42 protein-coding genes are annotated in these 41198 nt (G+C 63.9%); 17 read left to right on the top strand and 25 right to left on the bottom strand.

The annotated features are described in order from the left end of the window. Nucleotides 1–172: 172 nt before the first annotated feature. The 5 genes from NY78_RS20120 to NY78_RS20100 form a co-directional block, all read right to left on the bottom strand. A complete protein-coding gene (locus NY78_RS20120; RefSeq protein ID WP_043640200.1) occupies nt 173–868 on the bottom strand; it encodes an amino acid ABC transporter permease in 696 nt (231 codons plus the stop codon). A 10-nt stretch (nt 869–878) separates the two neighbouring features. Continuing rightward, on the bottom strand, nt 879–1580 hold the full coding sequence (locus NY78_RS20115; protein WP_043640213.1) for an amino acid ABC transporter permease: 702 nt from the start codon (nt 1578–1580) through the stop codon (nt 879–881). A 95-nt stretch (nt 1581–1675) separates the two neighbouring features. Further along, nucleotides 1676–2494, bottom strand: coding sequence for an ABC transporter substrate-binding protein (locus tag NY78_RS20110; protein ID WP_043640197.1), 819 nt, complete (start codon nt 2492–2494; stop codon nt 1676–1678). Between the two features lie 54 nt (nt 2495–2548). Next, on the bottom strand, nt 2549–3277 hold the full coding sequence (locus NY78_RS20105; protein ID WP_043640194.1) for an amino acid ABC transporter ATP-binding protein: 729 nt from the start codon (nt 3275–3277) through the stop codon (nt 2549–2551). Between the two features lie 235 nt (nt 3278–3512). Continuing rightward, nucleotides 3513–3692, bottom strand: a complete 180-nt coding sequence (locus NY78_RS20100; RefSeq protein ID WP_043640191.1) for a hypothetical protein — start codon at nt 3690–3692, stop codon at nt 3513–3515. Nucleotides 3693–4071: 379 nt separating this feature from the next. Here NY78_RS20100 and NY78_RS20095 point away from each other — a divergent pair, with 379 nt between their 5' ends. The 3 genes from NY78_RS20095 (at nt 4072) to NY78_RS20085 (ending at nt 7568) form a co-directional block, all read left to right on the top strand. Continuing rightward, a complete protein-coding gene (locus tag NY78_RS20095) occupies nt 4072–4743 on the top strand; it encodes a response regulator (protein ID WP_043640189.1) in 672 nt (223 codons plus the stop codon). Next, nucleotides 4727–6157: a sensor histidine kinase gene (locus tag NY78_RS20090; RefSeq protein WP_043640185.1), complete on the top strand. Its 1431-nt coding sequence runs from the start codon at nt 4727–4729 to the stop codon at nt 6155–6157. Before NY78_RS20095 ends, NY78_RS20090 begins: the two co-directional genes overlap by 17 nt. A 121-nt stretch (nt 6158–6278) precedes the next feature. Next, entirely contained in the window at nt 6279–7568 is a 1290-nt protein-coding gene (locus NY78_RS20085; protein ID WP_043640184.1) for an EAL and HDOD domain-containing protein, read from the top strand. 392 nt (nt 7569–7960) lie between these two features. On the opposite strand, the gene NY78_RS20080 is transcribed toward NY78_RS20085, so the two are convergent. Beyond that, a complete protein-coding gene (locus NY78_RS20080; RefSeq protein ID WP_043640183.1) occupies nt 7961–8557 on the bottom strand; it encodes a hypothetical protein in 597 nt (198 codons plus the stop codon). A gap of 134 nt (nt 8558–8691) precedes the next feature. Between NY78_RS20080 and cls the strand changes: the two genes are divergently transcribed. Next, nucleotides 8692–10104 carry a cardiolipin synthase gene (cls, locus tag NY78_RS20075; RefSeq protein ID WP_043640181.1) on the top strand — a complete coding sequence of 471 codons (1413 nt, stop codon included), beginning with the start codon at nt 8692–8694 and terminating at the stop codon, nt 10102–10104. Nucleotides 10105–10394: 290 nt separating this feature from the next. Here cls and NY78_RS20070 read toward each other — a convergent pair whose 3' ends face one another. Continuing rightward, a complete protein-coding gene (locus NY78_RS20070; protein ID WP_043640180.1) occupies nt 10395–10649 on the bottom strand; it encodes a Mor transcription activator family protein in 255 nt (84 codons plus the stop codon). Nucleotides 10650–10784: 135 nt separating this feature from the next. Between NY78_RS20070 and NY78_RS20065 the strand changes: the two genes are divergently transcribed. Then, nucleotides 10785–11624 carry an XRE family transcriptional regulator gene (locus tag NY78_RS20065; RefSeq protein WP_231584053.1) on the top strand — a complete coding sequence of 280 codons (840 nt, stop codon included), beginning with the start codon at nt 10785–10787 and terminating at the stop codon, nt 11622–11624. Nucleotides 11625–11715: 91 nt separating this feature from the next. Here the strand turns inward: NY78_RS20065 and NY78_RS20060 are convergent, their stop codons facing one another. From NY78_RS20060 to NY78_RS20050, 3 genes are all read right to left on the bottom strand, one after another. Further along, complete coding sequence (locus NY78_RS20060) at nt 11716–13770, bottom strand: methyl-accepting chemotaxis protein (RefSeq protein WP_043640175.1); 2055 nt, start codon at nt 13768–13770, stop codon at nt 11716–11718. A gap of 718 nt (nt 13771–14488) precedes the next feature. Beyond that, nucleotides 14489–15082: an IMP cyclohydrolase gene (locus NY78_RS20055; RefSeq protein WP_043640173.1), complete on the bottom strand. Its 594-nt coding sequence runs from the start codon at nt 15080–15082 to the stop codon at nt 14489–14491. 138 nt (nt 15083–15220) lie between these two features. Beyond that, complete coding sequence (locus tag NY78_RS20050; protein WP_043640170.1) at nt 15221–15793, bottom strand: tetratricopeptide repeat protein; 573 nt, start codon at nt 15791–15793, stop codon at nt 15221–15223. Nucleotides 15794–16165: 372 nt separating this feature from the next. On the opposite strand from NY78_RS20050, the gene flgB reads away from it, so the two are divergent. Genes flgB through NY78_RS20015 form a run of 7 tightly spaced genes read left to right on the top strand, consistent with a single transcriptional unit; the run spans nt 16166 to nt 22182 of the window. Next, on the top strand, nt 16166–16576 hold the full coding sequence (gene flgB / locus NY78_RS20045; RefSeq protein WP_043640168.1) for a flagellar basal body rod protein FlgB: 411 nt from the start codon (nt 16166–16168) through the stop codon (nt 16574–16576). A gap of 1 nt (nt 16577) precedes the next feature. Next, a complete protein-coding gene (gene flgC, locus NY78_RS20040) occupies nt 16578–17018 on the top strand; it encodes a flagellar basal body rod protein FlgC (protein ID WP_043640165.1) in 441 nt (146 codons plus the stop codon). 12 nt (nt 17019–17030) lie between these two features. Further along, nucleotides 17031–17357, top strand: a complete 327-nt coding sequence (gene fliE, locus NY78_RS20035; RefSeq protein WP_043640163.1) for a flagellar hook-basal body complex protein FliE — start codon at nt 17031–17033, stop codon at nt 17355–17357. A 50-nt stretch (nt 17358–17407) separates the two neighbouring features. Further along, nucleotides 17408–19051 carry a flagellar basal-body MS-ring/collar protein FliF gene (gene fliF / locus NY78_RS20030; protein ID WP_043640160.1) on the top strand — a complete coding sequence of 548 codons (1644 nt, stop codon included), beginning with the start codon at nt 17408–17410 and terminating at the stop codon, nt 19049–19051. A gap of 6 nt (nt 19052–19057) precedes the next feature. Then, nucleotides 19058–20059 (top strand): flagellar motor switch protein FliG, encoded by a 1002-nt coding sequence (gene fliG, locus NY78_RS20025; protein ID WP_043640159.1) that lies wholly within the window; start codon nt 19058–19060, stop codon nt 20057–20059. Further along, nucleotides 20046–20870: a FliH/SctL family protein gene (locus NY78_RS20020; RefSeq protein ID WP_043640158.1), complete on the top strand. Its 825-nt coding sequence runs from the start codon at nt 20046–20048 to the stop codon at nt 20868–20870. The genes fliG and NY78_RS20020 overlap by 14 nt, the downstream gene beginning before the upstream one ends. Then, on the top strand, nt 20857–22182 hold the full coding sequence (locus tag NY78_RS20015) for a FliI/YscN family ATPase (RefSeq protein WP_043640157.1): 1326 nt from the start codon (nt 20857–20859) through the stop codon (nt 22180–22182). The genes NY78_RS20020 and NY78_RS20015 overlap by 14 nt, the downstream gene beginning before the upstream one ends. Before the next feature lie 129 nt (nt 22183–22311). Here the strand turns inward: NY78_RS20015 and NY78_RS20010 are convergent, their stop codons facing one another. From NY78_RS20010 to NY78_RS19980, 7 genes are all read right to left on the bottom strand, one after another. After that, nucleotides 22312–23286: a glycosyltransferase family 87 protein gene (locus NY78_RS20010; RefSeq protein ID WP_442855217.1), complete on the bottom strand. Its 975-nt coding sequence runs from the start codon at nt 23284–23286 to the stop codon at nt 22312–22314. Between the two features lie 348 nt (nt 23287–23634). Next, the gene (locus NY78_RS20005) at nt 23635–25677 is read right to left on the bottom strand and encodes an ABC transporter substrate binding protein (protein WP_197084281.1); all 2043 of its coding nucleotides are present in this window, start codon (nt 25675–25677) and stop codon (nt 23635–23637) included. Nucleotides 25678–26222: 545 nt separating this feature from the next. Then, complete coding sequence (locus NY78_RS20000) at nt 26223–26843, bottom strand: tetratricopeptide repeat protein (protein WP_043640153.1); 621 nt, start codon at nt 26841–26843, stop codon at nt 26223–26225. A gap of 168 nt (nt 26844–27011) precedes the next feature. Then, on the bottom strand, nt 27012–27272 hold the full coding sequence (locus tag NY78_RS19995) for an SHOCT domain-containing protein (RefSeq protein WP_043640151.1): 261 nt from the start codon (nt 27270–27272) through the stop codon (nt 27012–27014). A gap of 56 nt (nt 27273–27328) precedes the next feature. Further along, nucleotides 27329–27793 carry a periplasmic heavy metal sensor gene (locus NY78_RS19990; protein WP_043640148.1) on the bottom strand — a complete coding sequence of 155 codons (465 nt, stop codon included), beginning with the start codon at nt 27791–27793 and terminating at the stop codon, nt 27329–27331. A gap of 264 nt (nt 27794–28057) precedes the next feature. Continuing rightward, a complete protein-coding gene (locus tag NY78_RS19985) occupies nt 28058–28357 on the bottom strand; it encodes a hypothetical protein (protein WP_043640145.1) in 300 nt (99 codons plus the stop codon). Further along, nucleotides 28354–29814 (bottom strand): terminase family protein, encoded by a 1461-nt coding sequence (locus tag NY78_RS19980; RefSeq protein WP_047960311.1) that lies wholly within the window; start codon nt 29812–29814, stop codon nt 28354–28356. Before NY78_RS19980 ends, NY78_RS19985 begins: the two co-directional genes overlap by 4 nt. A gap of 119 nt (nt 29815–29933) precedes the next feature. Between NY78_RS19980 and NY78_RS19975 the strand changes: the two genes are divergently transcribed. Further along, nucleotides 29934–30227 carry a hypothetical protein gene (locus NY78_RS19975; RefSeq protein WP_053062280.1) on the top strand — a complete coding sequence of 98 codons (294 nt, stop codon included), beginning with the start codon at nt 29934–29936 and terminating at the stop codon, nt 30225–30227. Between the two features lie 7 nt (nt 30228–30234). On the opposite strand, the gene NY78_RS19970 is transcribed toward NY78_RS19975, so the two are convergent. The 4 genes from NY78_RS19970 to NY78_RS19955 all read right to left on the bottom strand — a co-directional run bounded on the left by NY78_RS19970 (nt 30235) and on the right by NY78_RS19955 (nt 32072). After that, nucleotides 30235–30789, bottom strand: coding sequence for a terminase small subunit (locus tag NY78_RS19970; protein ID WP_043640142.1), 555 nt, complete (start codon nt 30787–30789; stop codon nt 30235–30237). Nucleotides 30790–31339: 550 nt separating this feature from the next. Then, nucleotides 31340–31606: a hypothetical protein gene (locus NY78_RS19965; RefSeq protein ID WP_043640139.1), complete on the bottom strand. Its 267-nt coding sequence runs from the start codon at nt 31604–31606 to the stop codon at nt 31340–31342. Continuing rightward, nucleotides 31603–31830, bottom strand: a complete 228-nt coding sequence (locus tag NY78_RS19960) for a hypothetical protein (protein ID WP_043640138.1) — start codon at nt 31828–31830, stop codon at nt 31603–31605. The genes NY78_RS19965 and NY78_RS19960 overlap by 4 nt, the downstream gene beginning before the upstream one ends. After that, nucleotides 31827–32072, bottom strand: coding sequence for a hypothetical protein (locus tag NY78_RS19955; protein WP_043640137.1), 246 nt, complete (start codon nt 32070–32072; stop codon nt 31827–31829). Before NY78_RS19955 ends, NY78_RS19960 begins: the two co-directional genes overlap by 4 nt. A gap of 155 nt (nt 32073–32227) precedes the next feature. Between NY78_RS19955 and NY78_RS19950 the strand changes: the two genes are divergently transcribed. Together NY78_RS19950 and NY78_RS19945 are read left to right on the top strand one after the other, a co-directional pair. Then, nucleotides 32228–32575: a hypothetical protein gene (locus NY78_RS19950; protein ID WP_043640136.1), complete on the top strand. Its 348-nt coding sequence runs from the start codon at nt 32228–32230 to the stop codon at nt 32573–32575. A 107-nt stretch (nt 32576–32682) separates the two neighbouring features. Beyond that, nucleotides 32683–34719 (top strand): PAS domain-containing sensor histidine kinase, encoded by a 2037-nt coding sequence (locus NY78_RS19945; protein ID WP_043640135.1) that lies wholly within the window; start codon nt 32683–32685, stop codon nt 34717–34719. Nucleotides 34720–34810: 91 nt separating this feature from the next. On the opposite strand, the gene NY78_RS19940 is transcribed toward NY78_RS19945, so the two are convergent. Next, on the bottom strand, nt 34811–35956 hold the full coding sequence (locus NY78_RS19940) for a pyridoxal phosphate-dependent aminotransferase (protein WP_043640131.1): 1146 nt from the start codon (nt 35954–35956) through the stop codon (nt 34811–34813). Nucleotides 35957–36254: 298 nt separating this feature from the next. Further along, on the bottom strand, nt 36255–37772 hold the full coding sequence (locus NY78_RS19935; protein ID WP_043640130.1) for a dynamin family protein: 1518 nt from the start codon (nt 37770–37772) through the stop codon (nt 36255–36257). A 226-nt stretch (nt 37773–37998) separates the two neighbouring features. On the opposite strand from NY78_RS19935, the gene NY78_RS19930 reads away from it, so the two are divergent. Then, nucleotides 37999–39699, top strand: a complete 1701-nt coding sequence (locus NY78_RS19930; protein WP_047960310.1) for a hypothetical protein — start codon at nt 37999–38001, stop codon at nt 39697–39699. A gap of 12 nt (nt 39700–39711) precedes the next feature. Beyond that, the gene (locus NY78_RS19925) at nt 39712–40269 is read left to right on the top strand and encodes a type I restriction enzyme HsdR N-terminal domain-containing protein (protein WP_043640129.1); all 558 of its coding nucleotides are present in this window, start codon (nt 39712–39714) and stop codon (nt 40267–40269) included. An 18-nt stretch (nt 40270–40287) separates the two neighbouring features. Here the strand turns inward: NY78_RS19925 and NY78_RS19920 are convergent, their stop codons facing one another. Both NY78_RS19920 and NY78_RS19915 read right to left on the bottom strand, forming a co-directional pair. After that, nucleotides 40288–40701, bottom strand: a complete 414-nt coding sequence (locus NY78_RS19920; RefSeq protein ID WP_043640127.1) for a response regulator — start codon at nt 40699–40701, stop codon at nt 40288–40290. Nucleotides 40702–40766: 65 nt separating this feature from the next. Further along, nucleotides 40767–41108 carry an Hpt domain-containing protein gene (locus tag NY78_RS19915; protein WP_043640124.1) on the bottom strand — a complete coding sequence of 114 codons (342 nt, stop codon included), beginning with the start codon at nt 41106–41108 and terminating at the stop codon, nt 40767–40769. Between the last annotated feature and the right edge of the window lie 90 nt (nt 41109–41198).

Here is a 41198-nt window from a genome sequence, read left to right as displayed (position 1 = left end):
AATCCTTCCTGGAAGGCAAGGGTTTACGGGGCAGGGTGCGACGTCTGCCATACCCCCTTAAAAACTTCTCCCGGCGAGGGGTCCGGGGGGATCATCCCCCCGGTGGGGTCCGGGGCAAAGCCCCGGCCGCCGGAGGCATCTTCGCCTTCGCCTCCGCCCTCGCCCTCGCCCTCTACCGGCCCCGGGCCTGGTAGCGGTTGATGCGGCGTTCGAGATAGCGGGAAAATTCCGTCAGGCAGTAGCAGATGACGAAATAGAGCAGGGCGATGGTGATGAAAATTTCCGTGGGAGCGGTCAGCGTGCGGTTGTTGACCTGGGTTGCGGCCTTGGTCAGCTCGTTGACCCCGATGATAAAGGCCAGCGAGGTGTCTTTGGTCAAGGAAACGAACTGGTTGACGAAGGACGGAATCATGTTGAAGAGCGCCTGGGGCAAAATAATGAAGACCATGGCCTGGACATGGGACAGGCCCGAGCCGCGCGCCGCCTCCATCTGGCCCTTGGGCAGGGCCTCGACCCCGGCCCGCACGATCTCGGCGATATAGGCGCTGGTAAAGACGATCAGGGCAATGAGTGCGCTTTGGGCTTCGGGCAGGCTGTGGCCAAAGAGCACCGGAGCCAGGAAATAAAACCAGAAGACGACCATCAGAAGCGGCGTGCCCCGGATGATCTCAATAAAGAACATGGCCGGCCAGCGCAGGCGGCGTTTGCCGGAGATGCGCATGAGACCGCAGCCAAGGCCCAGCCAGAAGGCCCCGAAGATGCCGCCGATGGCCAGCATGACGGTCATGGCCAACCCGCCAAGCGGTCCTTGCGGATAGGCCCCGACCAGCAGGTAGTCGAAATTTTTGTAAACGGTGTCCCAATGCATCGTCAGCCTCCTACCGTGAACGGACGTGCAGCACGTACCGATTGTAGAGGTTGACGCCGAGGGAAACGATCAGGGAGATCGTGAGATACATCATTGTGGACACGGTAAAGGCTTCAAAGCCGTGAAAGGTATGGGCCTCGATCTGCCGGGCCATGTAGGTGAGATCCATGACGCCGATGGTCATGACCAGGGACGAATTTTTGATCAGGTTCAAAAACTGGGAAATAAGGGGTGGAATAATCACCCGGAAGGCTTGGGGCAAAATCACGTAGGCCATGGCCTGGATAAAGGACAGGCCGCAGGCCCGGGAGGCTTCGAGCTGGTTTTTGGGAATGGAAAAAATACCGGAACGGATTTCCTCGGCAATAAAGGCGGCGGTGTAGACGGTCAGGGCAATAACGCCACAGGCGAACTCGAAATCCCGGGCGTAGAGCCACTGGTTGACCGCCTCGGGAAGGACACTGTACGAGCCGAAATACCAGAAGAAAATCTGTACCAGAAGCGGCGTGTTGCGGAAAAATTCCGTAAAGATGGCCGCAGCCCAGACCAGCGGGCGCACCTTGGACAGCCGCATAACGGCCACCATCGTGCCAAGCCCAAGCGACAGCACAATGGCTATGCCGGAGATGTGCAGCGTGGTGGAAAGGCCCGAAAGCAGCCACTGGCCGTATTCCCCGCTGACCACCTGTCCAAAATCAAATTGATACGCCAAGAGTCTTCCCCAAAAGCCGGCCGGGATGCGCCCGGCGCAAGGGCGGCCGGAGGAATGTCCCCCGGCCGCGTGCAAACGTCGTTACCCGGCAGCGGCTACGGCCAGTACTCCATCTTCCAGGTCAGTGGGATGTAGTCCTTGGTGTCCTTGCCGAACCACTTTTCATAAATTTTCTGGTATTCGCCCTTGGCCCACATATCCATAAGAGCCAGGTTGACGTAATCGCGGAACTTGGAATCATTTTCCGGAACGCCCAGGCCGTAGGGTTCGGGGGAGATGTAGTCGCCGACGATGTCCCAGGCTTCAGGCTTGTCGTCGCTGTTCTTGATGCCGACCAGGATCGACTCATCAGTGGTCATGGCCTGGACCTTGCCCTGCTTGAGGGCCAGGAAGGCCTCGGGGTAGGTCTCAAAGGAGATGACGGTGCAGCCGGGCTGGGCCTTTTTCACATTCTGTTCAGAGGTGGAACCTTTGACGGAACCGACCTTCTTGCCGTCCAGGTCGGCCACGGACTTGATGCCGCCGTCTTTTTTGACGAGCAGCTTCTGGCCGGTCATGAAATAGGTGATGGAGAAATCGACCTGGTCTTCGCGCTCTTTTTTATGCGTCATGGTGGCGGCCAGGATGTCCACGGCCCCCTGGGTGAGCATGGGGATGCGGGTGGAGGAGGTCACGGGCTTGGTATCGAGCTTGACGCCCAGGCGCTGGGCCAGGGCCGCCATGAGATCGATCTCAAAGCCCACGATCTGGTTCGTCTTCTCATCCACGAAACCGAAGGGACGCTGGGAGTCCTTGACGCCGGCGACAAGGGTGCCGCGCGACTTGATGTCGTCGAGCTTGCCGGCCAGGGCAGGCATGGCCGCAACAAGGGTGAGCAGGCAGGCGAGGACGATGATCCGGGCTGCAATGCGCATGGAAGCCTCCTTTCAGACATTTTGAGGGTTCGCGGGCTGCTGCCCGCTTTGGCGCTAGAGAATTTCCTTGAGGAAAAGCCGGGTGCGATCATGCCGGGGGTTCTGGAAGAATTCCACCGGCGGGGCGCTTTCCAGTATCTCGCCAAAGTCCATGAAAATCACCCGGTCGGCCACTTCCCGGGCAAAGCCCATTTCATGGGTGACGCACAGCATGGTCATGCCGTCGCGGGCCAGATCCTTCATGACATTCAGGACTTCGTTGATCATTTCCGGGTCCAGCGCCGAGGTCGGCTCGTCAAAGAGCATGACCTTGGGCTGCATGGCCAGGGCCCGGGCAATGGCCACGCGCTGCTGCTGGCCGCCGGAGAGTTCGGCCGGAAATTTTTTGGCCTGTTCGTGGATGCCGACGCGCTCCAGGAGGGCCAGCCCCAGCTCCTCGGCTTCCTTGCGCCCCATCTTTTTGACCTTGATCGGAGCCAGGGTGATGTTTTTGAGCACGGACAGATGGGGATAGAGATTGAACTGCTGGAACACGATGCCGATGTCGCAGCGAAGGCGGTTGACGTCCACGTCGTCGCCGTGGATGTCATGGCCGTCAAACAGGATATGGCCTTTTTGGTATTCTTCCAGGCGGTTGACGCAGCGGATCAGGGTGGATTTCCCCGACCCGGACGGGCCGCAGATGACAAGCACTTCGCCCTGGTCCACGGAATCCGTGATGCCCTTGAGCACATGGAAATCGCCGTACCATTTCTGGACGTTATGAAATTCGATCATGGCCATGGACGCACCGATTCCTTTGGGCAAAAGCAAATGCACTCGCCTTGCGACGGCCGCAGGCGGCTTTTCGGCAAGGCGCTCGTGAATGCCCAAAAGTGCGCGAATCCACCCGTTTTGTCAATCCAGGGCCAAGGATTGCGATCCCGCGCCGCAGGCCACAAAAAAGGCCGGGGGAAGCCCCGGCCTTACGGCACAGCGATATATGGCGGGCCACTCCCGCTTGGGCCACGAAAAAGGTCTAGTTGGCGGGAGTCGTGGTGGTGGTGGACTTTTTGGTCTTTTTCTTGGCCTTGAGCACTTCGGAGTAGCTGCTGGTGTCGCCCTTGGTGGTCTTTTTGGTCTTTTTCTTGGTGCCGGCGAAAGCCATGGAGGTGGCGAGCAGGCAGGACACGACGGTGAAGATGACGACCTTTTTCATGCTATAATCTCCCATTGGACGATAAACGTTTTAACTGAAAACTCCCCCCTACCGACCAGAAAGGCTTCCCCCAGCGGGGCCTGCCCTCCTGCGTCGACCGGGGCAACAACGCCGACGTGTCGACAGGCTCCTGTCTAGGGTCCGCTCCCTTGCCGGCCGCTTACGCTCCCATTACAACCCTGAAAGCTATTTTCAGGAACATTTCAGCATGTTACTTCCTTCTTACCCAGCAATTACAGAAATGAAAAAAGGCTGAAAGTCATGGCCGAACCGGCCCCTGGTCATTATGTGCCCAGGTATGTATAAAGAGACTCAACCCGTACGGCCGCCGGCGCCCGCCAGCCCGAACGCCGATATCAGCCCAAAGGACGACCGCCCCATGCGCATCCTCCTCGTCGAGGACGATGAGAAAATCGCCTCATTCATCCTGGGAGGCCTGCGGCAGAGCGGCTTTGCCGTGGACCATGCCGCCAATGGTCCGGACGGCCTGCATCTGGCCGCCACGGAACCCTATTCCGTGGCCATCATCGACGTGATGCTGCCGGGCATGGACGGGCTCAAGGTGATCGAGGAACTGCGTCGGCGCAAGATCATGACCCCGATCATCATCCTGTCGGCCAAGCGGTCGGTGGAAGACCGGGTGCGGGGCCTGGAGACCGGCGGCGACGACTACCTGTCCAAGCCCTTCTCCTTTGCCGAACTGCTGGCCCGGGTCCAGGCCCTGATCCGCCGGGCCACCAGCACCGCCGAACCGACCCGGCTGACGGTTGGCGAACTGTCCATGAACCTGCTCACCCGGGACGTGACCCGGGGCGAGACGGCCGTGCAGCTCCAGCCCCGGGAGTTCGCCCTGCTCGAATACTTCATGCGCAATCCCGGCAAGGTGCTCTCCAAGACCATGATCATGGAGCATGTCTGGGATTACCATTTCGATCCCCAGACCAATCTCGTGGACGTGCTCGTGTGCCGGCTGCGCAACAAGATCGACCGGGACTACGACAAAAAGATGCTCCATACCCTGCGCGGGGTCGGGTATGTTCTCAAGGAATAGGCAGCCGCTGTTCCGATCCACCACCCTTCGCCTGACCGGCCTGTATTCCCTCATTTTCATCGCCAGTTCCGTCACGCTTTTCCTGCTGGCCTATTCCCTGCTCTCCCAGGCCGTGCGCGAGGGCGACCGGGCGGCCATGACCCAGAAGCTTCGGGAATACGCCTCGGTCAGCCAGAAAAAGGGTCTGACCGGTCTGGTCGATTTTCTGCGCCTGGAACGGGAGAACATCGACATCGAGCAGTATCTGCTGCGCGTGGACAGTCCGGACGGCGCCCCTCTTATCAACTTCGGCCCGGACGAGACCCCGCCGCTGCCCCAAATCCTGCCCATCGTCCCGGACCAATCGGTCCAGTGGTTTTTCCTGCCCGATCCGACCCAAGCCGGCAGCCTCACCGAAGTGGCCTGCCGCACCCTGCCCGGCGGCGGGGCCGTCTATCTCGGCAAGGACGCCAGCGAACGCGAGGAACTCCTTGCCCGCTTCCGGGTCATTTTCGCCGGCATCATGGTCCCGGTGGCCCTGATCGGTCTGGCCGCCGGCTTTATCCTGGCCCGGCGGGTGCTCACCCCGATCAAAGACCTGATCGACACCGTCCGGGCCATCGACACCGGCCGCATGGACGCCCGGGTGCCGGAAGTGGGGGTGGACGACGAATTGAGCGAACTGGCCCGGCTCTTTAACGCCATGCTGGACAAGATCCGCACGCTCATCACCGGAATGCGCGAGGCGCTCGACAACGTGGCCCACGACCTGCGCACGCCGGCCACCCGCACCCTGGCGGCCGTGGAAGTGGCGGCGGCCACCAAAAACGATCCCGAAGAGTTGCGCGAGGCCCTGCTCGACTGCGCCGAGGAAACCCGGCGCATCGTGTCCATGCTCGGCATCCTGATGGACATCTCCGAAGCCGAGACCGGGGCCATGCGCCTGCGCCTGGGGCCGGTGGACATGGCCGTCCTGGTGGCCGACGCCCTGGACCTCTACGAGTACGCCGCCGAGGCCAAACAGGTGTCCCTGCTTGGCCAGGTCAAAGGTCCCCTGCCGGTGGTGGCCGACGCCGACCGGATGCGGCAAGTGCTGGCCAACCTGCTCGACAACGCCGTCAAGTACACGCCCCCGGGCGGACAGGTGACCATCGCCGCCACCCAGGTGGGCAACGGGGTGGCGGTCCGGGTGGCCGACACCGGCGAAGGGATGCTCGCCGACGAGATTCCCCGCATTTTCGACCGCCTCTACCGGGCGGATAAAAGCCGGTCCAACCGCGGCCTGGGCCTGGGCCTGTCCCTGGTGCGGGCCGTGCTTTTCGCCCACGGCGTGTGCATTGAGGTGCAAAGCACCCTGGGCCGGGGCAGCGCCTTCACCTTCACCCTGCCCACGCCGCAAGCCGCCGGCCAGCCGGTCCCGGACGGTCGGACCTGATCCGGCGACGCCGGCAACTGAATCAGGAAAACCATTGTCAACGCCGCGCGCCTGGGGCATGTTTGGGACAAACCAGCCTGGTTTAGCCGCACCCAAACGTCAACCAAGACCGGGGTCGATCATGAGCGAGAGCGGCCAGCAGAGCGCCAGTCCGTTTTTTTTCACCAAACAAGCCCTCTTTGACGTCAAGCGCAAGCTGTGGGGCTACGAAATCCAGGGCGGGGCCGAAGCCTGCACGGCCCCCGTCTGTTTTGCCGACCAGGAACAACTGGCCGGCTCCCTGGCCTCCACCTCCTACATGGGGGTGCAACACGCGGTGGAACGCGGCAAGAAGGTGGTGGCCCCGTTTGACGAGGCCGGCTTCCTGGCCCAGGCTCCCTATGCCCTGCCCCCGGCCCACGGCGTGGTCAAATTCACCGGCCGGATCACCCAGGCCAAGGCCGTCCTCGACGCCGCCAGCCGGCTTCGCAGCGACGGCTATTCCCTGGCCGTGGACGTCGGGCCGGCCCACCCAAACCTGCCGGAGCTGGCCGAACTGGCCGACCTGTGGTGCTTCGACGCCGGCCAGGAAGGCGATCCGGCCGCCATCGCCGCCCGCGCCCGCAAGGGGGGCGGCAAAGCCACCTTATGGGCCTCGCGGGTGGCCAACCTGGACCATTTCGAAAGCCTCAAGGCCGCCGGCTTCACCCTCTTCCAGGGCCGCTTCTTCAAGGAACCCGAGATTATCGCCGAACGAAAGCTCACCTCCCACCAGATGAGCCGGTTCCAGCTGCTCACCCTGATCGAGTCCGAGGACCCGGACGTGGACGCCCTGGCCGAGGCCATTTCCGCCGACGTGTCCGTGAGCTTTCGGCTCTTGTCCTACCTAAACAGCGCCGCCTTCGGGTTTCCGCAAAAAATCCAGTCCATCCGCCAGGCCATCATGGTCCTTGGCAGCATCAAAATCCGCAACTGGCTGCGGGCGGTCCTTCTGGCCGACATGTCCCAGGGCGGCGACATGCCCCGGGAGCTGGCCGAACTGTCCTTGCAGCGCGCCCGGCTCATGGAACTGGTGACCATGCGCTACGACTTCTGGGACTTCAATCCCAGCACGCTCTTTTTGCTCGGACTTTTTTCCCTGCTCGACGCCATCCTGGGCCTGCCCATGGCCAAGGTGGCCGAACATCTGCCCCTGGATGAAAAGCTCAAGTCCGCCCTGCGCCGGGACTCGCAAAACGAATACCAGCCCCTGCTCGATCTGGCCGAGTGCATCGAGGACTCGGACTGGGGCAGGCTCTCGGAGCTGACCCGCCGGCTGGGCCTGGAACTCGACGCCGTCAAGGTCTGCGCCAGCGAGGCCATGGCCTACAGCAGCGGCTTTTTCGTCAGCCAGGCCGATGCCCCGCCGCCCCCGGGCAAGCGCGTCCACTAACGCCCCGGCGGCGCGCTGGCCGCTCCCTGGCCGGTTGGCAGACACGCCCCGACGCCACCCAAAAAGCCGGCCCGTCCTCCCCACCAGGGAAGACGGGCCGGCTTTGCGTTTTATCCCATCCGTTGAGCCGGATGTTCGGTTGCGCCGGCGGCGCAACCAGTGGAAAGCGGCCAGGAGCCCAAAGCAACCGCGGTTCTCGTCAAGGCCAAACGCCGCAGGGTACGGCCCCGCCTCTTTTCCCATCTTCTCTTGCCGAACTTCCGCCCGCCGATTTGACGGCGTACTCGGTCAAATCAAACTCCCCCCAGGAGGGGATTCCAAAGGGACTCAGTCCCTTTGGCCGCCGGAGGCGCGTTTCTTTCTCCTGCCTCCAGCCTCCCCCTCTCTCGTCGTTACACCGACGGCAACGCACCGACGGCGGCGGTATCGACGGTCAGGCGCACCAGGCCGTCTTCATAGGCCGCCACCAGCCCGGCCGGGATGGCCACTTCGCGTGCGCCCCACAGATGGCCCTGGCGCAGCAGCAACTCGACCACCCGGCCGGTGTGGGCCTCGACGTGGACGCCGTCGAGTTTCCCGACCTTGCCGTCGGTGGCCCAGACCGCCTCGTGCCCGGTCAGGGCGACGGAGCCTTGCGGCGTGGCCGGACGCTCCACGGTCCAGCTCGACGGGGCCAGCGGCAGCTTGCACTTTTCATCCGCAGCCAGATGCAGGAAAAACGACGGCGGGTAGTAGTCGGTAATCACGTATTCGCGCATGCCGGCCACTTTGGCCGCATCGCAGGACAGATGCACACCGTCCTCGTTCCTGGTCGTCACGAACTTCTCCGCAACCAGACGCAGGGTGTTGGGCAGGGCTTTTTCGCGCACCACAAGCCAGGTGGCCCGGCCATGGGAGGGATCGACAATGACGTGTTCGACGTGCCCGACCAGGGTTGCGCCGGCGTAGACCGGGGCGGCCAAGGGCAGATTGATCAGCGGTTCGTGCATGGATGTCTCCGGTTGGGGTGCGTGGGATCACGGCGTTTCTTGCCGGAACTGTTCTGTGCGTATAGAACGATGCAAAGGCCGGTCAAGAACAATACGCCGTTGTGCGTCTTCTCGCTGCCGGCCGGGGAGGGCCTTTGCTGTTTGTCATTCTTGGCCTGTGCCACCTTATCGGCGTTGCTTCCGCTGCCCGGGCGCTTTTCACCGCCCGGTCGTCCCAGGGGGCGCTGGCCTGGGTCATGGCCATGATCACCTTCCCCTACGTGGCTGTGCCGCTGTACTGGATTCTCGGGCGCAACCGCTTCCAGGGCTACGTGGCCTCGCGCCGGGCCGGCGACCGCATCGTCAATGCCATGGCCCCGGAATTAAACGCCGGCCGGGCCTTCCCCGACAGCCACGCCCCGGGTCTGCCAAGCCTTTTCCCGGTCCTGGAGCGGCTGGCCGAACTGCCCTTTACCGCCGGCAACGACGTGCGCCTGCTCATTGACGGCGAGGCCACCTTCGAGGCCATCTTCGCGGCCATCGACGCGGCGACGTCCTACGTCCTGGTCCAGTTTTTCATCATCCGCGACGACGTCCTCGGCCGCCGGCTCAAGGACCGGCTTATCGCCCAGGCCAGGGCCGGGGTGTCGGTACGCGTGCTCTACGACGAGATCGGCTGCCACAAGCTGGACCCCGGCTACATTGCCGACCTGACCCGGGCCGGCGTGAAAATCTCCCCGTTTAACACCACGCTTGGCTGGCGCAACCGCCTGCAGCTCAATTTCCGCAACCACCGCAAGATCGTGGTGGTCGACGGCGTCACCGCCTTTCTCGGCGGGCACAATGTCGGGGACGAATATCTCGGCCAAAATCCCCGCCTGGGGCATTGGCGCGACACCCATGTCCGGATCGTGGGACCGGCCGCCGCCCTGGTCCAGCTGAGCTTCCTGGAGGACTGGTACTGGGCCACCCGGGAGACGCCGACCCTGGCCTGGGAGCTTCGCCCGGCCCCGGGAGGGGAGATGTCGGCCCTGGTCCTGCCCTCCGGGCCGGCTGACGACATCGAATCCTGCGACCTGTTTTTTTTCCAGGCCATTTCGGCGGCCAAGGACCGGCTGTGGATCGTGTCTCCCTATTTCGTGCCGGATCGGGAAATTGTCTCGGCCCTGCAACTGGCTGTGCTTCGCGGCGTGGATGTCCGGGTGATGCTGCCGCAAAAAGCCGACCACCACCTGGTCTATCTGGCATCGTTTTCCTATCTGACCGACCTGGAAACCCTGGGCGTCAAGTTCTACCGCTACCAGGACGGGTTTCTCCACCAAAAAGTCATCCTGGTGGACGACACCATGGCCAGCGTGGGCACGGCCAACTGCGACAACCGGTCCTTTCGCCTCAACTTTGAAATCACCCTGGCCGTGGCCCACCCGGGATTCATTGCCGCCGTCGAGGCCATGCTGCGCACGGATTTTGCCCGATGCGTCCGGGCCACGGCCGATGATTACACCGACCGGTCTTTTCTGTTCAAAACCGGCGTCATGATGAGCCGCCTGTTTGCGCCGATTTTATAGGGCCGCGCCCAGACCCCCAAGGCTTCGGACAGCGCAACTGTCGGACGGCGCAACAACGGTGGTTCCTGTCAGGCCTGCGCTACGGCGGCATTGCCCAGCCCCGGCGGAATCATTTTTCCCGTTCCCGACCACCGTCGGGTTCACGCCGTCCCCCTGAACCCCTTTGGGGGGGCCGGGGGCCTCAGGCCCCCGGCCGCCGGAGGCTCTTCTTCCCCTTCTCCCGCACTCCCCCATCAACAAAACCGCCGGACCAGGCGGTCCGGCGGCAGGCAGGGCGGGCCGCAGCCCGGCTAATGGGTTGTGTACAGGATGCGCCGCAAATGGCGGTCGGACAACCCGTACAGGTCGCGCAGGGCGAACAGGTCCACGCCGTCGCGGTGGCGTCGCCGGATCTCGGCATCGCGCCGGCGTTTGCGGGACGATGTCCCGTTTGGAATATCCAGCCGGCAGCCGCCCCAGGCGGCGATCAGGGCGTCCAGAGCAGCCCGGGCGGCTTCTTCTCCCAGGCTCTGCGCCAATGTGGCCTCCAACTCGGCTTCACGCATTGCAACCGTCTCCGTGGTCTTTGGGTGGAACAGCGGCCTTGCCTGCGTGACGAATTATTCCTAATTGGAATATTTGTCAAGAATAATATTCCAAAAAAGGAATGGACATTGCCTCCCTGACTGGGGCACAATCCCATGATGATACGTCCGGACCAGCCCCAACCCACCCCGGAAGAGGGTCCTTTTCGCACCGAGGAGGACCAGCAGTTCTGGAAGGCCCTGGTGGAACTGACCGCCGAGGAAGAGGCCAACCAGGGCGAGCTGGCCGCCTTTGTCGGGGTGAGCCAGGGCTATGTGAGCAAGATTCTGGCCGGCAAGCAGGTGCCCAAGGCCAAACTGCGCCGCCGGTTCGCCGAGTTTTTCGAGCTGCCCTACGAAGACCTGCTGACCCTTGGCCGACAGCGCCTGGAAGCCATGCCCTACCCGGCCGAAGGGCCGGCGACGCGGCGCTTCCATGTGCGCGAACCGGCCTACGGCGGCAGCGATGGGGCCGGCGGCCGGGGAACCGGCGCAGAGCACGCCGCCCTGCGCTCCATATTGCGGGACCTGCGTTCCCGGGAAACGCGGGAGTCGGTGTATACCGAGGTGCCGCTGCGCGAAGCCACGGCCTCCATGGGCGGGGGGTCCACCGAAACCGGCGACCGCACGCTGACCTACCTGAGTTTTCGCACCGACTGGATCCGGTCCAAGGGCAACCCTGAATACATGACCGCCATCCGGGCCTTTGGCGACAGCATGGAACCGACCATCACCGACGGATCGGTGGTGCTCATCGACGAAGGCCGCCGCCAGTTCGTAAAAAACAAGGTCTACTACCTGCGCCACAACGGCCAGATGTACATCAAGCGGCTGGTGGACGTCGGCGGCCAGCTCGGCATCGTTTCGGACAGCGACGCCAACATCCTGCTGGTGTCCGATGCCGACGATTTCGAAATCATCGGTCGTTGCATCTGGACCGCCCGGGAATTGGACTGATTCCTTTTTAAGGCATATAAGGAATAGTATTCCAAATAAAAAGGCCCCGCCGCAGCAGGGCCTTTTTCAGGCGTTCGAGGCCAAGGCAGGACTACTGCGACTTGCCTGCGCCGCGACTGCGGAACGTGGCCACCAGCTCTTCCAGGGCATCCACCTGCCGGGCCATGGACTCGACCACCCCGGCGGATTCCCGCATCCCATGGGCGATTTCCGAAGACAGCCGGCTGACCTGCTCCTCGGCCCGGTTGATCTCCTCAGTGGTGGCCGATTGCTCTTCGGCCGCCGTGGCAATGCCCTGGACCTGGGAGGAGGTGTCGTCCACCAGGGCCACGATCTCGCCCAGCGCCGTTTCGGAGGCCCGGGCCAGCTCCGTGGCCGTGGCCACGGCCTGCGTCGCCTCGTCCACCTTGGCCATACTGTCCCTGGCCCCGGTCTGGATGGCCCCGATAGAGGCCCCGACTTCCTTGGTGGCGGTCATGGTCTTTTCGGCGAGCTTTCGCACTTCGTCGGCCACGACCGCAAAGCCGCGCCCGGCCTCGCCGGCCCGGGCCGCCTCGATGGCGGCGTTTAAGGCCAGCAGGTTGGTCTGGTCGGCAATGTCGGAAATGACGTTCATGATGGTCCCGATGGCTTGCGCCTTGGCCCCGAGCTCGTCCATGCCGGCTTTAACCTCGCGGGACACCGTGTCCACCCGGCTGATGGCGGCCATGGACCGGGCGACCACAGCGCGGCCTTCCACAGCCTGCCCCCGGGCGGCGTCGGCCTTGGTCGAGGCCTCGGAGGCATTGCGGGCCACCTCAAGGACCGTGGCGTTCATCTCTTCCATGGCGGTGGCGGTTTCCGTGGTGCGACGCTCCTGCTCTTCCACCGAAGCCGTGACCGTGCTGATTTCCCGCGACAACAGTTCGGCCACGTCGGTCAGCGCCTCCATGACGCCCTGCAACTGGTCGGCAGCCAGGACCATGCCCTGGCTCTTGGCGGCTTCGGCTTCCTCCTGGGCGGCCTGGGCATCGGCCAGGGCCTTGGCGGCCCGGTCGGCCTGGGCCATGGCTTCCTCGCCCTTGGCATGGGCTTCGGCAAGATTGGTCGTGATGCTGGCGGTCATGGCCGAGAGGGCCTCGCCCAGGGTCTGCAACTCGTCGCCGGAAGTGATGTCCAGGCGGCGGTTCAGGTCGCCCTTGGCCACGGCGGCGGCAAACTCCACGCAGACCCGCAACTTGCCAAGGACGGCAACGCCCAGCAACACGACGATGGCCGCCAGGATGGCCACGGTCAGGGCCAGGGCAATGCCGGCATTTTGCCGGGTGGCTGCGTCGGCAAAGGCGCTGAATTCGGCCAGCGGCGCTTCGACCACCACCCGCCAGCCCGTTCTGGCGTCGCGGGTGACGGCGGCCAAATGCGCGCCGGAGGCGTCGTGGTATTCCAGGACGGCGGTGCCGGTGGTGGCCAGGATGCGCTTGCCGATCTCCGTGGCCGCAAGGTCGGTCTTCATGAGCTGCGCTTTGTCGGGATGGGCCAGAACCATGCCCTGGGCGTCCAGAATGACGGCATACCCGGTCTGGCCGATCTTGGTGGACGCCAGGTCCGCGGTCAGGGACTCCAAGTCCATGCCGGTATTGACCATACCCACGAGCTTGCCGGAACCGTCCCGCACGGGTTGGGCCAAAACGATGGCGGCCTTGTTGGTGGTCCGGCTGATAATGGCCTTGGAGACCACATCGCTCTTCCCTTCCTGCATGACCAGTTTGAAGTAATCCCGGTCGTCCACTTTGATCTTGCCGACGGCGGCCGGATTGGACGAGGCCGTGACCAATCCGGCGGCGTCGAAAATGTTGGCGTAATCCGCGCCGGTCATGCCCTTGGCCATGGCCCCGAACAAGGCGCTGGCTGCGGCCGTGTCCTGGTTCTGGGCAGCAGCCGCGACCAGCGGCGTCTGGGCGAAACTGCCGAGCAGCCTGAGATTGGCGCTGACCGAATCGCTGATGTCCTTGGACATGACCTGACTCAACAGGGCCATGGACTCGCTCTCGACGTTCTTAAAGGCCGTTTTGACTGTCCGGTCGTTGAAATACACCAGGGCCGCCATACCGAGGATGACGATACCGAGAATCGGGCCGAAGAACTTTGCACGAAGCGACAGGCGCATGGCGTTCCCTCCTGGCTGGATTGCGCAGCCGCGGGAACGCAACGGCTGACTATGCTACCGGTATGCCACAGGCTGGAATACCTGTCCACTTGCAGCCGTGGAAATGGTTTCTCCGGCGACTTTCCTGGCCCCTGGGGCTACGGCGTCCGTTTTGTCTGCCCCCTGCGCCTTCAGGCCTCTCTCTCTTGGCAACAGACACACCGCAGGAGCAGAACATACTGCACACATCCCGCTTCACGGCGTCGCAACGGCCGGGAACTGGCTGATTTACACAAACAGCTCTTCGAAATTGTACATAGAAAAAACGATACAGATACAGTTTTCACGACGCCGTTGCCCAGGCAACCCCTCCCGTGTGCCCCGGGCAGACGTCGTCGCACGGCGTTTTGAAGACCCAGGCCCTGGAGTCGGACATGACGCGGCGCTCTGGCCGTCAAGAAAATGTCGCCGCAAGCCGGCCCGGGTGGCCAAGAAAGGCCAGATGCCGGCGACAGTCGGAAAAGGGGTCGACGGGGAGCCCGACGGCGGGAGCGAGGGAGCAAGGAGGAGGAGGATTTGGTCGGGCGTCAACGCGCCGACAGCCGGCTTCGGGCCGGCCGCCGCGAGAGCTCGCTGGCCCTGACCCCAGTCAGGGAGGGTCCGGGAGGGGGTTACCCCCTCCCGGCCGCCGGAGGCACTCTTGCGCCTTCCCCTCTCCCACTCCCCCCGCTTGCGCCGTTTAGGCGTCGGCCAGGTAGGCGGCGATGGCGTCGTCGTAGGCGCTGGTCTGGCGGAAGGTGGCGGCGGCGGTTTTCTGGCGCAGGGAGAGCGGCGCTTTCATGCCGTTTTGGGCCAGGGCGTCCATGATCTCGGCGTAGAAGGCCGGGTCCGGCGCCACCAGGATGGAGGCGAAATTTTTCGCTGCGGCGCGAAGCAGGGTCGGTCCGCCGATGTCGATCTGCTCGACCATCTCGGGCAGGGGCAGTTTTTTCTCCAGGGCCTTGCCGAAGGCATAGAGATTGACCACCACCATATCGAAGGCGGCAATGCCGTGCCCCGCCAGGGTGGCCAGATGTTCGGGATTGTCCTTGTCGGCCAGGATGCCGCCGTGGACATGGGGATGCAGGGTTTTGACCCGGCCGTTTAAGATCTCGGGAAACCCGGTCACGTCGCTGACGGAGGTGACCGGCAGCCCCGCTTCCATAAGCATTTTCCGGGTGCCGCCGGTGGAAACGAGCTCGACCCCGGCCGCACTGAGGAACCGGGCCAGTTCGGGCAGACCGGACTTGTCCGTGACGCTTACAAGCGCCCGTTTGATGGGCAGAAAATCCATTCAGGACCTCACTTTTTCAAGCGAGGTGGCACAAAGCGGCCGGATTGGCAAGGGTGGCGGGGCCGTTCCGGGGCGTCCGGCCGGGACAAATCCCGGACCGGACGCTCTGGAGGGGATATCCGCGCAAAGGGCGGGGAACTAGGCGGCGACGCGCTTGAGTTCCTCGGCCAGTTCCCTGGCGGCGGCATTGGCCGGGTCCTGGAGCAGGATCTGGTCCAGTTCGTTACCGGCCTCGGCGTGGCGGCCGAGGTTGACCAGGCAGCCGGCCAGGGTGAAGCGGACCTCATGCTTGATGGGGTCAACAGCCAGATAATCCTGGAGATACGGTACGACTTCTTCCAGGCGCTCGTCGGCATGGGCCAGACGCACCAGTCCGAAAAGGGCCACGAGATTTTCAGGATTCTTGGCCAGCGCACCCTTGAAATGGGTGAACGCCTCGCCGGCTTCGCCGCGTTCCATTTCGATCAGGGCCATGCCGGACAGGGAGCGGTCGTCAGCCTCGATGGCCGAGGCCTTGCGGTAGAGCACCATGGCCTCATCGAGCTGGCCGCGCTGGACGGCGATGGTGGCCAGACCCAGGTAGGGGTCGGGATGCACGCCGTTATTGGTCATGGCCTTGCCGTAATACTCCTCGGCCTTGTCCAGGTCGCCCATGAACAGATAACATTCGCCGAGTTCCTTGTTGATTTCGTAATCCAGTTGCCCACTCATGACATCCCCTCCGTTGGCTGCGGCCCATTTCTTTTTTTTGGGGCCTCGCCGTTTCGCGCCGCCTGGCAGCAACGCGCAAGATGGTGCGTGCGGCTTGCGCCGGCTCCGGCGGGAGCAACCTGCCGGGCGAAACTGGTAAAGCAAAGCTTGTGCCAACCAGCCCAGCCCGCCGCGCCGGGCGCTCCATCGCCCCGACAGCAAGGAGCATTTTGGGAAATCCGCTCCGCTTTATTAGAAAGTGAAACGAATATCCGGAAAAAAATTCCGTATTCCCGGCTCCATCCGACCGGGCTGGAACGCTTTTTGCCCAATAGCCTTCGAAACCGGGCGGCCAGCCCGGACGCAATCCGCCCAAGCGGAGGGAAAAAGCCAATGAAAACAATGCTCCCTGAAAACATCGGACTGCTCGGCAAGGTCATGGACCTGCATCTGGAGCGTCAGAATGTTGTCATGTCCAACCTGGCCAACATGGACGTCCCGGCGTTCAAGGCCCGCACCCTGGACTTTGAAAAAGAACTCCAGTCGGCCCTCAATATCGACGAGCGGGGCAAGATGACGCGCACCAGCGCCGGCCACATGCCCACGGTGTTCAATGCCGCCGGCTTCGAAGGCAACCTGGAGATGGGCTGGAAGCCCCGGGTGGTCCAGGGCCTGGACAGCGTGAACATGGAAAAGGAAATGTCGGTGATGGCGAAGAACACACTCATGTACAACGCCCTGACCGAACTGGCCAAGAAGGACTTTGAAGGCCTGCAGAAGGTCATCATGGACGGAGGAAAGTAATATGGACCTCTTTACCGCCATGGACATCGGTTCGTCGGGCATGTCGGCCCAGCGCACCAGCATGAACGCCATTTCCATGAATCTGGCCAACATCAAGACCACCCGCACAGTCAACGGCGGCGGACCGTATGTTCGCAAGTCGGTCATGCTGGAATCGACCCCGGTGGACACGCCCTTTTCCAAGGCCATGCAGACCTCCATGGACCGCGACCTGGCCGGGGTCAAGGTCACGGGGCTGGTCAACGACAACCGCCCCTTCCGGATGTCCTACGAGCCGGGCCACCCCGACGCCAACGCCGACGGCTATGTCGCCTACCCCGACATCAACGTGGTCGAGGAAATGGCCAACATGATCACGGCCATGCGCAGCTACGAAGCGTCGAGCTCGTCGATCGGGACCATCAAGAATATGTTTACCAAAGCCCTGGAAATCGGGCGTTAACGGAGACACACCATGGCCATCCCAGCCCTTGCCCTGTCCGCCTACCAGAATGCCATGTCCCAGTCGGCCGGCATCCAGTCCAAGGTGTCGCGCTCCCTGGCCAAACCGGCCGCGCCAACCGAAGGCTTTGGCCAGACGCTGACCGACTCCCTCAAGCAGGTCAACGACATGCAAAACCAGAAAGCCACCATGGTCCAGTCCTTTGCCTCCGGCGAAACCCAAAACGTCCATGAGTTGATGATCAACCTGCAAAAGGCCAGTTCCGCCATGCAGATGACCACGGCCGTGCGCAGCAAGGTCCTCGACGCCTATCGCGAACTGGTCAAAATCCAGTTCTAGGCCCGATTCCTGCTAGAGCCGCGTAAACGAAGCCCGCCAGGAGATCCGCCATGTCCGACTTTCTCAAGCAGCACTTCGAAAAGCTCATCCAATACTGGTCCAATCGCTCGGCTGCCCAACGCATCCTCCTGGCCGGACTGGCTGCCTCCCTGGTCATCGCCTTCGGAGTCATGCTCATTTTCCTCAATCAGACGGAAATGCGCGTCCTGTATACCAAACTGCCCCCTGAAGACGCCGCCCGGGTGGTGGAGTTGCTCAAGGCCTCCAAGACGCCCTATGAGCTGCGCGACAACGGAGCCACCGTGATGGTGCCGGCCGAAGCCGTGTACGAACAGCGGCTCAAGGTGGCTGGCGAAGGGGCCATGCGCGGCCAGGGCATCGGCTTCGAGCTGTTTGACGAACTCAAGGTGGGCCAGACCGATTTCGTCCAGCGCATCAACTACACGCGCGCCCTGCAAGGCGAACTGTCCCGCACCATTGCCGAATTTCCCCAGGTCGAAAAGGCCCGGGTCCATCTGGTGCTGCCGCAAAAAAGCCTGTTTATCGAAGAACAGAAAAAGGCCACGGCCTCGGTGGTCCTGACCCTGCGTCGGGGCCAAAAACTTGACGCCAAGCAGCTCCAGGGCATCGTCAATCTGGTGTCCATGTCCGTCGAGGGTCTGACCCCCGAGCATATCACCGTCACCGACACCACCGGCCAGTCCCTGTACCAGCCGCGCGGGGACAGCGGCCTGGACGGCATGACCACCACCCAGTTCGAATACAAGAACACCTTTGAAGCCAACCTGGAAAACCGCCTCGAACAAATCCTGACCCCCATTCTCGGCCCGGGCCGTTCCCTGGCCAAGGTCAATGCCGAGCTGGACTTTTCCCAGCGCACCACCCGCAAGGAACTCTACGACCCCAACGCCACGGTGGTGCGCAGCGAGCAGAAGAGCGACGAATCGACCTCCGGCACGGCCGCTGTGGACGCCTCCGGCGCAACCACCACCCCGCGCGGCGGCGGTACGGCCGTGCCCAATACCAATTTCCGGGGCGAAGGCTACTCCGGCACCGAGTCCACCCAGAAGTCCAGCCGTGAGAACAAAACCACCAACTATGAGATCAATAAGGAAGAACAAAACATCGTCAGCCCGGTTGGCGACTTGAAGCGGCAGTCCATAGCGGTTATCGTGGACGGGACCTACGAGAAGGTCGAGGGGACCAACACGTTTAAGTACCTGCCCCGCTCGGCCGAGGAACTGGAACGCATCAAGCAGATCGTGGCCCGGGCGGCCGGCCTCGATGGTTCGCGCGGCGACGAAATCCAGGTGTCGAGCTTCGAGTTCGGCGCTCCGGACGGATCGGGCGAACCGAGCCTGTTGCAGACCATGATGGAATACGCCCAACGCCTGGGCAAACCCTTCATCAATGGCCTGCTGATCTTCCTGTTCCTCATCCTGGTGGTTCGCCCGGTGGTGATGGCCCTTATTCGCCCCCGGGTTACCGAAGAGGAGATTGAAACCTTGGAACGTCTGCCCGAAGGCGAAGCCCGGCTGGCCCTGGCCGAGGCGGAAGAAAGCGAGGACGCAGCGGCCATGTTGGAACCGGGCCGGCAGTTCGAGCTGGCCAAGGGTCTGGCCCTGCAGCTGTTCGAAGAAAACATGGAGCAGTCCATTTCGCTCCTCAAATCCTGGCTCAAGCAGGAGGCATAACCCCGCATGGCCGCCATGATGACCGGACCGCAAAAAACCGCCATACTGTGTCTGGCGCTTGGCGAGAAATTCGCCGGAGAGGTCTTCAAACGCCTGGACCGGCGGGAAATCGCCACCATTTCCAAGGCGATGATGGAGATCGAGACCGTCCCCAAGGAACAGGTCGAGGAAGTCGTCCACGAGTTCAACGACGCCCTGCAGGTCGGCCGCGACATGGTCACCGGCGGCCCGGATCAGGTGCGACGCCTCCTGTCCAAGACGCTTGACTCCGACACGGCCAAGTACATCATGGAGACGCTCGAACTCGACACCGGCCCGACCCCCTTCCAGGAGCTCAGCAACGTCTCGCCGCGCATTCTGGCCCAGATCCTGCGCAACGAACATCCCCAGACCCTGGCCCTGATCCTCGGCCATCTCCATCCCGACCAGGCGGCCGAACTCCTCCAGAACCTTCCCTCGGGCGTGCGCGCCGAGGTGCTCATGCGCCTGTCGCGGCTCGAAGCCGTGGCCGAGGACATGCTCATAGAGGTGGACAAGGTCCTGCAAAACCAGTTGATCGCCATGGGCGGCAAGGAAGGCAAGAAGGTCGGCGGCATTACGGCCGTGGCCGAGATCTTAAACGCCGTGGACCGGGCCACCGAAGAGGAAGTGCTCTCCGAGATCGAAGAGGAATCGGCCCAGACCGCCGAGGACATCCGAAACCTCATGTTCGTCTTCGAGGACATCAAAGCCCTGGACGACCGGGCCATCCGCGAACTGCTCAAGGAAGTCTCCAACGAAGAACTGACTCAGGCCTTGAAAGGCGCTTCCGAGGAACTGCGCGACAAGTTTTTCCGAAACCTCTCCGAACGTGCCGCCAACATGATCCAGGAAGACCTGGAAATCATGGGTCCCATCCGTCTGGCCGAGGTGGAAGGCGCCCAGCAAAACGTGGTCAAGACCGTGCGGCGTCTGGAGGCCGAGGGCAAGATCGCCATCGGCCGCGGAGGCGGGGATGTCTTCATTTGACGCGGGGGAACCCGGCGTTCTGACCGGCCGGGTCATCCTTGGCCCGGGCCATGCCGGCCCGGGCGAGACCACCGTGGCCGAGCTTGAAGCCCACCGCTCGCCCGAAGAACTGGAAAAAGTCGAAGCCCGCTTCTGGGAGCGCCTGCGGGCCAAGGCCACGGCCAAGGCGGCTTCGGTCATTGCCGAGGCCATGACCGAGGCCGAGCGGCTGCGCACCAAGGCCCGGGAGGAAGGCTACGCCGACGGGCACGCGGCCGGCCATGCCGAGGCCACGGCTGCGGCCGAAGCCCAGGCCGAGGCCGAGCTGGCCCGCATGGCCGCCTCCTTCGGCGGCATGGTCGAGACCCTGGCCGGCGAACGCGGCCGGCTGTGGCAGCTCCAGCGCGAAGAATTTTTGACGCTGTTGCGGCTGGCCGTGGAGCGTGCCGTCAATGTCACCATTGACGAACGCCGCCAGGAAATCCTGGCCCATCTCCTCGACGAGTCCCTGGAAGCCATCGACGCCAAGGCCGAACCGACGCTCACCGTCCATCCCGAGGACGAGGCTCTGCTGCGCGAACTGCTCATACGGGCCAAGACCGAACGGCCCCAGCTGGACCGGGTGACGGTGCGGGTCAACCCGGCCTTCATCCCGGGCAGCCTCTACCTCGAATATCCCGAAGGTCTGGTCGACAACACCATCGCCAGCCGGTTTGCCGAGGTGGAAACGGTGTTTGCCCATCTGGCGGCGGCCGAGATGCCGGGCGAGGACGGCCCGGCCGGCGAAACCGGCGAGGCCGGGCTGCCCGGGGACGACCATGCCCACGGTTGACGCCTCCGGGGGCATTGCCCTGCTTGAGGCCATGCAGCCGATGAAGACCTACGGCAAGGTGTCCAAGGTGGTCGGGCTCATTGCCGAGGGACGCGGCATCCGCGCCCCGGTGGGGGCGGTGTGCCACATGCTGCCGGACGGCGGCGGCCCGGGCTCCGAGGTCCCGGCCGAGGTGGTGGGCTTTCGCGACGGGGCCTGCCTGTTTATGCCCTACGGCGACCTGCGCGGCATCGCGCCCGGGACGCTTATTCGCAACACCAGCACGCCGCCGCTTTTTCCGGTGGGCCGGCGCTATCTTGGCCGGGTCATCGACGCCTTCGGCAACCCCATCGACAACGGCGATCCCATTGCCCCGCGCCGCTTCAATCCGGTCTTCGCCCCGGCCCCGCCGCCCATGGAACGGCCGCGCATCTGCGACCCCATGGATGTGGGCGTGCGGGCCATAAACGGCTGCCTGACGCTCGGCAAAGGCCAGCGGGTCGGCATCATGGCCGGTTCGGGCGTCGGAAAATCGACGCTCATGGGCATGATCGCCCGCAACACCATGGCCGACATCAACGTCATCGGCCTTGTCGGCGAGCGCGGCCGCGAGCTGCGTGAATTTATCGAAAAAGACCTCGGTCCCGAGGGCATGGCCCGGTCGGTGGTGGTGGTGGCCACCTCGGACCAAAGTCCGCTCATCCGGATGCGCGCCGCCTACGCCGCCACGGCCATGGCCGAATTTTTCCGCGACGAAGGCAACGACGTCATTCTCATGATGGACTCGGTCACCCGGTTTGCCATGGCCGGGCGCGAAGTGGGGCTGGCCGCCGGCGAACCGCCGACCACGCGCGGCTACACGCCCTCGGTTTTCGCCCAGTTGCCAAAGCTCCTGGAGCGGGCCGGGCGCAATGCGCTGGGCAGCATCACCGGCATCTACACCGTGCTGGTTGACGGCGACGATTTCAACGAACCCATTGCCGACGCCGTGCGTTCGATTCTTGACGGGCATATCGTGCTCACCCGCGATCTGGCCGACCAGGGGCACTTTCCGGCCATCGACGTGCTCAAAAGCATCAGCCGTCTGCGCTCGGACGTAACGCCCAAGGACGCCCTGGACGCCTCCCGGGAGCTGATCCGGCTGCTGGCCACCTACCGGCGGGTGGAAGACATGGTCAACATCGGGGCTTACGCCCGCGGGGCCAATCCGGAGATCGACCGGGCCATCGACATGATCGGCCCCATCAATACCTTCCTGCGCCAGGACGTGGCCGAAAGCCAGACCCTCGAGGCCTGCTTCCAGGCCATTCTGGCCCTGATCGGCAAGAAATAAATCCGTCCCCCGCTCCATTGGCCCCAGTTCCCGCCCAGACGCCGCCCTGTCCGCCGGCTGTCCCCTGACGCCGCCCGTCGCGGCAGGGCAACGACGCCGCCGCGCGCCGTCGCCGGATGGCCGGGAGCGTCACCGGACCGCCGGGCCGCTCCCCGTCAGCGGTCCAGCGGCGGCTGTCGGCCATTGTCCGGCGCGCCTCTCGCTTCGCACAAACCGCAGCAGAACCCAAAGCAGGGAGCACAGCGCAAACGGGGCAATCTGGACGCCCGTCTTGACCGACAGGGCAAAGGCCAACAGCGGCGACACGTAGGCCAGGCCGATAACGCCCTTTTCCCAGGCCGAAAACGCCAGACCGGTCCTTTGGGCGTAGCTGAACAGGCATGCCAGGCCGACCAGGAGAACGACCCAGTCGTAGCCAAAGGAATAATACGGGAAAAGCAGAATGCAGACCGACGCGACGGCCACGCGGAGGCATCTGTCCGCAGGGCTTCGCCAGACGAAAGCGACCGCGCCCAGGGCTGCGACGGAAACAACGATCTGCACAGCCATCGCCACGGCATTCGGACAGCCAAGGCCGCGCGCCGCCGCATAGGCGGACATCATCTTGGCCAGGGGAAACGCCTCCCCGGACAACAACTGCTGGGCAAGCCGGGCATTATCGAAAAAAGCCTGCCACGTCCCAATTCCGAAGACGGCCAAGGAACCGGCGTACAAGCCGAAGACCGTCCCCAGACAGGTCACGACGGCCGCTCTGTGCCCCCCCGCCGCCAACGCCACCAAGGCCGGCAGGGCCAGATGCGGCTTATAAAACGCCAGCCCGAGGCAAAGGCCGGACCAAACGTCCCGCCGTCCGGCCAGGAGCAAGGCTCCGCCAAGGAAAGCGCCCGTCAGCAGGCCGTTTTGTCCATTGACAATGGCCGCAAACACTGCCGGAAAAGAAAATACCAGCAGGGGCAACGGCAGCGGGAGGCCGACCGGTCCGAAACGCGCCAGCGTCACGTAAAACAGCCCCGTCGTCACACAGAGAAAGGCCAACAAGGAGGCGGGAAAGGGCAGAAGGCGCAGCGGCAAGGCAAAAAACAAGAAAGGCGGCGGGTAGATCATCGGGAGCGCCTGTCCCATGGCGACGCCGGCCGCCTTGGACTCATAGGCATCGAGAATTGTTATGGCGTAGACATCTTTGGGGGAATGCTCGTGCAACACCTGGGATGTCGCGTAGTACAAGACATAATCGCTTCCAAAACGAATATTGGACGCCGTTGAATAGCGCTCGTTGACAATCAGAAGAACGATTGCGGCCAATGTATAGGCGACGACAAGCATCCACGAATAGACAAGGGCCCTTTCCCTGCTCAAAAACAACATGCCCGCCCCCTGGCTTGGCCCCTTCGTGACCCCGCGAGCCGGGACACGAGAGATCGCGGCCGGTCTGGAGATCTCCCTGCCCGTGGCTCAGACGCCCGCATCCGCGCCCTTGCGCTTGGCCGTGTACATGGCGGCGTCCGCTTCCTTTAAAATCGCGTCCGGGTCGTGATCCTCTTCCTGGCACAGCTTGATGCCGATGCTGGCCGACCCGGTATGCCGGATGTCGCCCAGGACGTAGGGCACGGCCAGGGCCTGCTGGATTTTTGCCGCCACCAGGCCGGCGCGCTGCCCGGCCTGGGCCGCGTCGTCGCCCAAACCCTCCAGCAGGACGACAAACTCGTCCCCGCCCAGCCGGGCGACCATGTCGCTCACCCGCACCGTCTGGAGCAGCCGGCGAGCCACCTCCACCAGCAGACGGTCGCCGACCGCATGGCCGTGCGTATCATTGAGCTGCTTGAAATTATTCAGATCGACAAACAGCACGGCCAGATATCCGTGGCCGATCCGGCCGGCAGGCAAGGCCTGTTGGAGACGGTCGAGCAGGAGCCGGCGATTGGGCAGGCGGGTCAACGAATCGTGAAAAGCGATGTCGCGCAGTTCCTCTTCCAGGCGCTTGCGCTGGGTGATGTCCCGGGCAATGCCCATGAGGACCGCTCCGGTTTCTTCGGCAAAGAGCCGAATCCCGCGCACTTCCAGGTGGATCAGTTCCCCGTCTTTGCGGCGATTGACGGTTTCAAAAACAATCGGCCGGTCGGCATCCATATTCCGGTGGAAATCGACCACGGATTGCGGCGTATGATTGACGTCGAGATCGGCCGGCCCCATGCGAAGGAGTTCTTCGCGGGAATAGCCGGTCTGCCGCTGGGCCTCGCGATTCACATCCAGAAACCGTCCGTGCATATCGCCCAGGAAAATGGCGTCGCTGGCATTTTCAAACAGTCTCCTGAAAAGCTCCTCGCTCTTTCGCAGTTCGGTGGTGCGTTCCGCGACCCGGTCCTCCAGCAAGGCCCGCTCCTTGGAGAGGTCGACGAGGGCTTTTTTCCGCTGGGCCATGACCCGCAACAACTGCATGACCAGCAACGCCTGGGCCGCCAGCAGCGCCACGACGACGACAATCTGCCAGCGGTAGGCGTCCCAGGCCGAGAACGGCTTGTTGATCACAACACTGCCCGGCGGCAGGGCGGCGGGGGAAACGTCAAATTTCTGTAAGACCGTGTAGTCAAAGATATCCGTGGCTGGGGCCGTCATCACCACCGGGAGTGCGTCCGCCTTGGTCCCGCCAAGCACTTGCAAGGCCAACTTCGCTGCGGCCCGGCCCTGATCCTGGCCGGTCAGAATATGCCCGCCGATGACGCCGGTATCCAGGTGGAAATCCCAGAAGGTGTACACCGGGAAAGGGCTGACCCCGGCAATCAACCGGCCGCTTTCCACCGAAGTCAAAGCCCGGTCGACGGCCTGGTCCCGCGTCTGGCCGCCGAGGAACACCAGCGTCTGGCGTGGCAGTTTGGCCAGTCTTTGGCGGATGTCCTCCAGGGAGGCGTCTTTGAGGACGACCACCGAAAACCGCTCCGCCAGCTGGGGCAGGACAGACGTCTCGGCCACATGGCTTATGCGCGCACTGCTGACGTCCCCGGTCGAAAGGACGAAAACCAGCGTCCGGGTGTCCGGGTGCACCGTCAGGGCCATAGCCACCGTGTCCTGAAAGCTGATTTCCTCATTGACGCCTGTGATGTTGCCAATGCCCTGCAACACGTCCGGCGTAAAATAGTTGTAGCCGCAAAAAACAATGGGGATGCCGGGAAAAAGCGTCTCCCGGTATTTGATCGCAAAGTCGAAAGCGGCGTTGTCGGACACGACCAAGAGATCGGGACGGTAGTTGGCGTATTTGATCTTCATGGCCTGGGCCAGCGGATCGAGCTGGTTGCCATAGGCAAACCGCCGGCTGTCCAGGTATTCGTAACAAATATCGGTGTTTTCACCGACACTCCCGAGACGTTCCCGAAATCCTTCTTCAACGCCATCGCTCCAGGAATACCCGCGATGGTAGGAATTGATAAAAATAATGCGATACTCAGGTATTCCAACGGCAAAGCACGAGGAGACAAATCCCAGCCCAAGCAACGGAAGCATCGCCCAACACAGCAGAGCGCAACAAAATTTGCGGGAAAGGACGCGGACTAGACTGTGCATGGGAAGTGTTTCGACATGGCAAACCTTCTGCGTCCCGGTATAGATGCAGTGCATAACAACCGCCCCTTGACGCCGATGAAGCCTTGGGCAGAGACGTCCCCTGGAGAGCCGCAACAGGCCATCTCCTTGGATTCAGGCACCAACGGCAGGTACGGCCCGGGGGAGAGAGGAATCCTTTATCAGCACAATGGACGTCTGACCGAAGCTTGCTCGAAATATTCGCACACCCTACTTGGAAGTGCAAGACGAGGGACAGTGCCCTGTTGCCGCTGCCGGCGCGGTCCGCGCGTCCCAAAAGCGCCCGCCGCCCTGCTGCGTGTCTTCGGCCCGGGCAGCGCGCCCCGACGTCCGATCCTGGTCGCCGGCCATCACTGGCCACGACGCCAGCCAGACGGCAGGCCTCCGGCGGCCCGCCGGTCCAGCGACCAGGACAAAAAAGCCCCGGCGTAACCCGGGGCTTTTTGATGGTATCGGGGGCAACGCCGCTACTGCGACAGTTCCTGGATGGCCTGGGCCACCGGCTTGTTGCCGGGCAGCACGGCCTGGGGATTTTTCGCGGCCAGGGTCTTAAGCGCCGCCAGCGCCCCGGCCCGGTCGTTTTTGTCGTGTTCGAGCACCACGCTCTTATTGAAGCTGGCAATCACGTGTCCGGGATTGACGGCAATGGCCTTATTAAAGCATTCCAGGGCCTTGTCGAATTTCCCCACATGCCGGTACATGACGCCGAGGTCGGTGGTCACATCCGGGTTGCCCGGTTCCAGGGTCAGGGATTTCTCATAGGCCGGGATGGCTTTCTCCGGCTGGTCGGTGTCGAAATAGAGGTTGCCAAGCTCGGTCCAGGCCGCCACGTTGGCCGGTTCAAGCTGGGTCTGTTTCTCCAGGGCCTTGATACGCTCGACCAGGGCCGGGGCCGGGGCCTGTTGCTCCTGGGCCTGCGGCGGCATCTGCTGCTGGGCGGTCGGGGCCGCGCCCCGGGTGGACGGGGAATCCATCATGCCCCGCAGGGTAAATCCCAGAAAAACGCCGGCCAAAAGGGCCAGCCCGGCCCCTAAGATAGCCGCGCTGCGGCTGACAGTGGCTGCATTGCCGGAATTGGTGGACGCCATGGGCTCTCCTTTTGCTGCGGGAATATCGTGCGCCCGGCAACCTAGCAATGTCGCCGGGAAATGTCATCGGGTCAAAAAAAACCGGGGCAGTCGAAACCGCCCCGGGCAGGGGAAGGAGACAGAGGGTAACTTTCACGGGTTCTGGTCTATGGAGACGACAGGAACTGCCTATCTGTTCCCATCGATTGTCGGAGCCTCGACGATGCGTCGCAGGCGTTCAAACTCATCCGGGGTGATGGCCCCATCGGCCAGACGCAGGCGCAGGATGCGCAAGGCGTCGTCGCGGTCGGCATCGGCGCTGCGGCGGGAATCCGTGCGCCTGGTGGGAAAGAGCATCCGGACCAGGATGAGGACTGCGGCCAGTCCGAGGATGACCAGAAGGGGCGTCATCCACCTGCCCAGAAAGAAATAACCGTCATAGAAACACATGGTCGTCTCGTTGCGGACCCGGGACAGGCCATGGCCTGTCCCGGGATACGCCCTGGTTACTGACAGCCGCCGCCGTGGTAGCCGCCCATCATGCCGCCGCCCATGCCGCCGCCCATGCCGCCGCAGCCGCCGCCGGCAAAGCCTGCGCCGATCTCCTTGGACACCTGGATGCGGAACTGGGTGCGCTCAGACAAAAGCTTGGCCTGCAATTCGCCGATCTGCTTGGTCAGGGCGTCAATCTTGGCCTGATCCGGGGCCTGACCCACGGACAGGGCGTTTAATTCAGCCATCTTGACGCCCAGGTCAGCCCGCATCTGGGCGGTCTTGGCCGCAAAGGCATCGTGGAGTTTCTGGAAGGCCGCCTGCTTTTCCGGGGTCAGCTGGGCCATGCCGCTGCCCGCGCCGGGGCAGTTGCCCTGTCCGCCGCCCATGCCGCCGCCCGGACGGGCCAGAGCCATGGTCGAAGTGAGAGCCAGGGTGGCCAAAGCCGCCAGTGCGATATGAAGCGTCTTGCTGCGCATGGAAATTCCTCCGTTTGGAGAGTCGGCCGCAGCCGGCATCTCTGCGTTGTTCCCGGGCGAACGCCCGCTGGATGAGGCACTTATTGCAGCCGCCGTGCCATCCTTTTTTTCCCTTTTATAACTTGATATTAGACATACTCTCCCGGCTTTCAGGCTGCCACCGGCCTGCATAGATTCTGCCCATTGCCGGCCGCAACACAGGGGTTTGTGTATAGTTTCCATACACACAGCAGCAGGACAACATCCTGGGATAAAACACTAAAATCAGGCAAAGCCGTCCCTGTCGCCGCCATTTCCCCGGCAGGCCGGCCGCAGTGTCTCAAAAATATCCACCGGCCGGGGCCGCCGCGCCAACGCCGTGGCCCCGATGGCGGCCTCGCTCCAGGGGTCGGCCTCCTCCGGCTCCTCGGCCGCCTCCCGGGCCGGTGGCAGCGCCCGGTAGTCGAACATGGCCCGCCCGGCGCTCTCCCGGCCAAGCCGCCAGCCCACCAGCAAAAAGGCCATGGCCGCGCCCAGATGGGCCAAGACCTCCAGCCACTGCCAATCTCCTGCCTGTCCGGTCATCTGCACTCCTCCTCGGTTGGGGCCTCGGCCAGCACCGCGTCAATCAACTGCGCCGCCGGCATCCTGGCCGTTTTGGCCATGCCCGGAGCCAGAGGCCGGGCCATGCAGGCATGGCAGGCCTCGTCGTAGATGTGATCCTCCCCGGTGGTGTCGATGTCCTCGACATTGCGCCGGTCCGTGGCAAGGAGCGGAATGGTGCGGATAAAATCCTCACATGTTTCGTAGACCTGGAGCATGGGCGGCCCGTCCTCGCGCGGGCGCAGCCGCTCGTGAAACTGGCGGATCTTGATCGTACGCGAGGGGTCGCCCGGGGACAGATAGACCCCGGCCCCGGCAAACACCTCGGCCGTGCTCGGTCCCTGGCCGCCGCCGCGATAATCCGGCTTCCTGGCAAAACAGTCCGGCCCGCACAAACGGGTCACCCGTCGCCCGGCCAACCCCAACCGGGCCTCGCGCTCGACAACCCCGGCCGCAATCTGGGAATCCGTCAACCGCAGCCCCTGGTTGGGCGAGCCATTGGACCCGTACCACTCGGCAAAACGGAAAAGCCGCCCATCCGCGTCCACCCACCACCAGCCAACCGAAAACGGCGCGCCATAGCCCCAATCAAACGTCATGAAGAGCGGCGCGTCCTCCGGCACCGGCCGGGGTTTGACGACATGCAGCCGCCGCGAAAATCCGAAGGCCTGACCCATGAACACGTCCCAGTCGCCCTCCAGATAGGCCGTGCGATACGGCTCGGGCAGGGCCATAAGCCGGGCAACATAGCCCGGATCGCGCTCCATCAGGATGCGGTTGTCGGACAGCCGGCCCGGAATATAGCACCGCAGCATCCCGCCCTCGGCCGCAGGCGCCCGGCGGCATTCCCCGGGCGGGGCGAAATCCACGAACCGGGCCTTGGCAAAACCATGGCCCACGCCGCCCGGATTGGTGGCGCAGACAATGCCCGGCACCCGGTGCCGCAGCGCCGCCGGCACCTTGATGGCGCAGCGCACCCGCCCTCGCAGATAGTCGTACTGAAACTCCGTGAAACTGGTCAGTTCGTCGATCAGAAGCAAATGCAGCTCCGCCCCCTGATACCGGAACACGTCCTTTTCGCGCTGACAGCCGCAAAAGTTGAGCATGGAACCATTTTGAAACTCGAAACGCTGTTTCGAGTCCCGATACGTCCCCAACGCCTTGGGGAATTGATCCAAGGCCGGCAGGATATGGTTGCGCTCCAATTCCGACATGGTCCGCCGAAACAGATAGGCCCGCAGCCCCGGCACGCGCAGACACATGATCAAGGCCTCAAACCGCAGGGCATGGCTCTTGCCCGGCCCGGCCGCCCCGCCAAACACAATCTCGTTGGCCCGGCAGGCATGGAGCCGGGCCTGAAGCGACTGGGGCCGATATTCCAGGACCAGACGACGGTCGCTCCCCCCAGGATGTGCCGAAATATGGTCAATTTGCTGCACGCCCAGCTCCCTCTCGATCCAGACCATTTTGCAATATGCTCAAATAACACTGTTTTATTCTGGCACGAAACAGGCACCCCTCTCTCCCATCGACATCCAGCGCTCCAAAGGAGGCGACCATGCGGCCCCACCTGCTCAAATATCTCTGCATCATCGTCGCCACGGTGCTTATGGCCGTCGCCGGAACCACGCTCTCGCTGTCGCGGCCCGCGCCGACCGGCTACTCCCGATTGCTGGGCCGGCAGGCCGCCATAGCTCCGGACGCCGTCACCGACTGCCGCATGGCTGCGGCCCGCCTGCATGCCGTAAGTCCCGACACCGCCATCCCCGACGAGGCCTTCGACAGCCTGCTCCTCCAGTGCCGGCAGGCCGCCAAGTCAGACACCACCCGCCCGGCCACCGCCCGGATGTGACCCTGGCTCAACCGTCCGACAGCAATGTCGTCTGCTCATCCTCCCGAAGCGGCTCAGGAAACGGTATACAGGTCACCACCGTCAGCGGTTGCGCATGACCCAAGCCGCCCTCCTCTTCCCGGGCCTTTTCTTTCAAATGCCGGGACAGGGCCGCCAAGGCCTGGGGCTTGCTAAAAAGCTTCACCCGCACCCCCTTGCCCGGCGTCTCCACAATCTCCGACACGCAGGCCGCCTGATCCGGCGTCAACGCCTTCGACGGGTGCAACCGCACCTCGCCTTCGCCGCCCCAGGCCACAAAATCCCGCAGGTCGGCAAAGGCCAGACGGGCCAGCTCCAAGGCTACCCGGTCCTGGGTGATTTCCATCCGCCGGCTACGCTGCGCCATGGCGGCCTCTATGGCTTCGCACACCTGAGCCAGGCCCCGAAGCCGCGCCCCGACGCCCCGGGCGCTCCTTTCGCTGTACCCGGCCCGCACGGCCGCTGCTGTCGTATCCCAGTCCTGCAGATATTCTTCGACAAACCGCTGCTGCCGATCCGTCAAACGCTTGACTTGGTCCTGCATCAGGCAATCCCTTCTGTGCTGTGGGTTGAAAGTGCGCGCATTGGCGAGGCTGGGTCTGCGGCTGGAGTGGGGAGTTGACGCGGAGGGATGGGGCGGTTGCCAGGTGAGCACGCCGCAGAAAAATGCGGCCGGGCCGGTTTGCGCAAGGCTTTGCTTGTGCAAACCGGCCCGGCCGCTGGCGACTTGGGGTCTGGATTTCGGGAGCTGATCCTGGCGCGGCTTCCGCGTCGGGACCAGCTCCCGAAATCCAGACCCCATCTTCCCGCCCTTCCGCTGCCGCCGCCTCCACCGCCGCCACCCCATCCGGGGGTCCGGGGGGGTGACCTCCCCGGCGGGTGCAGGGCAGCGCCCTGCCAGGGTCCGGGACAGCGTCCCGGCAGGGTCCGGGCAGCGCCCCGGCAGGGGCCGGGGCACTGCCCCGGCCGCCGGTCCCTAGTGCAACAGGCGGGAAGGGCCGGACCAGTGCCACAGGGCGAGAATATCGGCCAGGGACAGGTGGGGATTGAGCGCGAGCAGTCGATCGAGGGACATGGTGTGTGCTCCTGTGCTGTTACGCGGCCATGTTTTCTTCGAGGATGGTGAGACGGGTGGCATGGGATTCCAGGCGTTCGGCCACGCGCTCCATTTCGCTGCGGGTGGGGTAGCCCCGGGCGAGTTCCAGGCGGCAGTCGTTCTGGGCTTTTTCGTAGGCGCGCATCCGCTCCTGGAGGCTGTCGATGGCCCGGGCCACGTCATTGACCCATTTGCGGGTGAAAAAGAGCACCATGGCCACGAGAAAGGAAACCCAGGCAGGCAGCAGCAAGGCATCAGGGGTCATGGTTTTACCTCCGGCGATGGTTGGGGTTTGGCAAGCAGCGGCAGGGCTTTTTCGGCCAGATCGATGCCGGCCTGGGACCCGATGGCGGTCAGGGCAATATCGGTAATGGCCTGGATTTCGTCCGGGGTAAGGCCCATGCTCCATTTCCGGCTGAGAGCCACGGCGGCGATGGCCAGGACGGCGGCCCAGAGTTTGCGCGAGGCGATGGGGGCGTTCCCGTTCATGCGTACCAGCTTTCGGGCATGGGTTTGGAGGAACTGACGCCGCAATAGGGACAGACATATCCGTCGCCTATGGCCATGCGGCTGATCGAGCCGGCAAAGACGGTGCCGCAGAGCGTACAGCTGCGATGCACCTTGTCCGAGACATAACATAATGTCCCATCTTCACTGAAGGTTGTGTAATTGGACAGGACCGCATTGCGCAGATCGGCCGGCATGGCCGGCAGGCCAGAGTGTGTGTTCATGTTGCACCATCCTTGTTTCCAAAAGGACCATGGAAGGCGGACATCGACCAGTCAGTCTATGTCAAAAATAAATTTCCATATCCCAAACGAGCTTTACAGGGGGGCAGCGCTTGGGCCAAGGTGCTCCAGTGACAACTCAAACCAATGGAGAATCTATGGGTGCGCGTGTGGCAGCGGTGGTTTTGGCGTTCCTGGCCTTGGCCGGGTGCGCCGGCCAGGGCGGGGGAATGGGCGGCGGGCAGCCGCCGAAGATGACGGTGTCCGATTTTTACGGTTTTTGTTCGTCGCTGCCGACGCCCAACGCCTGTCTTTCCGATCCAATCTGCAATCGGTATCGCCAGGAGTTGTCCGAGGCGCCGGCCGAGCTGTCGGCCTGTCTGGCCATGTGCCGCAAGACGAGTGACGCCCTGTATACGGACAATCTGATCAACGGCTGCGGGGGGGTGCTCGATCGGGCATCGGATCTGTGCGACCAGTTTTGCCGCCGCCACGATCCGTCCTGAACAGTACGTTTCTTTCCACCTGTTGTTGCGACAGCCTGCGGTTGGGGCTATAGACCGGGATACCTGACACGATCGAGCGAAAGCGCAGCGAACAGTATGGGAGTCCCATGGCTGACAGCAAGAAAGGAGACGCCGGCCCGGCCGATGCCCGGGAGCTCGGCAACCAGGCGTTGCTGGCCGGTTTCTGCGCCTTTGAGCAGGCCGCTCAAACGCACAGCGATCTGACCTATCGCACAGACGGCATGGACCGTCTGGAGTGGCTGTCCAAGTCCGGGGCCAGGGCGCTTGGCTACGACGATGCCGCAGGACTGCTTGGCCGCACGGCCGGCGAGGCGCTCTACCGGGCTGTCCGGGAACGCGATCCCCTGCTGGAATCCCTGACCGCCAGCCAGGGTCCGGTGTGTCTGGAAGAGCTTTTGCGCCGCGCCGACGGATCGACCATGGCCGTACGCACCCGGGCGATCCGACGGAGCGGCGCAAACGGGGGCATGGAAGCCCATGTCCTTATTCTCTCAGGTGAAATCGAGGCCCGCCTCATTCTGGCCAAGGCCCTTCGGGAGATGGAAACCATCTTTGACAATGCCCTGGTCGGCGTGCTCTTGGCCCGGAACCACCGTTGCGAAAAAATAAACGCCCGGGGAGCTGAATTGCTTGGCCGCACTGCCGGGGAACTGTACGGCGCGACCGCCGAGAGTCTCTTCCCCAGCCCCGAAAGCCACGCGCTCTTTCTCAAAACCGCCTATGAGGACCTCTGCGCCAACGGGAGACATATCGGGGAATACACCCTGCGCCGCTCGGACGGTTCCCCGCTGGTCTTGCGCGCTGCCGCCCGGATGATCAGCCCCTGCGATGCGGCCGAAGGCGTGATCTGGGCCTTTGACGACGTCACCGAGCAAAAGCGCCTGGAGCAGGAGCTTTTGGCCTCCAAGCGGGCAGCCGAAACGGCGAACACCGCCAAGACCCAGTTTTTGGCCAATATCAGCCATGAACTGCGCACGCCCTTAAACGGCATCCTGGGCATGTCCCAGCTGCTGCTTGACAAGGAAACCGATGATGAAGCCCGGGAATACCTGGGCATCATCAAACAGTCGGCCAGCACGCTGGTGCATATCGTCGGTGATTTGCTCGACTTGTCCAATGTCGAATCCGGGCGGATACGGCTGACCGAACGGGAGTTTGACCTCAAAGACGAACTCACGCCGCTTCTGCGCAATTTTGCCGCCCAGAGTCTGCTGCGTTCCTTTGAGTTCACCTACGTTTTCGATCCACTGCTGCCGACACGGGTCGTCGGCGACGCCAACCGGGCCAAACAAATTTTGATCAATCTCCTGTCCAATGCCTTCAAATACACGAAGAAAGGACATGTCGCCGTTCGCATCGGCCTGGACAAGCCGGGTCTTGACCGTCAGCCGGCCGACCAGGGCACCGGCAACACCTCCACGCGCGTGCGCCTGCTGTTGGCTGTGGAGGATACCGGCGTCGGGATTGATCCCGGGGCAACGGCCACCATTTTCGAGCCGTTTGGCATCGGCGAGAACTATCTAACCAAAAAGTACAGCGGGGCCGGCCTGGGGCTGGCTATCGCCCGCAAGCTGGCCACCATGCTTGGCGGCGACATCACCTTCTCTTCCAACCCGGGCCAGGGGAGCACGTTTTACGCCACGCTGGAATGCGGCCTGCCCGCCGCCGAGCGCCCTCCCCGGCTCCACCCCAGGCCGCCCCTGGCCGTCCCGGCCGCCCCGGCCGCCCAGGCCGCCCCACCCGGCGGGGGCCTGCGCATTCTTCTGGCCGAGGACGAGCCGGTCAACCGCATCTTCACAGTCCGCGCCCTGCAAAAGCTCGGGCACACCGTGGACAGCGCCGCGGACGGACGGGAAGCCCTGGTCATGCTGGGCCGGGCGGCCTACGATCTGGTGCTCATGGATATCCAGATGCCGCGCTTAAACGGCCTGGAGGCCACGCGGCTCATCCGGTCGGGCCAGGTCCAGGGCCTTGCCCCCACCATCCCGGTAGTGGCGCTGACAGCCTACGCCATGGATTCGGATCGGGAAAAAGGACGGGAGGCCGGCATGGACGAGTATGTGACCAAACCGTTCGAGCCGGCCGAGCTGGTGGCGGCCATGGCCCGGGCGATGGCCAAGTAGGATACTGGCCCGGTCCCGATAGCCCCGGACAGGATGATCGCATAAAAAAACCGGCCCACGGCGGTTTTTTTATTGGACACCAAACCAGGGCCTAGCCGCAGTGGCCGGCGATATAGCGGCCAAGGCGCGAAAGGCCTTCCTCGATGTTTTCCAGGGAATTGGCGTAGGAAAAACGCAGATGCCCCTCGCCGCCGGGGCCGAAGTCAATGCCCGGGGTGACGCCGACATGGGCTTTTTCCAGGATGTCATAGGCCAGGGCCAGGGAATCGGGGTGCAGGTGGTCGGTGCGCACAAAGACGTAAAAGGCCCCGGTGGGTTCGGTGCGCGGAGCCAACCCCAGCTTGGCCAGCCCGGCGAGCAAGGCCCGACGCCGGGCGTCATAGGTCTGGCGCATCGCCTCGGCTGCGGCCAGACCATCCGGCGAAAGCGCCGCCAGCCCGGCCCACTGGGACACCGAGCCGGCGCAAATGAACAGATTCTGCTGGAGCTTTTGGAGCAGCCCCATCATGGGGGCCGGGGCGATCAGGTAGCCCAGGCGCAGGCCGGTCATGGCGAACCGTTTGGAAAACCCGTTCAAGACCAGGGCGTCGTCGGAAAATTCCAGGGCGCAGCGGGCGGCTTCGCCGTAGGTCAGGCCGTGGTAGATCTCGTCGGAAATGACCGGAACGCCGGTGGCGCAGGCCGCCTCGACGGCTTCCGGGGCAATGAGCGTGCCGGTGGGGTTGGCCGGGGAATTGAGCAGGATGCCGGCGGTCCCTTCGTTGACGCTGTCCCAGACGAGCTGCGGCGTCCACTGGAAGCCGTCCTCCTCGGCCACGGGCACGTAGCGCGGGACAAGGCCGGTAAAGCGCAGAAAATTGGGATAGCAGGCATAGGCCGGGTCGGTCAGCAGGATGTGCTTTCCCGGCTTGGCCATGGCCCCGAAGGCCAGCAGCATGGCCGGGGAGGTGCCGCCGGTGACCAGCACCCGGTCCGGGGACACGGCCACGCCGTATTCCCGGGCGTGCAGGTCGCAAATGGCCTGGCGCAGTTCCGGGATGCCCAGGCTGTGGGTATAGTGGGTGCGCCCCTCGGTCACGGCCTTTCTCGCCGCCTCCTTGACGCAGTCCGGGATATCGAAATCGGGTTCGCCGATTTCGAGGTGGATGACCCGGTTGCCGGCCGCCTCGATGGCGTGGGCGCGTTCGAGGATGTCCATGACGAGAAACGAGGTGATGTCCTTGCAGGCGGGATTCATGCTTGGCCGTCCGGTTGTGGTGGGTGGAGACGGGAAGGTGTAGCGCTGCGGGCGGCTGTCGGCAAGAGCGCGAAACGACACGGCTCTTTTTGCCGGCCGCCGGTCCCTCGCTCCAAACGGCAACCGCCCGGCCGGGCAGCCCCGAGAGCTGCCCGGCCGGGCGGTTGCAGGATCGCCTCTTCAGGCCGGAAATCGCGTGTGGTGTTCGGGCCTTTCCGTTAGCGTTTGCCAAACGCCAACACTGTGCATTTATAATTTTTATTCACAAAAAACATACTTGTTTGTTGTGAACGCGGCACTAGGCCGGCTCCGGCTCCGAATGCGGCGGTTCCTGGGGATTTGGCGCCTGTTCCGCCTGCTGTTGCTGCTGCACGGCGGCGGCCGACACGCCCGAGGGATGGGCGTAGCGGTCGTTTAAGGTCTGGATGAAGCGTTCGCTGTCGGCGATGACCGAGACGAGGAGCTTTCGGTACTTGGCTCCCCAGCCGGCCGGCTCCACCCGGAAAATCGAGCGCCAGGGGGCGGTATTCTTGTAAAAGGCCCGCACCAGCCCCTCGCGGATGGGACCGTAGGGATAGCTCTTGGCCACCAGCCGGGCCACGGCCGCCGCCGACCACTTGCGCGCCAGCATGTGCAGCCAGCCCGCCCCGCCCAGACACACGGCCAGAAACGGGATGGTCCGCCAGGTTTCATCGAACACCCAGCCAAGCCAGGCCGGCGACACCCCGGCCGTGAACGGATGGCCGGTCAGCAGATACAGCGCCAAAAGCACGATCCCGATGCCGCCAAAGAGCATGGCGTCGCGCGAAAGCGTGCCCGAACGCCAGCGCATGAGCATGTGGCGCAGCTCCGGCACCCGCACGTCCTCAACTTCCCGGGCCAGCTTCTCAAGCTCCCCGACAATGCGATAGGCCCGCTCCACCCGCACCTGGTTCATGCGGGTATGAATGCTGGCCAGATCGGCGTCGCGCTTGGCCTCGAAGCGTTGGCGCAGGGCCGGGTCGGCGATGGGCACGGCGGCCGAGGGCGAATAGATGCGATAAAACTTGCCGGCCGTGAGGCCCTGCTGGGCCAGGGCGCGCTGCCACGCGCCCACGACCTCTTCAGGGTTGTCCTCACGGGCGGCAATGTCCATTTGGTTCAGGATATAAATAAACTTATTGGAGTCGCGGCGGTTGATGGTGGCCGCCACAAGATGGGTGAGGGTGTCGCGCATGGCCCCGGGTTCGGGACGGCGGGCGTCAAACAGCACCAGCACCAGATCGGACAGGTCCATGATGTGGTTGGTGATGCGCAGCGTGGCCGTGCGCTGGGCGTCGGCGTCAAACCCCGGGGAGTCGATCAGGATCAGCCCGCGCAGCTTGTCGCTGGGGCAGGTCTTGAGCCGGATATAGGAATCGATGCGGCCGCCCTCGCCGGGTTCGACCTTTTCGAGTTCCTCGCTCATCTTGTAAAAGGGGAAGCGCAGGTCGGCGTTGAGCGCCGTGCCGGGCAGCACCCGGGATTCGCCGGCGGCGTTGTAGCAGACCACCGTGAACTTGTCGTCCACGGCGTGGGAGCCGGTCTGCTGCACCGGGATGTCCAGGTAGTTGTTGATGAAGGTCGATTTGCCGGCGGAAAAGGGTCCCAGGATGGAAATGAGCGGCCACCAGGCGATCTGGGAGACCGTGGACTGATCGTGGGCAATAAGCCCCAGGCCCCGGCAGACCTTGTCGAGTTTTTTGAAACTGCCGACCGCCTCGACCAGAAGCGGGTTCTCCAGTTGCAGATGTTCCTTGAGGCTTGTCAGCCTGTCATGCAGTCTGCCGTCTTCCATGCCCCCCCCCTGCCCAAGTCGAGTGGCCTTCTCTATCAAATGATTCGGGATTCGTCGAGGCGGCAAGGCTTGCCAGGACCAAGAAACCACGGATTTCGCTCTCCCGGGGCTTGCCCAGGGCCGCGCATACCCGCTATCCCCGGGCTGCGCGGCCGCAACGCGCCGGGACGGCCCGCGCCGGACCGGCGCGCCGACCAGCCGCAACCCCAAAGGATGACGCCAGCCCATGCCCAAAAGCCCAGTCGCCGCGCCCCTCCGGACGCCGCCCGTATCGCCGGCGGCAGCGGTCTATTGGGCCTTCGCCCTGGCCCTTGTCTGGTTTTTTTATGGAGAATTTCTCTTTTCCGACCGGGTCGGCATCCTCGACTGGTCCAAGGACCTTTTTTATTTCGCCTTCCTCCACGACGCCCTGACCCGGTTCAGCCAGCTCCCGGCCTCGTTTCTGGTCATTCCCCAGCAGATCGACTGGTTTTCCACCCTGCAAGACCTGTCCTACTGGTCCAATCCCGAGGTCATAAGCCTTTCCCCCCTGCTCCCTCTGGCCGTTGTCCTGCCGTTCATGGCCTTTGTGAAAACCTATTTCGGGCTGCACCTGCTGGCGGCGGCCTGGGGGGTGCGATTTTTGGCCAGGCGGCTTGGCTGGGACACCGGACAGGCGGTCCTGCTGCTGGTCCTGTTTCTGGGCAATCCCTGGCTCGTCCAGCATCTGGCCATCGGCTATTCGCCCCAGATCAGCCTGTGCCTGGCCCCGGCCCTGGCCGCCTGTCTGGTCGGACGCCCCTGGCGCAGCCGGGATCTGGCCGGGGCCTGCCTGCTCGGGGCCGCCGTCTTCTACCAGGGCGCGCTGCACCTGTTCGTCTGGATCTGTCTGGCCGCCGGCTGCTACGCCGTCCTGCTGGCGCTTTTCACCCGCCGCCCCGCCGCCCTGGCCCGGGTCGGGGCTTTTTTTGCCGGCGTCCTCGTGCTGGTTGCCCCCAAGGTCCACGCCGTATCCGCCGTCTACGGCGGCTGGCAGCGCATCCCGGGCTACGGCTACCAGTCCCTGGCCGATGTCTGGGGGCTTTTGGCCGACGCTGATTTTCCCATGTTCCAGTTTCCCGAGACCTATTCCCACTACCGCGTGGCCTTCTACGACGGCTCCATCCTCATGGGACCGGCCTTTGCGGTCCTGGTCCTGTGGCTGGCCGGGGAGCTGGTCGTTGCCCTCTGCCGCCACGGCCGGCCGGCCGGCAACCGCTTTGGCCCGCAACTGGCCGCCCTGGTTTCGGCCGCCGTGTTCCTGCTCCTTGGCTGGGGCACGATCTGGCGCAGCCTCTGCGAGATCGTCCCGCCCCTGGCCTCGGAAATCTATCCCTTCCGGTTCCTCTTTATCGCCCTCAACTTCCTGTTCTTTTTTCTCGCCGCCCGGCTTGGTCCCTGGCCGACGGCGCGGCCGGAACAATGGCGGACCTTTGGCGTCTACGCCCTGGCCGGGCTGACCTGCCTGACCTTTTACGACCGCAACCGCCAGCTCATGCCGTCACTGACCGAACAGCCCAATTTCATCGGCCGCCTGTCCCTGGCCGATTACTACGCCGACCGCATTACGGCCTTGTGCGGCGACATCCGGCTGCCGGTTGCGGCCACGCCGACGGAGGTGGTCATCACGCCGCCCGGCGCTGTCGGAGACCGCATCGAGCTGCCCTGGTTGCCGGCTGCGGCCCTTGGCGGCTATACGCTGGACAATGCCCGGCCCGTTCCTACGACCGCTCCCCAGGCCCCGGCCGTTCTCGAAGTGACGGCGGCCTCGCGCCAAGTGATCGTGCGGGCCAGGACCTACCACCGGGGCATCCTGTTGCCGGCGGCCGGCCTGCTCTTTGCCGCCCTGATTCTGGCCCTTGGCCGGCTGGCGCGTCGCCGGCCCGGGCTGTTTTCCCAAACGCCCTGACGGAGGCATCCCATGCACGAGGAATCCCTGGGCAACGTGATCCGCGATTATCTGACCGGCGAGGAACTGGTGGAGACATCCTACGAGGAACTTCGCCAGGGTCTGGCCCGAATGCTGGTAGAGGAGCGCGGCTACCCCCGGGAGCGCCTGACGCCCAAGGTCGGGGTCTGCTTTCCCGCCGACGGGAGCACCTACACCCGCATGGTGGATCTGGCGGCCACCGACGAGGCCGGACGCACCCTGCTTTTTGTCATCTTCTGCTCCGGGGAGCCCGGGTCCTACGTGCGCGAATCCCTGGCCGCCGCCCGGGTCTACGACCAGGGGCCGGTGCCGCTGGTGCTGGTCACCGACACCCGCGACGCCGTGCTGCTGGCCGTGGCCGACGGTCGGGAAATCGGACGGGGGATGCGGGCCGTGCCGCGCTATGCCGACCTGCCTGGTCTGGCCGGGCCGATCGCGCCGCTTTCCGACGAGGCGCTTGACCGGGAACGGCGCATCCTTTTCGCCTACAGCGAGATGCTTTCCGGCGGCTGTTGCCAGGGGGCCTGCCGGCCCAAGGCCAGGCCGTAACGGCGGCGGTGGGGAGGCTCAGTTGGGCAGGGGGAGTTCCGCGAGTCCGAGCTTGACCAGTTCGGCCAGCAGGGTTTCGCGGCGCAGGGGCTTTGGCAGATAGGCGTCGGCCCGGCCATGGAAAAAGGACTCGCTGACGTTTTGGGTGTCGGTCAGAACCGAGATCATGATGAGTTTGAAGGGAGCGACAGCGCCTTCGCGGCTGTCTTCGATGCGGCGCAAGGCCTGGACCACTTCATTGCCGTCCATGATGCCCGGCAGCAAAATATCCATGAAGACGGCGGCAAAGGGCCGGCCCTCCTCCATGGCGGCCTCAAAAGCCGATACGGCTTCCAGGCCGTTGGCGGCGGTGATGCACTCGGCATGGGCGGAAAGAAAGGTCCGCAAGAAAAGGATGATGCTCTCATCGTCGTCAACGATCAGAAAACGCATCGCAGCTCCAAAGTCGGCAGGAAAATGCAGGGTTGGCCGTATCCGTTGTCCCCACTACGATGTTTTCAGGCCCCGGGCAAGAGCGGTGCATCCGTGAAGGCCACATCCAGGCCGGAAAAATAGCCGGTCAGTTCACCGAGCAGGCGACTGGCCAGTTCCACCTCGCCCCTGGCGACGGCGGCTTCGAGATCGCCGGCAATGGCGGCGGCGGCCGGCAGCTCATAGGTGCCGGCCGCGCCTTTGGCGCTGTGGGCCAGCCGGCCGGCGGTTGCGACATCGCCGATCTCCAGAGCATCGGCCAGGGCAGTGAGATGCTCACGCTGTATCGCCAAAAACTGCGGATAAATCGGAGCCAGGACGCGGCTGACGCAAACAACAACGCTCGTGGGCGGCAGACTGTCAGGCATGGACATCTCCCCGGCATTGCCGGCTTGACGGCGCGGGACGGGCCATTTAGGTTGCCCCCGTGCGCCCGTGGCTCAGCTGGATAGAGCATC

Source organism: Desulfovibrio sp. TomC, from assembly GCF_000801335.2.
Taxonomy (GTDB): Bacteria; Desulfobacterota; Desulfovibrionia; order Desulfovibrionales; family Desulfovibrionaceae; genus Solidesulfovibrio.
The sequence above is the reverse complement of the archived record's forward strand: the minus strand, read 5'-3'. Positions and strand labels throughout refer to the sequence as shown.

Excerpts from the sequence above, each read along its gene's own strand:
- fliF (WP_043640160.1), top strand. The coding sequence starts at position 17,408 with ATGTCCGACTTTCTCAAGCAGCACTTCGAAAAGCTCATCCAATACTGG.
- NY78_RS19940 (WP_043640131.1), bottom strand. The coding sequence starts at position 35,956 with ATGAATCCCGCCTGCAAGGACATCACCTCGTTTCTCGTCATGGACATC.
- NY78_RS19965 (WP_043640139.1), bottom strand. The coding sequence starts at position 31,606 with ATGACCCCTGATGCCTTGCTGCTGCCTGCCTGGGTTTCCTTTCTCGTG.
- NY78_RS19985 (WP_043640145.1), bottom strand. The coding sequence starts at position 28,357 with ATGACCGGACAGGCAGGAGATTGGCAGTGGCTGGAGGTCTTGGCCCAT.
- NY78_RS20060 (WP_043640175.1), bottom strand. The coding sequence starts at position 13,770 with ATGCGCCTGTCGCTTCGTGCAAAGTTCTTCGGCCCGATTCTCGGTATC.
- NY78_RS20050 (WP_043640170.1), bottom strand. The coding sequence starts at position 15,793 with ATGAGTGGGCAACTGGATTACGAAATCAACAAGGAACTCGGCGAATGT.
- NY78_RS19925 (WP_043640129.1), top strand. The coding sequence starts at position 39,712 with ATGCACGAGGAATCCCTGGGCAACGTGATCCGCGATTATCTGACCGGC.
- NY78_RS19975 (WP_053062280.1), top strand. The coding sequence starts at position 29,934 with ATGCGGCCCCACCTGCTCAAATATCTCTGCATCATCGTCGCCACGGTG.
- NY78_RS19915 (WP_043640124.1), bottom strand. The coding sequence starts at position 41,108 with ATGCCTGACAGTCTGCCGCCCACGAGCGTTGTTGTTTGCGTCAGCCGC.
- NY78_RS20095 (WP_043640189.1), top strand. The coding sequence starts at position 4,072 with ATGCGCATCCTCCTCGTCGAGGACGATGAGAAAATCGCCTCATTCATC.
- NY78_RS20065 (WP_231584053.1), top strand. The coding sequence starts at position 10,785 with ATGATGATACGTCCGGACCAGCCCCAACCCACCCCGGAAGAGGGTCCT.
- NY78_RS20110 (WP_043640197.1), bottom strand. The coding sequence starts at position 2,494 with ATGCGCATTGCAGCCCGGATCATCGTCCTCGCCTGCCTGCTCACCCTT.
- NY78_RS19935 (WP_043640130.1), bottom strand. The coding sequence starts at position 37,772 with ATGGAAGACGGCAGACTGCATGACAGGCTGACAAGCCTCAAGGAACAT.
- NY78_RS19995 (WP_043640151.1), bottom strand. The coding sequence starts at position 27,272 with ATGTGTTTCTATGACGGTTATTTCTTTCTGGGCAGGTGGATGACGCCC.
- NY78_RS20105 (WP_043640194.1), bottom strand. The coding sequence starts at position 3,277 with ATGGCCATGATCGAATTTCATAACGTCCAGAAATGGTACGGCGATTTC.
- NY78_RS19950 (WP_043640136.1), top strand. The coding sequence starts at position 32,228 with ATGGGTGCGCGTGTGGCAGCGGTGGTTTTGGCGTTCCTGGCCTTGGCC.
- NY78_RS20010 (WP_442855217.1), bottom strand. The coding sequence starts at position 23,286 with ATGATCTACCCGCCGCCTTTCTTGTTTTTTGCCTTGCCGCTGCGCCTT.
- NY78_RS20055 (WP_043640173.1), bottom strand. The coding sequence starts at position 15,082 with ATGGATTTTCTGCCCATCAAACGGGCGCTTGTAAGCGTCACGGACAAG.
- NY78_RS19945 (WP_043640135.1), top strand. The coding sequence starts at position 32,683 with ATGGCTGACAGCAAGAAAGGAGACGCCGGCCCGGCCGATGCCCGGGAG.
- NY78_RS19920 (WP_043640127.1), bottom strand. The coding sequence starts at position 40,701 with ATGCGTTTTCTGATCGTTGACGACGATGAGAGCATCATCCTTTTCTTG.
- NY78_RS20000 (WP_043640153.1), bottom strand. The coding sequence starts at position 26,843 with ATGGCGTCCACCAATTCCGGCAATGCAGCCACTGTCAGCCGCAGCGCG.
- NY78_RS20100 (WP_043640191.1), bottom strand. The coding sequence starts at position 3,692 with ATGAAAAAGGTCGTCATCTTCACCGTCGTGTCCTGCCTGCTCGCCACC.
- NY78_RS20085 (WP_043640184.1), top strand. The coding sequence starts at position 6,279 with ATGAGCGAGAGCGGCCAGCAGAGCGCCAGTCCGTTTTTTTTCACCAAA.
- NY78_RS19970 (WP_043640142.1), bottom strand. The coding sequence starts at position 30,789 with ATGCAGGACCAAGTCAAGCGTTTGACGGATCGGCAGCAGCGGTTTGTC.
- NY78_RS20015 (WP_043640157.1), top strand. The coding sequence starts at position 20,857 with ATGCCCACGGTTGACGCCTCCGGGGGCATTGCCCTGCTTGAGGCCATG.
- flgB (WP_043640168.1), top strand. The coding sequence starts at position 16,166 with ATGAAAACAATGCTCCCTGAAAACATCGGACTGCTCGGCAAGGTCATG.
- NY78_RS19930 (WP_047960310.1), top strand. The coding sequence starts at position 37,999 with ATGCCCAAAAGCCCAGTCGCCGCGCCCCTCCGGACGCCGCCCGTATCG.
- fliE (WP_043640163.1), top strand. The coding sequence starts at position 17,031 with ATGGCCATCCCAGCCCTTGCCCTGTCCGCCTACCAGAATGCCATGTCC.
- NY78_RS19955 (WP_043640137.1), bottom strand. The coding sequence starts at position 32,072 with ATGAACACACACTCTGGCCTGCCGGCCATGCCGGCCGATCTGCGCAAT.
- NY78_RS20020 (WP_043640158.1), top strand. The coding sequence starts at position 20,046 with ATGTCTTCATTTGACGCGGGGGAACCCGGCGTTCTGACCGGCCGGGTC.
- fliG (WP_043640159.1), top strand. The coding sequence starts at position 19,058 with ATGGCCGCCATGATGACCGGACCGCAAAAAACCGCCATACTGTGTCTG.
- NY78_RS20070 (WP_043640180.1), bottom strand. The coding sequence starts at position 10,649 with ATGCGTGAAGCCGAGTTGGAGGCCACATTGGCGCAGAGCCTGGGAGAA.
- NY78_RS19990 (WP_043640148.1), bottom strand. The coding sequence starts at position 27,793 with ATGCGCAGCAAGACGCTTCATATCGCACTGGCGGCTTTGGCCACCCTG.
- NY78_RS19960 (WP_043640138.1), bottom strand. The coding sequence starts at position 31,830 with ATGAACGGGAACGCCCCCATCGCCTCGCGCAAACTCTGGGCCGCCGTC.
- NY78_RS20005 (WP_197084281.1), bottom strand. The coding sequence starts at position 25,677 with ATGCTTCCGTTGCTTGGGCTGGGATTTGTCTCCTCGTGCTTTGCCGTT.
- NY78_RS20080 (WP_043640183.1), bottom strand. The coding sequence starts at position 8,557 with ATGCACGAACCGCTGATCAATCTGCCCTTGGCCGCCCCGGTCTACGCC.
- NY78_RS20090 (WP_043640185.1), top strand. The coding sequence starts at position 4,727 with ATGTTCTCAAGGAATAGGCAGCCGCTGTTCCGATCCACCACCCTTCGC.
- NY78_RS20120 (WP_043640200.1), bottom strand. The coding sequence starts at position 868 with ATGCATTGGGACACCGTTTACAAAAATTTCGACTACCTGCTGGTCGGG.
- flgC (WP_043640165.1), top strand. The coding sequence starts at position 16,578 with ATGGACCTCTTTACCGCCATGGACATCGGTTCGTCGGGCATGTCGGCC.